30 protein-coding genes (2 of these 30 cut by a window edge) are annotated in these 57671 nt (G+C 68.3%); 5 read left to right on the top strand and 25 right to left on the bottom strand.

Annotation, left to right across the window (positions count from 1 at the left end; translation table 11 throughout):
* The 7 genes from rplQ to infA all read right to left on the bottom strand — a co-directional run.
* On the bottom strand, positions 1-458 hold the 5' portion of the coding sequence (gene rplQ / locus AB0H50_RS22995; RefSeq protein ID WP_357456056.1) for a 50S ribosomal protein L17. The gene continues 67 nt to the left of window position 1, outside the view; the window shows 458 of its 525 coding nt (coding positions 1-458); its start codon is at positions 456-458; the stop codon falls past the left edge of the window.
* 49 nt (positions 459-507) lie between these two features.
* The gene (locus tag AB0H50_RS22990) at positions 508-1566 is read right to left on the bottom strand and encodes a DNA-directed RNA polymerase subunit alpha (protein ID WP_067785162.1); all 1059 of its coding nucleotides are present in this window, start codon (positions 1564-1566) and stop codon (positions 508-510) included.
* Positions 1567-1666: 100 nt separating this feature from the next.
* Complete coding sequence (rpsD, locus tag AB0H50_RS22985) at positions 1667-2272, bottom strand: 30S ribosomal protein S4 (protein WP_067785061.1); 606 nt, start codon at positions 2270-2272, stop codon at positions 1667-1669.
* Between the two features lie 22 nt (positions 2273-2294).
* Entirely contained in the window at positions 2295-2708 is a 414-nt protein-coding gene (gene rpsK / locus AB0H50_RS22980) for a 30S ribosomal protein S11 (protein WP_011207365.1), read from the bottom strand.
* 9 nt (positions 2709-2717) lie between these two features.
* Positions 2718-3089: a 30S ribosomal protein S13 gene (rpsM, locus tag AB0H50_RS22975; RefSeq protein WP_039795645.1), complete on the bottom strand. Its 372-nt coding sequence runs from the start codon at positions 3087-3089 to the stop codon at positions 2718-2720.
* Between the two features lie 205 nt (positions 3090-3294).
* A complete protein-coding gene (rpmJ, locus tag AB0H50_RS22970) occupies positions 3295-3408 on the bottom strand; it encodes a 50S ribosomal protein L36 (RefSeq protein WP_011207363.1) in 114 nt (37 codons plus the stop codon).
* A 150-nt stretch (positions 3409-3558) separates the two neighbouring features.
* Positions 3559-3780, bottom strand: a complete 222-nt coding sequence (gene infA, locus AB0H50_RS22965; RefSeq protein WP_003418601.1) for a translation initiation factor IF-1 — start codon at positions 3778-3780, stop codon at positions 3559-3561.
* 418 nt (positions 3781-4198) lie between these two features.
* Between infA and AB0H50_RS22960 the strand changes: the two genes are divergently transcribed.
* Positions 4199-7672, top strand: coding sequence for an AAA family ATPase (locus AB0H50_RS22960; RefSeq protein ID WP_357456053.1), 3474 nt, complete (start codon positions 4199-4201; stop codon positions 7670-7672).
* An 87-nt stretch (positions 7673-7759) separates the two neighbouring features.
* Here the strand turns inward: AB0H50_RS22960 and AB0H50_RS22955 are convergent, their stop codons facing one another.
* Positions 7760-8071 carry a DUF4254 domain-containing protein gene (locus AB0H50_RS22955; protein WP_357456050.1) on the bottom strand — a complete coding sequence of 104 codons (312 nt, stop codon included), beginning with the start codon at positions 8069-8071 and terminating at the stop codon, positions 7760-7762.
* Between the two features lie 362 nt (positions 8072-8433).
* Here AB0H50_RS22955 and AB0H50_RS22950 point away from each other — a divergent pair, with 362 nt between their 5' ends.
* Positions 8434-9243: a GntR family transcriptional regulator gene (locus AB0H50_RS22950; protein WP_357456047.1), complete on the top strand. Its 810-nt coding sequence runs from the start codon at positions 8434-8436 to the stop codon at positions 9241-9243.
* Positions 9240-9869, top strand: a complete 630-nt coding sequence (locus tag AB0H50_RS22945) for a GNAT family N-acetyltransferase (RefSeq protein WP_357456045.1) — start codon at positions 9240-9242, stop codon at positions 9867-9869. The genes AB0H50_RS22950 and AB0H50_RS22945 overlap by 4 nt, the downstream gene beginning before the upstream one ends.
* Before the next feature lie 233 nt (positions 9870-10102).
* On the opposite strand, the gene eccCa is transcribed toward AB0H50_RS22945, so the two are convergent.
* Genes eccCa through eccD form a run of 3 tightly spaced genes read right to left on the bottom strand, consistent with a single transcriptional unit; the run spans position 10103 to position 17126 of the window.
* Positions 10103-14218 carry a type VII secretion protein EccCa gene (gene eccCa, locus AB0H50_RS22940; RefSeq protein WP_357456042.1) on the bottom strand — a complete coding sequence of 1372 codons (4116 nt, stop codon included), beginning with the start codon at positions 14216-14218 and terminating at the stop codon, positions 10103-10105.
* 3 nt (positions 14219-14221) lie between these two features.
* Positions 14222-15646 (bottom strand): type VII secretion-associated serine protease mycosin, encoded by a 1425-nt coding sequence (gene mycP, locus AB0H50_RS22935; protein ID WP_357456039.1) that lies wholly within the window; start codon positions 15644-15646, stop codon positions 14222-14224.
* A 1-nt stretch (position 15647) separates the two neighbouring features.
* Positions 15648-17126, bottom strand: a complete 1479-nt coding sequence (eccD, locus tag AB0H50_RS22930) for a type VII secretion integral membrane protein EccD (protein WP_357456036.1) — start codon at positions 17124-17126, stop codon at positions 15648-15650.
* 135 nt (positions 17127-17261) lie between these two features.
* On the opposite strand from eccD, the gene eccA reads away from it, so the two are divergent.
* Positions 17262-19079, top strand: a complete 1818-nt coding sequence (gene eccA / locus AB0H50_RS22925; protein ID WP_357456033.1) for a type VII secretion AAA-ATPase EccA — start codon at positions 17262-17264, stop codon at positions 19077-19079.
* A gap of 60 nt (positions 19080-19139) precedes the next feature.
* On the opposite strand, the gene eccB is transcribed toward eccA, so the two are convergent.
* Positions 19140-20585, bottom strand: a complete 1446-nt coding sequence (eccB, locus tag AB0H50_RS22920; RefSeq protein WP_357456030.1) for a type VII secretion protein EccB — start codon at positions 20583-20585, stop codon at positions 19140-19142.
* Between the two features lie 198 nt (positions 20586-20783).
* On the opposite strand from eccB, the gene eccE reads away from it, so the two are divergent.
* Positions 20784-22559 carry a type VII secretion protein EccE gene (gene eccE / locus AB0H50_RS22915; protein ID WP_357456027.1) on the top strand — a complete coding sequence of 592 codons (1776 nt, stop codon included), beginning with the start codon at positions 20784-20786 and terminating at the stop codon, positions 22557-22559.
* A gap of 64 nt (positions 22560-22623) precedes the next feature.
* On the opposite strand, the gene AB0H50_RS22910 is transcribed toward eccE, so the two are convergent.
* From AB0H50_RS22910 to AB0H50_RS22850, 13 genes are all read right to left on the bottom strand, one after another.
* On the bottom strand, positions 22624-22926 hold the full coding sequence (locus tag AB0H50_RS22910) for a hypothetical protein (protein ID WP_357456025.1): 303 nt from the start codon (positions 22924-22926) through the stop codon (positions 22624-22626).
* Positions 22927-22954: 28 nt separating this feature from the next.
* Complete coding sequence (locus AB0H50_RS22905) at positions 22955-23254, bottom strand: WXG100 family type VII secretion target (protein ID WP_357456022.1); 300 nt, start codon at positions 23252-23254, stop codon at positions 22955-22957.
* Positions 23255-23342: 88 nt separating this feature from the next.
* Positions 23343-24122: an ESX secretion-associated protein EspG gene (locus AB0H50_RS22900; RefSeq protein ID WP_357456019.1), complete on the bottom strand. Its 780-nt coding sequence runs from the start codon at positions 24120-24122 to the stop codon at positions 23343-23345.
* Between the two features lie 5 nt (positions 24123-24127).
* Positions 24128-25099, bottom strand: a complete 972-nt coding sequence (locus AB0H50_RS22895; protein ID WP_357456016.1) for a PPE domain-containing protein — start codon at positions 25097-25099, stop codon at positions 24128-24130.
* Between the two features lie 17 nt (positions 25100-25116).
* Entirely contained in the window at positions 25117-25413 is a 297-nt protein-coding gene (locus tag AB0H50_RS22890; RefSeq protein WP_357456013.1) for a PE family protein, read from the bottom strand.
* Between the two features lie 12 nt (positions 25414-25425).
* Positions 25426-26793 carry a hypothetical protein gene (locus AB0H50_RS22885; RefSeq protein ID WP_357456010.1) on the bottom strand — a complete coding sequence of 456 codons (1368 nt, stop codon included), beginning with the start codon at positions 26791-26793 and terminating at the stop codon, positions 25426-25428.
* Positions 26793-27134 (bottom strand): type VII secretion target, encoded by a 342-nt coding sequence (locus AB0H50_RS22880; RefSeq protein ID WP_357456008.1) that lies wholly within the window; start codon positions 27132-27134, stop codon positions 26793-26795. The genes AB0H50_RS22885 and AB0H50_RS22880 overlap by 1 nt, the downstream gene beginning before the upstream one ends.
* A 125-nt stretch (positions 27135-27259) precedes the next feature.
* A complete protein-coding gene (locus AB0H50_RS22875; RefSeq protein ID WP_357456005.1) occupies positions 27260-27571 on the bottom strand; it encodes a YbaB/EbfC family nucleoid-associated protein in 312 nt (103 codons plus the stop codon).
* 33 nt (positions 27572-27604) lie between these two features.
* Positions 27605-27919, bottom strand: a complete 315-nt coding sequence (locus tag AB0H50_RS22870) for a hypothetical protein (RefSeq protein ID WP_357456002.1) — start codon at positions 27917-27919, stop codon at positions 27605-27607.
* Positions 27920-28094: 175 nt separating this feature from the next.
* A complete protein-coding gene (locus AB0H50_RS22865) occupies positions 28095-28892 on the bottom strand; it encodes an ESX secretion-associated protein EspG (RefSeq protein ID WP_357456000.1) in 798 nt (265 codons plus the stop codon).
* On the bottom strand, positions 28889-30922 hold the full coding sequence (locus AB0H50_RS22860) for a hypothetical protein (RefSeq protein ID WP_357455997.1): 2034 nt from the start codon (positions 30920-30922) through the stop codon (positions 28889-28891). Before AB0H50_RS22860 ends, AB0H50_RS22865 begins: the two co-directional genes overlap by 4 nt.
* 267 nt (positions 30923-31189) lie before the next feature.
* Entirely contained in the window at positions 31190-31852 is a 663-nt protein-coding gene (locus AB0H50_RS22855) for a hypothetical protein (RefSeq protein ID WP_357455994.1), read from the bottom strand.
* Positions 31852-57671, bottom strand: partial view of a LuxR C-terminal-related transcriptional regulator gene (locus AB0H50_RS22850; RefSeq protein ID WP_357455991.1) — the 3' portion only. It continues 25477 nt past the right edge of the window; only the last 25820 of its 51297 coding nucleotides appear in the window; its start codon lies beyond the right edge, outside the window; its stop codon occupies positions 31852-31854. The genes AB0H50_RS22855 and AB0H50_RS22850 overlap by 1 nt, the downstream gene beginning before the upstream one ends.

Below are 57671 nucleotides of genomic sequence, written 5' to 3'. Positions count from 1 at the left end.
ACAGCCTCGTCGGCGGTCTCCTCGACAGCCTCGGGAGCCGCATCTTCCGCCTTCTTCGAAGCGGCCACGCGACGGGCGCGATCGGCCTCGTTGGTCACGGTCTTCTCCCGGACCAGCTCGATGATCGCCATCGGCGCGTTGTCACCCTTACGCGGCAGCGTCTTGGTGATGCGGGTGTAGCCACCCTCGCGGCCCTCGAACGACGGCCCGATCTCCGCGAAGAGCGAGTGCACGACGTCCTTGTTGCGGATCACCTTCAGCACCTCGCGACGGTCGGCAAGGGTGCCGCCCTTCGCCTTGGTGATGAGCTTCTCCGCGTAGGGGCGCACGGCCTTGGCCTTGGCCTCGGTGGTGGTGATCCGGCCGTGCTCGAAGAGCGCCGTGGCCAGATTGGCGAAAATCGCCTTCTGGTGCGACGCCGACCCGCCGAAGCGGGCACCCTTCTTGGGCTTAGGCATTGTTGATTCTCCTTGTATGCGGCCGGGCCGGGGCGCCTACCCCAGCGGCCTAGAGCTGTTCGGTCTCGGCGTAGTCCTGCTCGCCGCCATCGGTGTCACTGAACGTGCCGCTGTCGCTCCACGTGCCGGTGCTCGCGTCGTAACCCACCACGGAGGACGGGTCGAACGACGCCGGGCTGTCCTTCAGCGAGAGGCCGAGCGCGTGCAGCTTGACCTTCACCTCGTCGATGGACTTCTGGCCGAAGTTGCGGATGTCCAGCAGATCCGACTCGGTGCGGGCGACCAGCTCGCCCACCGTGTGCACACCCTCGCGCTTGAGGCAGTTGTAGGACCGGACGGTGAGGTCCAGGTCCTCGATCGGCAGACCGAACGAGGCGATGTGATCCGCCTCGGCCGGCGAGGGGCCGATCTCGATGCCTTCTGCTTCGACGTTCAGCTCGCGAGCCAGGCCGAACAGCTCGACCAGGGTCTTGCCCGCCGAGGCGAGCGCGTCCCGCGCGCTGATGGAGTTCTTGGTCTCCACGTCCAGGATGAGCCGGTCGAAGTCGGTGCGCTGCTCGACACGGGTGGCCTCGACCTTGTAGGTCACCTTGAGCACCGGGGAGTAGATCGAATCCACCGGGATCCGGCCGATTTCCGCACCGGACGCCTTGTTCTGCACAGCGGGGACGTAACCGCGACCGCGCTCGACGACGAGCTCGATCTCGAGCTTGCCCTTGTCGTTCAGGGTGGCGATGTGCATGTCCGGGTTGTGCACGACGACGCCGGCGGGCGGCACGATGTCACCGGCGGTGACGGTGCCGGGACCCTGCTTGCGCACGTACATCGTCACCGGCTCGTCCTCCTCCGAGGACACGACCAGACCCTTGAGGTTCAGGATGATGTCGGTGACATCTTCCTTCACGCCGGGAACGGTGGTGAACTCGTGCAGAACGCCGTCGATGCGGATGCTCGTGACCGCGGCCCCCGGAATCGAGGACAGCAGGGTACGCCGCAGCGAGTTGCCGAGGGTGTAACCGAAGCCCGGCTCGAGGGGTTCGATGGTGAACTTCGAGCGGTTCTCGGCGACGACCTCTTCGGTCAGGGTCGGACGCTGGGAAATCAGCATGAGGATCATCCTCCTTTTAGGGCGCCCGCTATTTGACGCCTCGTTTTAAGGGGTTGTGCGGCGGGGGCGGAGCCTCCGCCGCACCAGCGGCATTCGCTGATTACTTCGAGTAGTACTCGACGATCAGCTGTTCCTGCAGCGGCACATCGATCTGGGCGCGCTCCGGCTCCTGGTGGACCAGGATCCGCAGACGGCCCGGGATCACCTGCAGCCAGCCCGGAACCGGGCGATCGCCGAGGGTCTCCCGCGCGACCTGGAAAGGCAGGGTCGGCAGCGACTTTTCCTTGACATCGATGATGTCGTACTGGCTCACCTTGTAGCTGGGCACGTCGACCTTGACGCCGTTGACCAGGAAGTGGCCGTGGCTGACGAGCTGACGAGCCTGGCGACGGGTGCGCGCCAGACCGGCGCGGTACACGACGTTGTCGAGACGGGTCTCGAGCAGACGAAGCAGGTTGTCACCGGTCTTGCCCTTGAGGCGGTTCGCCTCTTCGTAGTACCGGCGGAACTGCTTCTCCATGACGCCGTAGGAGAAGCGAGCCTTCTGCTTCTCCTGCAGCTGGAGCAGGTACTCGCTCTCCTTGATCCGCGCGCGGCCGTGCTGGCCGGGCGGGTAGGGGCGACGCTCGAACGCCTGATCGCCGCCGACGAGGTCGACGCGCAGACGACGCGACTTGCGGGTGATGGGTCCGGTGTAACGGGCCATTTCGCTCTACCTTCCTTTCCCGCTAGACGCGACGCCGCTTGGGCGGACGGCAGCCGTTGTGCGGCTGCGGGGTGACATCGGAGATCGTGCCCACCTCGAGGCCTGCGGCCTGCAGCGAGCGGATCGCGGTCTCACGGCCCGAACCGGGGCCCTTGACGAACACGTCGACCTTCTTGACGCCGTGCTCCTGCGCCTTGCGAGCCGCGTTCTCGGCGGCCAGCTGCGCGGCGAACGGGGTCGACTTACGCGAACCCTTGAAGCCGACGTGACCCGACGACGCCCAGGAGATGACGTTGCCGTTCGGGTCGGTGATGGACACGATCGTGTTGTTGAACGTGCTCTTGATGTGCGCGTTGCCGTGCGGGACGTTCTTCTTGTCCCTGCGACGCGACTTCTGGGTCTTCTTGGGGCCGGAGGCCCTGCTCTTAGGAGGCATCCGTATCCCTTACTTCTTCTTGCCTGCGACGGTGCGCTTCGGGCCCTTGCGGGTGCGCGCATTGGTCTTGGTCCGCTGGCCACGCACGGGCAGGCCACGACGGTGGCGCAGGCCCTGGTAGCAGCCGATCTCGATCTTGCGGCGGATGTCGGCCTGCACCTCACGGCGCAGGTCACCCTCGACCTTGAACTCCGAGGCCTCGATGTAGTCGCGGAGCTTGGTCAGGTCGTCGTCGCTGAGGTCCTTCGAACGCAGGTCCGGGCTGACGCCGGTGGCCTCGAGGATCTCCTTGGAGCGGGTACGGCCGATGCCGAAAATGTAGGTCAGCGCGATCTCCATGCGCTTTTCGCGCGGGAGGTCGACGCCCATGAGACGTGCCATGTGGCAGTTTCCTTAATCGTTGCGGAGGTCTGCTCCCTGTCCGTTCCCCCGTCTTGTTTGGGGCACCGGCCTCCGTACCGGTGGTTGGCTCGCACGCCCCGGGCACTCTCGCGAGCGACCGAATTTCCACAGCGTGCGGCTGGAGCTGGGAGTTCTTCTCTGTGCCAATCCGAACTGCGTTCGGTGCTTGGCGGTGAAACCTCGATCAGCCCTGGCGCTGCTTGTGGCGCAGGTTGTCGCAGATCACCATGACCCGGCCGTGGCGGCGGATCACCTTGCACTTCTCGCAGATCTTCTTGACGCTCGGCTGAACCTTCACGTCCGTCCAATCTCGTTGTGGTTCACAAAGGTGTGAACACAGTTTTTCCCCAGCCTGGCGGCTGGGGAAGTCTTCGTTGCGCCGTCCTCGCGGACGGTGGCCAAATGAATCGACTCAGGCGAGTGCGTTCCGCGAGCTCGCCGACGCGATTCACTTATAGCGGTAAACGATGCGGCCGCGGGACAGGTCGTAGGGCGAGAGCTCGACGACCACCCGGTCCTCGGGAAGGATGCGAATGTAGTGCTGCCGCATCTTTCCGCTGATGTGCGCGAGAACCTTGTGCCCGTTCTCGAGCTCGATACGGAACATCGCATTGGGCAGCGGCTCGACAACTCGACCCTCGACCTCGATGGCCCCGTCCTTCTTCGCCATGTCCTCCGCGATCCCGGTTCACCGAGCGTTGCCGCTCGAACCTGGTGTGATTGCCTGGTGTCTGCTTGTATGTACCGGACGGCGTCACCGGACCGGCGGCATGCAAACAGGCGGCGCATAGGTGCACCGCCGCTCCAGCTTACCGGGAGGCATCCGATCCGGCAAAAACACCCCGCCGCGCCGCCGCAGCGCAGCGGCTCCCTGCGCCACGTCGGGTGGGGCGCGTCACGTAAACTGACCGGGTCCAGGAAACGGTCGAGCAGACTTAGGGGGATGCCGTGAGCCAGCGTACCGGGCCAGCCGTCGGCACCGCGCCCCTCGGCCACGACAGGGCCGAGCGTGAGCGTAGCGGGCGAGCCATCTCGGGCACGAGGGACGCCGAACGCACAACGGAGCCGCGGGACAGCGAGGCGATGCGGTGAGTCGTAACAACGACCTCCCGATGCTGCCGCCGTGGCTGTCCGACAGCGAGGTCACCGGGGGTTACGAGGCACCGGTAGAGAATCTTCCGCACGACGACCTCATCGATGACGCACCCGATCGCAAAAAGCGCCGCAAGTCTCAGGCGCCCGACGGTCGCAGCGACGCGAATCAGGGTTCCGGCCGCAAGGACAAGAAGCGCAGGTGGCTCGGCCGCGACAAGGAAGAGCCGGTCGAGGAACAGCACACCGCGCCGCCGGCCGAGGAACAGCGCCGCCAAGAGCCGCCCGCCAACTCCTGGGGACAGCCGCAGTCCGGTTGGTCGTCCGGCCCCGACGCGGACGCGGGTCGGCCCGGCGATTCGCCGCAGCAGGCCGCGCGCGGCCAGGCGGATCGCAACGATTCCTGGCAGCAGACCGAGGGTCCGGTTCGGCAGCAGCCGATGGGCGGGCCGGAGCACCCGGCCCCGCCGCGGTTCGACGCCCACGGGCAAGCGCCGACCGGAGGACCCGGCCCGACGCCGCCGCAGCAGCAGTTCGGCGGACCGGACCAGCCGATCGGCGGTCCCGATCAGATCGGCGGACCCGGTCAGGCGCGTCCCGACCAGGTCGGCGGACCGAGCCGGCCGCAGCAACAGACCGGCGGCCCCGGATATCCGGCGCAGCCACCGGTCGGTGACGGCGGACCGCAGTGGGGTGCCGCGCCGGAGCAGTTCGGCGGACCGGGTCGAGTGCCGCAGCAGCACAGCACCCCTGGACAGCCACCGCACCAGCAGACCGGCGCGCCCGGCTACCAGCAGTCGATGGGCGGGCCGGGGCAGCAGCCGATCGACGGCCCCGGTCGGCCTCCGCAGCCGCCGGTCGACGGATCGAGCCAGGTCGCGCAGCGGCCGGGCGAGACATGGGGCGGGCTACCGCATCCCGACGACCCGAGGTCGTCCGCACCGCGACAGCAGGGCGGACACACCGGCCTGCCCACTCGGCAGCCGAGCCAGCCTTCCGAGGCCTTCCAACCGCTCGGTCAGCGCACGCCCGCGCCGACGGCTCCCGAGCCGCCTCCGTCGAACGAGGCGACCACGCGCTACCAGCGTCAGCTTCCCGACCTGCCGCCACCGCCGCCGAGCGACGTCCGGCCGTCCCCTGCCGCCGAGGACAGCTCCGTCCGGACGACCGGCGACGAGGTCGCCGATCCGCGGGCCGAGCACAGCGTCACCGACCGGGCGGCCGCGAGCCACGTCGGCGATTCGCCTGTCGAGCGACGCATTCCGGCCGGAGACCCGGTCGAGCCTCCGTCGGCGGTGGATCACCCTTCCGCTCAGCCGAACACGGATTCCGCTTCGACGGGCCAGGACCGCACACCCACCGCGTCCACCGAGAACAACGCCTCGGCCGACGCGGACCGTGCGGCGACCGAATTCGACGCAGCCCCACCGTGGCTCGCGGGCCCGAGCGCAGCCGCGTCGTCGGGCCCGGCCGCGGCCGCACCTCCCGAGCAGGGAATCCCGCCACGCACACACGACGGGGCGACACCGTCGGGCGACACTGCACCCTCCTGGCTCGGCGGCCATGAACAGCGCCAGCCGAGCGCCCGTCCCGAGCTTCCCCCGCCACCCGCGGACTCCGCCGAACAGTCTGGGCCGCAAGCGCCTTCGCCGACCGTGCAACAGACACCGGCGTCCGTGAGCGACATCGGCCGACCGGGCGACCCCTCCCCCGTCGCGCACGCGGGCGGAACGTCCACTGCCGCCGATCCCGCGAACGTCACCGAGCGCCCGAACTTCGAGTCCCGGCCGGTCGGCGACGAGGCGGCTCCGAGCTCTTCCGCTCGCCCGGACGAGCGGAGCGAAGGCGGACTCCGCCCGCGCCCTGACGATTCCGGGCACGGATCGGCAGCCGTCGGTCGAGGCCAAGGAAGTGAGTTCACCCGCGACTCCGCCGGCACTGCCGAGGACGCCGAATCCGCACGGCGCGGCAGGCATCGACTGCCCGCGGAACCCGACCCGAACGAGCCTCAGTGGGGCGCACCGGGTCCGGCCCAGGGTGGCCACCGGGCTCCGGTCAGCGATCAGCCCGCTCCCGGCCAGGTGCGCCGGGATCCCGGAGTGTTCGCACAGCAGGGCGGCCAGGCCCCCGGCGGCGAAATGCCTTGGACGCAGGCGGGATACGGCGCGCAGCCGCCGTATCAGGAGAACGGTCCACAGCCCGGCTACGGCTATGCCGACCAGCGCCAAGGCGGTTACGCTCCGGCCCCCGGCCCCGACGCCTATCACATCCCCGGTGATCGGCGGCCCAGCGAGCCGCGCTATCCGACGCAGTCCGGGCCGGGATCGGTGGAGCCCGCGAACAACAACGCGGCTGGCTTCGTCGCGCCTCCGGCCGCCGATCAGCAGCCGCCCGTGCCGCCCGCGTGGAACCAGGGCGCGCAACCTCCCGCGCCCCCGCAGGGACCAATGGGCGAGAGCTGGGGCCGGCCGCAGCACGGGCCGACCGGTGAAAGCTGGGGTCAGCAGCCGCAGCACGGCGGTCCGCGTCAGCCCCAGCAGGGCCAGCCCTCCCTGGACGACGTTCCCTTGCGCCGCGCCAAGAAATCACCGGGCAGCGGTTGGCGCAAGGCCGTGCACCACATGTCCGGTGGCGCGATCAATCCCGGCATGTCGGCCGAGGAGCTGCGACTCCAGGAGCTGGTGGCCAGGATCAGGCAGCCGGTCCGCGGCGACTACCGCATCGCGGTGCTCTCGCTGAAGGGTGGCGTAGGGAAGACGACCACCACCATGGGTCTCGGCTCGATCTTCGCCTCCATCCGCGGCGACCGGGTGATCGCGGTCGACGCCAACCCGGACTTCGGCACACTCTCCCAGCGCGTGCCGCTGCAGACCCGGTCGACGGTTCGGGACCTGCTGCTCGATCCGTCGATCCAGCGCTACTCGGATGTGCGCAGGCACACCTCGCAGGCCACCAGCCGGTTGGAGGTGCTTGCCAGCGAACGGGATCCGGCGGCGTCGGAGGCGTTCAACGACGAGGAGTACCGGGCGGTCGCTCGAATCCTGCAGCGCTACTACAACATCATCCTCACCGACTGCGGCACCGGTCTGATGCACTCGGCGATGGCGGGCGTCCTGGATCTGGCGCATTCGCTGGTGCTGATTTCGTCGGCGGCGATCGACGGCGCCCGCAGTGCCGCGGCGACGCTGGACTGGCTGTCCCTGCACGGTCACGATCACCTGGTGCGCAACGCGGTCGTGGTGATCAACCTGCCGCGCGAGGGTTCGCCGAACGTGGGCGTGCAACAGCTGCGCGAGTACTTCCTGTCCCGCTGCCGCGCGGTGCACATCATCCCGTACGACTCGCACCTCTCGGAGGGCGCCGAGATCGATCTGCACCGGCTCAGCAAGCAAGCGAAGCGCGCCTACGTGGAACTCGCCGCGACCGTGGCCGACGAGTTCTCCATCGATCACCGCCGCTTCCACACCTGATCGCCGGTTCGACAGGCATTGCGCGTCAAAGAGGTTCGCCGGTCGGGTGCCGAGGAGGGGTGACGACACCCGACCGAACGAACCACCTCACCACTCGGGCAGCCGCCTCCGCCCCGCGATCACGTCGCGGACCAGGTCGTCATAGGCGTCCGCCAATTCGGCGAGGTGGTGCCAGGCGCAGTGCAGTAGCTCGTCGTGCGCGTCGAGCGTCATCAGTGCGTGGTGCGCACGCACCGAGGACTCCGCGAGCCGATCGATCACCGCGCCGACAGTCTCGGTGTGCAAAGTAGCGCCGAGCCGATGCTGGGGGACGCTGCGCGCCACCCAGTCGTCGATGGCCATGACCAATTCGCTTCGGCGCCGTTCGTTTTCGAGAATATGAGTGGGATCGGTGTTCACCGATCCACCACGACCGACGAGTCGCCGCTCGTGTAATACCGCCAGATCGCGGGCGAACCAGAGCAGGGGGCCACCTACGACCCGATGCCCGCGACACGCCCGAACAAGTAGATCCGAAGTGGGCAGTAGCCCGGTAGACACGGACTGCACTGCCGAATCGACACACCGGGATGTGTCGGGAACTGCCATCACAATCGTTGATGAATCCGAACCTGCCACGTTGCCTCGCCGTTCATCGCCGCACAACACCGGATCAGGACTTCATTACAATAAACCTCTGAAGGCACCTGTCAAGCGTTACCCGGCCGTAGGGAGTCACGAAGAGTACACTTCGTTACCTGCACGACCAACCGAGGAGCAAGATGGCGGACGGTCCGACGTACCACCGGATCGCAGACCTCCTCCGCGAGGAGATCCGCGCAGGCAAATGGAATCCGGGCGATCGACTTCCGAGTCACACCGAGCTGGCCGAACAGATGCAGGTTTCGATCACCACGGCCCGCAATGCCATTCAGGTTCTTGTTGCCGAAAATCTCGTCTACACAGCTACTTCCCGCGGGACGATCGTCCGAAACCAGGAAGTGCTCGAGTCGGTGATGACCGACCACATCCGTCCCGACCGGCCCAAATCGCCGCACGACATCTTCGAGGAGATCGCCCGCGCCGCGGATCGGGTACCCGCCAAGGAGTTCAGCGCGCGGATGGAGCCCGCGACGGCGCAGGTGGCACAGTGGCTCGGCGTGGCGGAGAACACCTGGGTGCTCGCTCGCACCGTCGTGCAGTACCTCGACAACGAACCGTGGTCGTGGGAGGTCAGTTTCTATCCCCGCGACCTGGCCGAGGCGACCGGCATCGATTCGCCGCACGACATCCCAGAGGGCACCACTCGCCGGATGGCCGACCGCGGCTATCCCGAGACCGCCCACCGCGACACGCTGGTCGCGCGACCCGCCAGCGCCGAGGAGGCGATCGTGCTCGGCGTCGCGACCGGAACGATCCTGCTCGACCATCTGCGGATCGGGGCGGACCACAGCCGGATAACCCGCGCCACGCGGCAGCGCTCCATCGCCACGCGCAACCGCCTGGCCTACGAGCTCGGCGATGCCGAGGGCACCGCGGTGATCCGGCAGATATTGGGCGAGTCGTATAGACCAGGTATTTCATTGCTATGACTACCCTCTTCCGCGAAGCCACCCTCGGCGACCTCGGCTTGATCTGCCGCCTGCGCGTCCAGCGCACCGCCTGGCTCACCGCCCGCGGCTCCGACCAGTGGACGGTCGCGGGCCGCGGCCTGCCCATCGAGATCTTCGCCCGCGCGGTCGGGCGCTCGCTCGACGCGGGCGAGACCTGGATCGCCGAGGTGGACGGCGAACCGGCGGGCACCATCACCGTCAACGATCGCGCCGACCCCGGACTGTGGTCGGAGTGGGAGCTCGCCGACGCGGTGGTCGTGCACTTCATGATCGTCGACCTGCGTTTCGCCGGACAGCGTCTCGGCCATCGCCTGCTCGCGCAGGCCGGACTGCTGGCCAGGGAGCGCGACCGTGACTGGGTCCGCCTCGACGCCTGGACCACCAACGCCGACCTGCACGACTACTACCGCAGGGCGGGTTTCCATATGGCGCGCATCGCCGGGCCGGTCGCGCGCGGACCGTCCCGCGCGCTGTTCGAGCGACGCACCGACAGCTGGGATTTCGAGCAGACGCTCGCCGTCCCCGCCGCGGGGCTGCCTGCGGCGACGCCCATGCTGGACCCGCCGACGGATACCATCCTCGCTCCCCCGGCGCTGCCGAACTGAGCAGGCAGCGCCGGAGCGGAGGCGGGTACGCAGAATCGACGCCGCCGGACGAAGTCCGCCCTCAGCCCGCGCATGGCCGGAGCGGAGGCGGAGTACGCAGAATCGACGCCGCCGGACGAAGTCCGTCCTCAGCCCGCGCATGGCCGGAGCGAAGGCGGAGTACGCAGAATCGACGCCGCCGGACGAAGTCCGTCCTCAGCCCGCGCACGGCCGGAGCGAAGGCGGAGGTACGCCTATAGCGGCGGCAGGTACGCCACCTGGATCATCTCGTCGCCGCCGCGAGTGACCAGCGTGCCGCGACCGGGCGGCAGCTTGGCGGCGCGGATGTCGCCGATGATCTTGCCCTCATCCTTGGGCGCGCTCATCAGCAGCGCGTCCACACCCATGTCCTTGAGCGTGCCGAGCACCTTGTCGAACATGGCCCGGCTGGCGCCGCCTGCGCGGCGGCTGATCACCACGTGCAGACCGAGGTCGCGTGCCTGCGGCAGGAACTCGATCAGCGGCTCCAGCGGGTTGCGCCCACCGGAGACCACCATCTCGTAATCGTCGACGACGACATAGATCTCGGGCCCGGTCCACCAGCTGCGTTCGCGCAACTGCTGTGGCGTGATGTCATTGCCCGGGATCCGCTTCTGGAGGTAGTTGGCGACTTCCTTGATCATCCCGAAGGACGTCTGCGAGGAGGTCGAGTATCCGGCCAGCTGCGCCCCTTCCAGCACTCCGAGCATGGTGCGCCGGTAGTCGATCAGGATGACGCGGGCTTCCTCGGAGGTGGAGTTCTCAGTGATGCCGGCGACTATATTGCGCAGCAGCGTGGTCTTACCGCACTCCACATCGCAGAAACTGTAGAAGTGCGGCTGCACCGCGAAATCCATGACGATCGGTTGCAGGTCGGTCTCGCCGATGCCGATAACGGCCAGCGTCTTGCTCTGCTGGATGCCCCGCCTCGCCGCCTCCGCGACCACGGCCTCGCGCGAGAGCTCCATCGGCAGCATCCGAACCTCGGGTGCTTTCCGGCCGTAGAGCTCGTTGAGCTGCTGCTTGGCGATGCCGATTCCCTCGGACAGGGTGCCCGGATCGGAGTCGGAGTCCAAGCGCGGCAACGCGACCAGCAGATGCAGCTTCTGCGCGGTGAGACCACGGCCCGGACGGCCGGTGGGCACGAGCACCGCGGTACGCCGGTCCATCTCGGAGTCGGACGGGTCACCGAGGCGGAGCTCGATGCGCGTACCGATGAGGTCCTTGATCTGCGAGCGGATCTCCGGCCACCGGGTGGTGGAGACGATCAGGTGGACACCATAGGAAAGACCCTGTGCGGCGATGGCATTGAGCTGCGGTTCCAGCGTGTCGTAATCGGCGCGGATGGTGGGCCAGCCGTCGATGACGAGAAAGACGTCACCGTGCGGATCCTGAGCGAGCGGGTCGGCTTGCCGCTCGGCAGGCGACTTCTCCGCCAGCAGCGCTTTCCGCCTGCGGAATTCGACGATGGAGTCGATGCCCAGCTCGCGGAACAGCTCCTCACGGCGGCGCAGGATGCCGGTCACCTCCGCGATGGTGCGGCGGATCCGATCGACTTCCATGCGACCCGCGACGGAACCTACATGCGGCATTCCCGCCAAACCGGAGAGTGTGCCGCCACCGAAGTCGAGACAGTAGAACTGCACCTGCTCGGGTGTGTGAGTGGCGGCCGCGGCCATGATGATGGTGCGCAGGGTGGTCGACTTACCCGACTGCGGACCACCGACGACCGCGACATTGCCCTGCGCTGCGGACAGATCCACGATCAGTACATCGCGGCGCTGCTCGTAGGGCTTGTCGATGACACCCAGCGGCAACCACAGCTGACCGTGCCGGTTGACCGGCGAGCGCCAGTCCGGGTCGGGCAGCAACATGTCGACCGACGGCGACTCGTCCAGTGGCGGCAGCCATACCTCGTGCGCCGGGCGGCCGTGGCCGCGCAGGCGATCGACGACGGTGGTCAGCAGCGTCGCGGGAACGGCCTCGGCAACCGGCACCGGGGTCTGCTCCTTGCCCTCTTCCTCCTCCACGACTTGCCCTGGCGGCGGCGGCAATTCGGGCAGACCCATCCGTCCTGGCGGCGGCGGCAGCTCGGGCCGGCCACTCGGCACGGCCTGCCGCTCGGGCTGGACGATCTCCGGCAGCGCCACGGGCGCCGCGGTGAACACCGCAGGCGATTGCCCGCCGACGGTCTTGCCGTCCACCTGCCGGGTACCGCGCGGCGAGACATACGGCCCGGACACATAACTGGCGTTGAAGCGCAGCGGATCGTCGGCGTCGCTCTTGAGGTAGCCGGAGCCCGGCACGCTGGGCAGATGGTAGGCGTCTGTGATGCCGAGCACCGCCCTTGACTCGTTGGCGGAGAACGTACGCAGGCCGATCCGGTAGGACAGATGCGAGTCGAGACCGCGCAGCTTGTTCTCCTCCAGGCGCTGCGAAGCCAGCAGCAGATGCACGCGCAGCGACCGGCCAAGGCGGCCGATCATCACGAACAGATCCGCGAAATCCGGTTTCTGCGAGAGCAGTTCGGAGAACTCGTCGACCACCACGAACAGCGCGGGCAGCGGATCCAGGTGCGCGCCTGCGGCGCGAGCCTTCTCGTATTCGGTGACATTGGCGAAGTTGCCTGCCGCGCGCAGCAGCTCTTGGCGCCGGGTCATCTCACCGGAGAGGGCGTCCTTCATGCGGTCGACGAGGGCGAGTTCCTCCTCGAGGTTGGTGATGACCGCGGAGACGTGCGGCAGCGAGTCCAGGCCGAGGAAGGTCGCGCCACCCTTGAAGTCGACCAGCACCAGGTTCAGCAGATCGGGCGAGTGCGTGGTCACCATGGACAGCACCAGCGTGCGCAGGAACTCCGACTTACCCGAACCCGTTGCGCCGATACACAATCCGTGCGGGCCCATACCGTTCTCGGCGGACTCCTTGATATCGATCTCGACCGGCGTACCGTCGGGGGTGACGCCGATCGGCACCCGCAGCCGTTCCCGGTCGCTGCGCGGGCGCCACACCGCCGCGGGATCGATCTGGGCGGCGTCGGGAATCTTCAGCAGCGCCATCAGGCCGGGATCGGCCCGGGTCTCGTCACCCAGGCTCACCATCTGGGCGGCGGTCGCGATGCGGAAGCGCGCCAGATCCCGGGCCAGCGCGGTCGCCTCGGCGCGGGTCACCTGGTCGGCGGTGGCGAATTTCTCCACGCCCGCAGCGGATTTCGCGGCCACCATGCCGTCGTCGGTGACGACCAGTTGCAGGCCGCGGCGCACCGCAAGACCGCTTTGCGGTGCGGTCAGGTCGAGCACGGTCACCGAGTCGAGGCCCGCGTCGCTGACGACGCGTTCGGAACCGCTGACGTAGCCGTCGTCGATGATCACCAGCAGATGGATCCGGCCCGCTGTCGGCTGCGCGTTACGCATGAAGCGACCGCGCTCGACCAGCTCGGCGGACATGGAGGTCTCCAGTTCGGCCAGCGAGCGGTACATCATCCGGACCGAGCCCATGCCGTCGCGGTCCACCGGATGTTGCAGGTGCGGTAGCCATTTCGCCCAGGACCAAGCCGGGCCGTCGGGGTCGGCACAGATGATGGCGACCGCGGCGTGGTCGGGGCCGTGGAAGGTGGTGAACTCCATCAGCATCGAGCGCACCAGCGTGAGCGCGGCCTCACGGTCGCCTTCGACATTGATGGCGGGGAACGCGCGCAGCGAGATGGCGGTGGGCAGGCCGTGCACCACCGAGTGGGTGCGCACGAACCGGCGCAAGGCGACGGTGGACACCGGTTCCAGGTCTTCCAGCGGACCTGTCTCGGGCCGGGCCAGCTTGGTGGCCAGGCGATGGCTGCCCACGCCGACCCGCACGTGCCCGAAATCCGGGTCGTTGGGTCGGCGTTCCCACATCCGGCGGCTGCCGATCACCGATTGCAGGTCGCCGGGTTCGGGATGGCTCCACCGCAGCGCCGTCAGCTGCTGGATGCCGGTCTTGCGCACATCCTTGCGGACCTGATCGAGGTAGCGGAAGTAGTCCTTGCGTTCCTCGTTGAGCTCGGCGGCCTTCTTCGGCCCGCCGCCGCCGCGCATGCCCGCCATCATGCCGAACATCGACATCAGCATCATCATCGGGAACATCATCATGAACGGGTTTGCCAGCAGGTTGCGACCCAGCATGACCATCATCGCGATCATGCCGACCACGGCGACCACCATCACCACCGGCATCAGCTTCATCAGCAGATTACCGACGACGGGACGATCGAGTTCCGGCGGCGCGGACAGCGCGACCTCACCGCCCGGCGGACGCGGCGGCGCGATCCGCGGGCGGCGCACGAAGCCTTCGGTTGCCATGTCCTACAACCCCTCTCGGTCTTGTTGCTCCGCACCCGGATCCACACTCACCTGCTTACCCCGCCGGAACGGGATCGAAGCGGCGTAGCCGAGCCCGAGCAGGGCGAGCAGCGTGATCGAGCCGATCGTGGCGACCACGCGCGGGGCCGGGTCGACGTACGGCGGCGGGGACGGCCCGGCGATCTTGCGCGGTATATCGGAGCCGACGGTGACCGGCTTCTGCGGCAGTTGCGCGGTGAGCGCGGCCAGTGGATCGATCAGGCCGTGCCCGACCTTGTCGTTGCGTCCGTTGTCCGGTGCCTGCGCGGTCAGCTTGATCCGATCGATCACCTCGGCGGCGGTCAGTTCCGGGAAGCGCGACCGGACCAGCGCGGCCAGGCCGGAGACGTAGGCGCTGGAGAAGCTGGTGCCGTCGATGGTGGAGTAGCCCTCGTTGGTCTGGGTGGCGTTGACCAGGCCCGCGCCACCCGGCTTGCTGTCCAGGGAGACGATCTCGCGCCCCGGCGCGGCGACGCCGACCCACGGGCCGTGCAGTGAGAACGGTGAGACCGCGCCCGCGGGATCCACCGAGGCGACCGACAGCACATAGGGCGTGAACCAGGCCGGAGTGACCACGGTGCCCACCGCCGCCCAGCCCGAGCGGTCGTTCTGCTTCTCACAGGCGGTGCCCTGCATGGTGTTTCCGGCCGCGGCGACTACGACCACATTGCGGTCGTAGGCGTATTTCACGGCGGCGCCCAAGGTGCCGTCGGCAGCGCTGGCGCTCGCGGCCGTGCACGCCACCTCGGAGATGTTGATCACCGTGGCGCCCATGTCGACCGCGCGGACGATGCCGGCCGCCAGGGTGTTGACCGTGCCGTAGCCTTCGGGCGTCATAACGCCCGGCTCCTCCCGGCGATTGCGGTCCTTGGCCTCGTAGGCCGAGCTGAGCTGGCGGATGGCCAGGATCTCGGCTTCCGGTGCGACACCGGAGAACCCGTCCTCCAGGCTGGGCTGAGCGGCGATGATTCCGGCCACGAAGGTGCCGTGGCCGTCGCAGTCGACGGTGCCGTCGGTGGTGGAGACGAAGTCACCGCCGGCCTGGAGCGCGGGCAGGCGCCAGTGCCGGTTCACGCCGGTATCGATGACGGCGACCTTCTGCCCCGCGCCGCGACTGAACTGCCACGCCTCGGCCAAACCGAGGATCCGCTGCGCCAGTGGTGGATCGCGGGGCACCCCGCCCTGGAGGGTGGGTTCGGCGCAGACCTTGGCCTGTTCGGTCTCGTCCGGCGGTCTAGCGCTGGCGGCCAGGCCGAGCACGGCGCCGAGTGCGCCGTCGTCGATCTGCGGCGGCGCGATCGCCAGTGCGGGCGTGGGTGTTCCGGTGGCGAGCGCGAGCACCGCCGCCACCGTCACCGCCCGCAGCAGCCGCCGTAGGAGCGGTGCCATGTCAGATGTTCCGGGCGGCCGAGTAGATGTCCATGATCCACAGCACCAGCGGAATGATGGTGCAGATCAAGAGGTATTCGAAGATCTCACCGGTGCGGCGCATGGGTGGCGACATCTCGGTGTGCGGCCCGATCACACCGAAGACCACCGCGGCCGCGGCCACGACGAGCAGCATGCCTGCGATCGGCAGCAGCCAGTTCTCCTCGCCGAGCGCGGCACCGATGCCAAGCGCGATCAACGCGATCGCGCCACCGGCGATCAGCGTGCACGCCTGCACCAGGTCGGCGAAGGCGCGCCCGCGCAGGCACAGGATGATCGAGACCACCACGCCCAGGGTGATGCCCTGCCAGCGGGCCGCGCCGAGCGGATCCGCGGCCAGCACCACGCCGATCACGGCGGCGACGGTGCAGCCGATGATCATGCCGGACTGGTATTCGTTGGCCGCGCGGGCTCGATGCTCGAGACCGGCGGCCGAGGGTAGCGCAGTGGCGCCGATGGCGCCGATGTCCTTGACGGTGGGACGGGGTTCGTGGTCGGCGGGGTCGATGGCGGCGCCGGCGGTCGGCACCGGCGGCACCGGCAGCCGTGCGGCCGCCACGGCCAGGCGCGGCACCAGGGTGATCACGATGAGCGCACCGACCAGCACGCCTGCGGCGATCTTGGACAGCGCGGGATCCCAGATCATCCGCACCATCGCGGCCACGCCGCCGAACAGCGCGAGGGTGATGACCGTGGTGAACATGGTCGCCCCGACCCGGGCCAGGCTGTAGAGGACCGCGGCGGCGGTCAGCGTTGCGACACAGGCGAACATCGCGTGCGGACTGCCGAAGGCATTGGGCACGAACAGCGCGGTGCCCGCGAAGATCAGCAGCAGCGCGTACAGCGACAGCATGATCACCGGCAAGGACGCTTCGGCCTGATACCGGCGGGCGACGAGCACGGCCGCGCCACCGGCGATCAGTCCGGTGCCGAGGCCGATGAAACCCACTGCGGCACCGGCACCGTCGAGCTTGGCCACCGCAAGCAGGTAGATCCCGGCAAGCACCGCGAGTAGGCCCATGGACAGACCGAGCCAGCGCGCCGACAGCGGCGACCAATGCCGGAACGAGGTCGCGGTCAGCTTGGAGACGGCGTCGATCACGTCGTCGAACAGCGCCGGTGGCTCCTTGGCGGTCACCGAGCGCAATACCAGCAACTCACCATCGAAAACCTCGGCCTCGGTGAGCGATTGGTTTGCCGGGATGGGGTCCCGGCCGATCCGGGCCAGCGTCCAATGCTGCGTTTGCAGCGGTGCCCCGTCCTCGTGCTCGGTGAGATCGGGATTGCGCGATTCGATCAGCTCGACCACATCGGTGATAAACGCCGCGATCGGAACTGTGGCAGGCAAACCCAAGTCCAGCTGGGTATTGCCGCCGATCACCGAGACTCGGCACAACTCCGGATCGACGGCAGCCACAGCGCTGCTAGACGGATCGGTCACAGCTCGGATGACTCCCTACCTAGAACACACTTCAACGCCATGCAACCTACTCAACTTAACGGAGAAGTCCCTACCTTGCAGCGGCTATGCTTAGCGAGGAACAGCACATCCGTTCGTTTTTAGGGGCAAACCCATATGACCGGCAACCGCCAGGCACAACGCGCATTCGACGCTGGTGTCTTGTCCTTGGGCATTGTGATCGACGGACAAGAATCTGCCCGCGATCTGGAATACGCTCAGCTGGCCTTCCAGCGCGCCACCGAATGGGATCCCGGCATGTGCGACGCTTGGCTCGGGCGCGCGGCCGCAGGCGAGCACACCCGTGAGGTGATCTTCAACCTCTTCAAGACCAGCACCTCGACGCTCTTCCGTGAGCAGCGCAGGCTCGGCCTGCAACCGCGGGTGCTGGCGGGCCGCTTCACCATCGGGCAGTACATCGACTACCCGCTGGCCAGCTATGCCGAGATCTGGCTCGCGCAGGCCGCGCAGTTGATCACCGAGGGCGACTACGACGAAGCCGAGAAGGTCCTCGACGAACTGGCCAAACACCGGTCCGCGCAGGTCTCCTCGTCGGATCGCGAGATCGACGACCGGATCTGCGCCTACGTCCGTGGCGTGCTGCACTTCACCACGCAGCGCTGGCCCGATGTGATGACCGTGCTGGCCGGTTCGGCGGACTGGGATGATCCCTACCTGGCCGCGGGCGCCCACGTCATGGTCGGCACCGCCTGTGCCCAGCTGGGTTTGTTCGGCGAGGCCATCCGCCGCATGGAAGCCGCGGAGCAGGGCCCGATTCCGGCCGCGGCGACCACTGCCCGCTTCTGCCGCGGACTCGCCCTGCGCGAGACCGGCGAGGAGGAGAAGGCGCAGGCGCTGTTCGAGAAGGTGTTCTCCGAGGCACCGGGTTTCGAGGCCAACACCATGGCCATGCGCGACCGCAAGTACCGGATCACGGTGACCACCAAGGAGGTCATCGACGCGCGCACCAACAAGTGGGATCCGGCCTCGGCGCCGACGCTGGAACAGATGGGCCAAGAGGAGCGCGACGACAAGGCCAAGCTGATCCTGGAGAAGGCGCGCGCCGAACTCGACGAGCAGATCGGTCTCGGCGGCGTGAAAATGCAGGTTGCGAAGTTGCAGGCAACCGCTCAGCTAGCGCGGATCCGTGCCGAAAAAGGAATGGCGAGCGGATCCCGTGGCCAACATCTGGCATTCACCGGACCGCCGGGTACCGGTAAGACCACCGTTGCCCGCGTGGTGGCAAAAATTTACTGTGGCTTAGGAATTCTCAAGACCGACAAGTTGATCGAAGCCAAACGTTCCGATTTCGTCGGCCAGCATTTGGGCAGTACCGCGATCAAGACGAACAAGTTGATCGATAGCGCGATGGACGGTGTGCTGTTCATCGACGAGGCCTACACGCTGATTCAAACCGGCCTGTCCGGCGGTGACGCGTTCGGTCGCGAAGCCGTCGATACGCTGCTCGCGCGAATGGAGAACGACCGCGATCGCCTGGTGGTGATCATCGCCGGATACGACGGCGAGATCGACCGATTCCTGGCCTCCAACGACGGTCTGGCGTCTCGCTTCGCCAAGCGGGTGAAGTTCGATTCCTACTCGCCGGAGGAGCTCGGCGATATCGGCCGTTTCATTGCGCGGAAACGGGATTCGGAACTGGCCGACGACGCACAGGCGCTGCTGGTCGCCGCCTGCGGTGAGCTCTATCGCAAGGAGGCCATTGATCAGAGCGGCGAGATCCGGCGCGGCATCGACATGGCCGGTAACGGCCGGTTCATCCGCAACGTGATCGAGGCGGCCGAGGAGGAGCGCGAGTTCCGGCTGGCCAATGACATCGACCTGGATCTGAGCGCCGTGGACGAAGCGGTGCTGATGCGGATCGAGGCGGACGATATGCAGAACGCACTGGACAACGTGCTGGCCACGCTGCGCTGATAGCCGGACACAGCAGTACGGTCGCGAGTTCTCGCCAGCCGTACTGCTGTGCGGGGCAGGTCAGTTGGTGGTCGGCAGGATGTCGTAGCTGACGAGCGCTTCTTCGCGCGAGAGCGTCGGCCCAGGTACCAGCTGGCCGATGATCGGCCACGGTGCGGGCCGCGGCTTGTCGGCCAGGCCGAGCAGGGTGGCCGTCTCCTGATCCGGGATGCCGTAGCGAATCCCGTTGTCGGAGATGTAGAACAGGCTGCCCATGCGGACGCTGTCCGGCGACATGCCGGTCATCTGGAGGTACTCCCCCGAGTTCGGCGGGATGTAGGCATGGTCGATGCGGTCGCCGGTGCCGTCGCCGGTGGCCAGATCCACCACCTTGGCCGACTTCGGCAGCGGTAGTTCACGTCCGGCGAGCAGCGTGATCGTGGCGGCCGGATCGGAGGCCTTCTTGGCCCACTGCATGCAGCTGACCTTGTTCTCCTCGGGAGTAAGGATGGTCGGGACCGGCCCGGGGAACTTGTCCACCGGCAGCGGGCTCACCACAGGCACGCCCACCACCCGGTCCGGCGGCACCGAGATGATCTCGTTCATCTCCTGGGAGTTCGCGTTGCGGATCACCTCGGCGGAGAACGGCGTCAGCCGCTGCACGCCCTCGGCGAGCACCACGTACAGCTCTTCGGAGTCGACCCGCTGCACTCGGATCACGCCGCCGATCGGCACGCCCTGCAAGCGACCGGGGCCGGGTTCGCCGAGCCGATCGATCTTCGGCGGCACGATCGCGGGGACCTGGGTGGCGGAATTGAGCATGCCCGCGCTGACCGGACGCGGGTTGTACGCCTGCATGCCCAGCGAGCGCGAGATCACCGAATCGTTCGGATCCACTTCGGCGCGTTTGCCGTCGAACATCAGGAAGGTCTTGCCGCCGCGGGTCACCAGCAGCGCCTCGTTGTCGCGCAGCGGGCGGGCGGTGTTCGGCTCGCTCGAGTCGAGCGCGCCCGCGACGACCGTGGACTTGGCGCCGGCGGATCGGGCGGCGCTGCCGGCCGCGGACAGTTCCACCGCATCGCACAGGCTCCAGACGGAGTCCGGCGAGGCCGCGCCGGGCAGGGTGGCCGGAACGCCGGGAATGCCCACCATCGGGCCGCGCGGCATCGTCAGCTTGGATTCCTTGACGGAGGTGGGTTTTTCGTTGCTGGCGACGATCAGGCGTGCGGAAGCCAGGTTCAGCACCGGATGCAGCGTGCCGTCGACGATCACGTAGAGCGCGCCGGTCTCCTTGCCCATCACGATGGTCGCGTCGCCGATCGAGCCCACCGGGCGCAGGAACGCCAGGATCGCCGCTCCGGCGACCACCAGGATGCCGAGTACCGCGCCGACCACCAGCGAGCGGAACTGCGAACGCATCGGATCGTGCAGCATCCGGATATCGCGTCGAATCAGCGCGTGCTCGTACCTTTTCAGCAGAAAACGGTAACCGTTGACTTGCGCCTTGGTAGTCAACTGTGCGGGCACGAAACGCCTCCGAACTGACGCGGGTAGAACGGACCGAGCATTTCACCCGGCACGGCTTACAGTACCCACCCGCCCCGCCGGCTACGCAAGCTCCGCCGGCTGCCATCCCCAGTACCCACCCGCCCCGCCGGCTACGCAAGCTCCGCCGGCTGCCGTCCCCGGTAGCGAAGCCGAACGATTTCGGTCCATTATGTCCGCATGGGTTCCACCACAGCCGACGGCGAAAATCGCGACACTGCGCCGCAGAGTTCACCTGCCCCGTCGGCTGAACCTGCCCCCACTCCCCTGCACTCCACGTACTTCTGGCTGTTCCGAATTCTGCCGCTACGCTGGGTGATTCCGGTGGCGCTTGTCGCGGTCGCGGCCTCGCTGGTCGCGGTGATCTTCGATGCCTCGGTGTGGATCGCGGCCGGCGTATGTGCCGGTGTGCTCGTGCTCGGGCTGACATCACTGCCGCGCCGCAAGTCGCTGGCAGGTTGGCTGGACGAGGAAATCACCTTCCGTTGGCGCGCGTTCCGCAATCGTTCGGCAACTGTTAATCAGGTGCCATTCGACGTACCGCTACCCGAGGGCGGCACCTATGGAATGCGCTGGGACGGCTCGCGATTGCTCATCATGCTGCGCGTGGAGGCGCATCCTCGCACGGTGACGCTGCTGAGCCCGCAGTCGCTGATCTCCGACGATATGATGCCGCTGCCCGAGATCGCGCACTGTCTCAACCAGTTCGACATCGAGCTGGCCTCCATCGACGTGATCAGCACCGGCGCCCGCACCGCCGGGCCCGGCCGGGTCTCGCACCTCTACGAGCAGATCCTGGGCCGGCTGCCCGCGGTGGCGCACCGCACGGTGTGGGTGGTGCTGCGGCTGGACCCGCTGGTCAATGCCCCCGCGGTGGCGCGGCGCGGCGGCGGCGCCACCGGCACGCTGCGCACGGCCATCGTGGCGACCCAACGGGTGGCGAATCGGCTTGCCGCCCAAGGCATCTCCACGGTGGTGCTGTCGGCCGCCGAGATCACCGCGGCGGTCAACCAGCTCACCCGGCACACGCCGCTGGAGGAGTTCACCGAGACACCGCACAGCGTGGAACGCGACGGCGTGCACTACACCACCTACCGGATGGCGCCGGAAGCTTTGGGGCCGCAGGGCTTCGCCGCAGTGTGGTCAACGCCGACGCTGGCGACCACCGTCACCATGCGTCTTCAGCGCGCCGCGGCACCGTCACCGCGCGATCATGCCGCCACACCCGGTGCCGCGGGCATCGAAGTGACCGCGGTGGTGCGCTTCGATACGCGGAACAAGCCCGCCGTGGTCAAGGCGGAGGGCCTGGTTCCCTTGCCGGGCAAACAGTTCCGCGCTCTGCTGTACACGCTGCCGATCGCCCAGCGTGGCCGTCAGTTCACCCCGGAAACCTATCTGGGCAAGCCGGATTCGCTGCTCACACTGCCGATGCCGATCGCAGGCTGCGGGCAGCTGATCGGCGCCGACACCTCCGGACAGGGCGTGGCTCTGCCCCTGGTCGGTCACCAGGTGCGGCGCGTGGAGGTGATCGGATCGCTGCTGGTCGCCCAGCAGATGATCCTGCGCGCCATCGCGCTCGGCGCCTCGGTCGTGGTGCACACCAACCGTCACGACGCGTGGCGGCAGATGGCCGCCGACGTGGGCGTGCCCCAGTCCCTGACCGTCGCGGCCTGGTCCGCGGCCGGGCAGCAGGCCAGCGCGCACCGCTCCGCCACTGTGATCGTCTACGACGGAATTCAACCGACGGGGCGCCACTCCGACGCCACTACCGTGCTGCTCCGCAATGCCCCGGCGATCATGGAAGACCACTTCGATCCCGACGTCACCCTCGCCGAGGACCCGGAGACCGCCAACCTCGTCACCGTGCGCACGGCAGGTGTGACCACCCGCGTGCATATGGTGGCGACACCGGACGAAATGCAGTACCTGCACACGGCTTTGGCCGCCGCCCGATAGCCGAGCACCGGAAAGCCCCGGCCACCCGCGAGGGTGACCGGGGCTTTCTCGTTGCGAACCCGGATCAGAAGGAGTTGTAGACCTTCTTGTCAGCGGCGAACGCGTTGTTGAACGCGCCGTCGATGGCGTCACGCAGCCTCTGGATCTTGAGGTGGGTGTCGCTGAGGCCCTGGCCGTCCTTGCTACCGACGCCGAGCAGTTCGTCGGCCTTGGCCTTGAACGACTCCAGCGCCTCGTTCTCCTCCCACGCGACGTTGATCAGCTTGTCGCGGGCGGCGACGAAGGCATCCTTGTAGCCGTCGAGATCCTTGTAGTACTGGTCCATTTCGCTGATCAGCTGATCGTGGACCGCCTTGGTGTACTTCATGGCGGGTACTCCTCTCCCGGAAAGTGCGTCAGATCAGGTTGGTCAGGGCGTCGACGTTGGTCGGGTCGACGTCCGCGAGGGTGGTGTTGCCCTCTTGGATCGTCTGGTTCAGCGCGTCGATCTTGCCGTTGATCTCGGTGGCCTCGGCCTGCCAAGCCTCGGATGCCTTCTGGCCGGCCACCGCGGCGTCACCTTCCCAGCCCGAGCGGGCCGCGTCGAAGGATTCCTGCACCGCCTGGATGGTCTTACGGATACCTTCGACAGCCTGGTAGTACTCGTCGACTACCTGGGCTGCCTGATCCGCTGTATAGCTGGTCTGTCCGGACATCGTTCACCTCTTCATGTCGGTGGGTATTTCGTGTTCCGCTGCGCTGGCGCCGCGGTGGTTCGGTCGGTTCGTGAGTCCGATGCGTTAACTAGGGCATCCACCTTCCTCCGGGCAAGGTTTCGATCAGCGCCGAGATCGCCTGGGCGATCCGGTGATCGGTTCCCGGGGTGAAGGTCGACCAGACCCGCAGGTCCGGCGCAGCGCCGGGGCTGGCGGCGATCCGACCACGCGAGGTGTCGTAAACCGCTACCGCTCCGGACGTTCTGGTGGTCACGCCGTCGTCGTAGGCGTAGGCGACGATCTCGGCGTGCGCGTGGCAGCTGGACATGGCCAGCCCGAACTCGATGGCATCGCGTTCGGCCACGCCACGGGCGTAGAAGATATCGGAGTAGTCGCTGGATCTCGTTGCCTCATCCAGTCTTTCGCGCAGTTCATCGACCGGGGCGCTGATGCTCGGGATATCGGCGGCCGGGGCGCGGCCCAGCGCGTCGAGCACCGGCCGGGCCAGCGCTTGGCCGCCGCCGTCGCACCAGATGGTGCCCACGTCGAAGGTGTCGCCGGTGCGGGTGGCCAGCGCGTGCTGAGCTCCCTTGCGCGCCACGCAGACCTGCCGGATCCCCGACTCCGTGTAGATCCGGGCCGCGAGCTCACGCTCCGGGTTGGCCAGGATGAACAGCGCGTCGGTCAGGTCGGCGGCGACATCGTCGTAGGTGTTGACCAACCCGGCCGCGCGCAGGTCGGCGATCGCCTGGTCGCGCGCGGCCTGCCAGGCATCGACCGAATCCTGCTGCGGTCCGACCCCCAGCACCAGCGGCAGGGTCTGCACGCCGAGCAAGTCGGACACCGCTAGGAGCCCATCGTTGGTCATCGTCGTCATGCCGCCCCCGGTGCCGTGGTCTTCGGTGCGGGTTCGGCGGCGCCGCCGATCACCGCTGGGGCAGCGGCGAATCCGGCTTCGACCTCGAACGGCTTGTCCGGCTGCGCGGAGGCGGCGCCGGCCCGCAGAGCGCGGTCCTCGTCCTGCATGGCCGCGGCGGGCGCCATCGCGGCCGGGACGCCCATGCGGCTCGACGAATCTCCTGCCACCGGAGCCGTTTCCACGGGCAGCGGTGTCGGCTCGGCGGTCGCGGCGGCGGCCACGGCCTGCGTGGTGAACGCCGTCTTCGCCCGCGGCGGCGGTGTCACCCGGGCGAACGCCGCGGCGAACGAAGTCGGCAAAGCGGTCGCGGGCATGGCCGTAGGACGCACTTCGGACGCGGCCCGCTCGGCTTCCAGCGCGGCACTATTGGCGATGACCGGTGGCGCGGTCTGTGTCCACGGCGTCTCCAGCGGCTTGGTCGCCTCTTCATAGACGCGCATGACCCGGGCCGCATTGACCTTGGCCCGATCCTGTTCGGCGTCGATATCGGCGGCCGCGCCAACCAGGGGCGCACCCATCCCGGCGCCGATCGCCTCCACCGACTTCTTCGCCTCTTCCAGGGCGGCGATCTCGGCGACGTGCGGCATGGCCAGCCGGGCCACCTCGTAGGCCAGCGCTTGCGAGCCGGTCTTGGTGGCGTTCTGGGCCGCGGAACCGGCCGCGTCCAGCAGCCACTCCCGCAGTTTGGTGATCCGGTCCAGGATCTCCGGGCTCGTCTCCGAACGCCACGATTCGCCGATGGCCTTGACGATCTGGTCGTATTCGAGCACTGCGGCACCGAAACTCACGCCAAGGCGAGTCCAGGCCTGGGCCGCTTCGGCCATCGGCACCGCGCCGCGACCGGTAGTCAGATCCTGGGCGAGCTTCTCCGTTGGCCTGGCTTCCCAGACCACGCCGGTGAAACCAGGGATCGGCGGTTCGACCATATGTCCCCCGCCTCGCGCTAGGCCGACGTCCCGAGACCAGCGGCGTTCTCGGTATCCATCACCACTAGCGACTGCGACTGCGAGCGCAGCGCTGCGGCCAGTTTGCGTAGTTCGAGAACGCCGGCGGTCGCGGCTTCGTCGTAGGAGGCGGCCACACCGCGCAGGGTCTGCGCGGCACGCTGCGAAACTTCGTCCAGCCCAGCGGCTTCCACGGCCAGAGCGGGCGTGTTGGCCTTCAGATCGGCTTCCAACCGGTCCGCGAGGGCGTCGAGTGCGGTGGCAGACTTGACTGCCCCGGCGCGATCGAATTCCATGACGTCCTCCTATCAGAGGGTGAGTGCCTGGTCCGGCGGTTCGTTGAGTCCATCGGCGTTGGCCGCGCCGACCACCGGCAGCGAGGCGCCTTCGATATCGCCCACCACCTCGTTGCCGTGCGAGGCGGACACCAGGTCGCCGCGCAAGCCGTTCGCGGCATCCTCCGCGCCGCGGCCCATGCCCGCGGCCGCCATCGGCGACATCGGCATCATGCCGCCCGGCGAGCTGGCCGCCGTGGTGCTGCTGCTGCGGGCCGCCGAACTGGCGCCGGCCTGCATCGCCGAGGCCGGGTTGCCGACGCCGTTCGCGCCGGCCGCGCCCAGATTGCCGACCGTGCGGCCGTCGACCCAGGGGCTGAGCTGGCGCGCCGCGGCGGCCACGGCACCGCCGCCACCACCGAGACCGCCGAGACCACCGCCCGCACCGGACTTGGCGGCGTTCTTGCCCAGCTCCGCCTGCTCGAACTTGTCCTTTTCCAGCGCCGGGTTGGTGGAGGCCACCGGGTTCAATGTCTTGTGCAGCGAGACAGCCGATTCCATGCCGGACTTCACCGTGTTGGTCAGCGTGGGAATCATCTGCATCAGCATGCTCAGCATCTGCATCTGGTCCATGCCCTTGGGGGCATCGGTGACCGGCACCTTCTGGCCCGTGGCCGTCATCTCCGCGCTGTGCACGGTCATTTCGGCGCGCGTCTTCGCCACCGTCGCCGTGGCCTCGGCCATCGTCTCGATGGTGGAGGCGACCAGGAAGGCCTGGCCACCGGGGGTCGAGAGGAACGGCGCGGAGGCCGCGACCTGTGCCATGTACTTGGCGATGATGGCCGCCATCGTCGCGGCACCGATGCCGACCGAGGTCGCGGCGGAGGCGACACCGGCCGACTCCTGCGCGGCCTGGGTGGCGATCTTGCCGCCATCCTTCTGCGCCTCTTTGCCTTTTTCCTCGGCGGCGGCCGCGGCCTGACTCTGCCACAGCTGCATCGCCATCGTGAGCGCCGTGCTGCCCAGCTGCACCACCGTCGAGACGACGCTGGAGACCTGGCTCAGTACCTCGGTCGGGTCGATGACAGGAGCGGCGGCCGGATCGGCACCGACTGGTTGCGCAGCCGGATCACCGGTGGCCACGGGCGCGGCGGCCGGTGCGGGAGCGGGGAATTGGCCGGTGCCGAAGGTGGCGGCCAGATCGGTAAGCGGCTTGGCCAGCAGGGACAGGTCGATCACCGGCAGCGGCGGCAGGCCAGGAATCGGTGGCAGCAGCGGAATTTCGGGCAGCTGCGGCAGGCCCATGTCCGCGAGGACATTGTTCACCGGCCGGTCCAACATCGGACCCACCGCGCTCTGGCGCAGCATGTCCAATACCGACTGATCGACCAGCTCCGACATCAGGCTCTACCGACCGCGTCGATGTCGGAGCCCGAGAGCCCGTCCGTCACTTGGTATTCGGTGGCGGCCTGCTGGCAGGTCAGCGCCGTCATGCCGTGCACGTAGGCCAGCTCGGCGACCGAGGTGAGGTGATTGGCCTGCGCCACCGCGAAGGAGGCGAGGAAATCCTGGCCGATCAACCCGAACACCGGGATGGCCGCGGCCATGGTGGCCGCCTGGTTCACCGAACCGGCGCTCGCCACGCTGGCGGCACACGCCGCGGCCGTGTCCGCGTAGGCCCGAATCGCGTCAGGTTCGGCGGCCACGTGGGGCCAGGGATTGATGTCAAAACCGTTAGGCATCGGAAACACCCTCTGCGCGAAAATGATTGGAACGTCCAGTCCGAATATACCGGATCACAGGATGACTCGCGCAGTAAATATTCGGGTGGAAAATCTTAAGGGAGAGTAAATCTTTGGTGCCGACGCTAAGCCTGAGCTGCGGATTCTTCATTGAACTCGGTGATGAGCTCACCCATCCGGGCCATGGCTTTGGCCGCCGCGCGATGGGCCGTGGAAACCACCGCCTGCTCGAATTCACCGGGTGACATTCGCGACACCGCACTGGTGAATCGCAAGTCCCGCAAGGCTCCGCTGCCGTCGACCTCGACGGTGACCGCACCGTCCTCCGACGACTCCCGCTCGCGCACCTTCGCCATCTCGTCGCCGAGATCGCGCAACCGGTTCAGCGCCCGCTGCGCCCGCGCCTCGATCTCGTCCATCACCGGGTTGGTACTCATGCCTCCGCCTCGCTGACGCCGCGTTCGCTCATGTCAGGCTTCCCTCAACCAGCTCTGCGGCTCTTCGTCGTACTCTTCTTCCTCGACCCACTCCTGCGCCGCGACATCCTCCGGCTTCGGCAGCCCGGTCAGTGCGAGCTGTTGATTGGTCAGCCCCGCCGACTGCAACTCCTCCCGCCGCGCCAGCCCGGCCCGGTTCGCCGCCTGGCGGCACAACCGCATGATCTGATTCGCCAGCTCGGCCGGATCCCGCCGCAGCTCATCCGCTTCCACCGAGATAGCCAGCGGCAAGCCCTGTTCGGTGGTCCGCACCGAAATCGTGCCACTGATGTTCGCCGCCGTGGACATCGCATCAACCCCTCATCGCTTGTTGCTCAGTGTATGTCCCCGCCCCGGGGTTCATACCCGCTCGTCCTTTATCGCACGGGCCACCTCGGCGATCTCGGCGTTGATCGAAGTGGTCCGGCGTATGGCGTCGACGCCGACGACTACCGGCGGCAAACCATAGCCACATCAAGCTGAATCAGGCACGGTGCGAGAGTCTCTCGTCCTTGATGGTCTGGACAACCTTCGCGATCTCCTTGTTGATCATGACCACGAACTTCTTTTCGTCGACGGGTTGCGCGACCGGCGGCAGGTCCGGAGCGATCAGATATCTGCCGTCGTCGGGCAGATCCCGCCATTTGAGCTCGAGGGTGAGCCGTCCACGCGGGCCGTACACCGAATAACCCTGGCTCACGCGCACCACCCCGCGCGACGCCGCGACCGTCTTTTCGAACCGTTCCCCGGACACCGGGGTGGAGCCGCCACCGTAGGGGTCGTCCCACAGGCCGGAGCTACTCGTGTCGACCATTTCTTCGCTCTTGGGCACCGGCAATCTGATACTGCCCTGTTTTCCCGGTTCGACTTTCGGCAGTTCAGCCACCACCGCATCGGCCAGTTCCAGTGGCTCGCATTCGGTGACGGTGAAACCGGCGGCGTGCTCGAAGGTCTTGCCGGTCACCTGCTTCAGCACGTACCCGCGGTCGCCACGCCGGACCGCGAGCACCCGGACCCAGCCTTCCGCGCGCTCGTACTCCCGCTCGTCGAATCCGCGCACTTCGAGAGCGATATCCGGTTGCAACACGGCCTCGGAAATCTCATCGAGCACCCGATCGTCCTTGCCCCGCCACCGTTCCCGAACAAGGTGCAACGCACGTTCGTATTCATCGGTGGTCTGCATTTCGCAGATGTAGGTGAACGGACGCGGGAGAATCGTGGCCCCGGACCGTGACCACAGGGCCATGAACTCGGTGTCGGTGAATTTCCAAGTGCGACTCACTGTTCGACCACCGGCCTGACCACCTTCGGCGCCTCGCCGAGCAGTTCGTCCAGGTGCTGGTCGGATTCGAGGTAGGAAGGACGCTTGTAGTTCTGCTGGCCCTGGCCCGCGCCCTGGCCCGCCGCACCGGCGGGGCCGGGGGAACCGGGCATCGCCTGCGCGGCTGCACCGGCCCGGCCGAGCGCGCCGAGACCCGTTCCGGCGGAGGTCACCGCCGTGGCGGCGCCCGCGCGGGGGAACAGCTTCGCGGCTTCGGTCAGACCTAATCCCTTTGCCAGGGAGCCGGGGCCAGGCCCGGGGCCACCGAGTTTCGACGCCAAGTCGCCCACCTTCGGCATGCCGTTGGCCAACGCGTTATGCGCGGCTTGCTGCGCGGCCGCCAGCGCCTCGGTCGCACCCTTCTGGCCACCCTGGAGGGCTTCCTGCACAGCCTGCTGCGCGGCCTGCAAACCTTGCTGGGCGGCCTGCTGTGCCGCCGACGTGGCTTCCTTCGCAGCGGCTTGCGCCCGCTGCTGCTTCTGGTAGGCCTCTTGCCGCGCGGCCTCGGCCTTGGCGCGCTGCTCGGCCTCGGTTTGCCGACGCTCGTTGGCGGCTCGCTGCGTCTTCTCGTAGGCCTCTTGTTCCGCCGCGCGCCGGGCCGCGTCTTTGCGCTGTTGCTCGGCGAAATCCGCGGCCCTCTTCTGCTCCTGCTCGGAGCGCTCCGTCGCTTTCGCCTGCGCCTTCTTCTGCTCCGCAGTCAAACCGGGAGCGGGGCCGGGGCCTGCCTTGCCTCGGGCAAGAGCGGGGCCAGGACCGCCAGCAGGGCCAGGACCGCCAGCAGGGCCAGGACCGCCGGGCTGGCTTTTCGCCAGCGCCTGCTTTTCTTCCTCGGAGAGCTTGCCGTCGTTGTTCGTGTCCCCCTTGACCTTCTCATCATCGTCGATCTTGCCGTTTCGGTTTTTATCTCGGGAATCGTAGATCGGCGGGACGTCCTTGAATGCATCCGTCGGGTAGACGAGGTTCGGAATACTCTTGGACGTGAAATTGACACCGCGCACATAGGTTTCGCCGAACATCTGCTGCCGGTCGGTCAACCAGTAAGTGGGGTCTTCATCTTCCGTCTTGTAGGGCGGAGCCCAATAGTGGGTATCCTGTAGGAACTCCGCGACGTACTTGAGCAGGGAATGGTGCTGCGCGGCGGATGTCGCGAGCGGTTCGAGAGAGAGGCGATAGTTGTTCAGGGCAGTTTTGATCGCCTGCGCACCTTCACCCTCCCAGACCTTGTCCCCCGCAGCCGGGTTCAGGTGATTTACAACCTTGTTACCGAACTCCACACTCCACTCTTCGATTCTTTTTCCGATATGTTCCCATTCAGCAGCATCATCGGCGACCATATTCGCGACGACGCCGCCCTCCAGGTACTGTCGGTTCGCATAAAGAGTAGCCCATTGTTTATTTTGGACTTCCCCGACACCCGCGTTCCGGGTGCCCTTGATATCCGGCTGCTTCCGATTATCCTTTACATGAAATTCACTATTGTAATCGCCCGGCGCCTTTTTCCGAGTGGTCGCCATCCCGTCTTCATCATAATTCCACCCCTTGCGATGATTGTTGTGACTACCCTCGCGCTGAGTGAGGGCACCAGGGGCCTTTCCATCGGAGTAGTGCGTGTCTTGGAGTGGGGTCGAAATCCCGTCCAGCTGACGGATCAGGTCCTCGACGTTGCCCTCCTCGGTTTTGGCCATGTTCTTGCCGGCCGCAACGACAGAATCGAGCATGTCGTCGAGGATCTTGTGGTGCGCGCCGAGGATGCGATACATCTCCTGGCCCTGCTTACGGAACACCTCGGCGAGCTCCGGACCCGAGGATATGGCGGGCGTGGACAGGTCGGCCAAGGAAGAGAGCGCCATGGCATTGTTCCGCAGGGAGAACAACCTCCATTGGAGATCCGAGATCGCCTGCCCCACAGCGATCGCCGCCTGCGGATCGAACTTGATCCAACCCGCGTCGCCCGCACGTTTTTTGATGTCCGGCCAGGGGTTGTTGGGCATTTCTAGGTCTGGGATCGAAGGTCCCGAGCCCCCGCCGTCATCTACCTTAGGTGGCATGCCTCGTACTCCTCGACTATCTCCGAAATTCCGGGACTGTCATGTGTGCCCGTGTGCCTTCTTGCGTCCATCCTGTCACGAAACGGCGGTCGGAACATCTCCGCACGATCCGTAAGCCCCAGTGACGCAAAGGGTCCGGGCGTTCGGACATTATCGCTCGTTCGTTGCTATCCGAACATGGTGTCCGCCAAGGAAAGTCTCAAGAAACTGTTAGGGAATATGCGGGTAGTGGATGCGGTCGTCGTCGGACAACTCGGTGATGCGGAGTTCGCCCGCTCCCCCGCAGATCGGGCACATCCGTGACCCCTGGCAGGTGGGGCAGCGGTGGCGGCCGGTGGCGGTGGGCGCCTTGGTCCAGCCGGTGCCGTGGCAGGTGGGGCACAGGCCCTGGCCGTCGCATTCGTAGCAGAGGACGGCGCCGTCGCTGACGGTGTCCGGGGTGACGGCCGGGGCGGGGCGAGCGGAGGGTGGATCCGGCTGGTAGAGCTGGATGTTGGGGGTTTCACCGAGCAGGACGATGCCGCCGTAGCCGTCCTCGATGCGGGCTTGCAAACAGTAGCCCTCGCGATCGCCGCGGACGATGACGACGGTCGGGGCCTGCGGATCACGCTGGACCTGGACGGCCCAGCCTGCGGTGTGCAGCACCTGGGCGGCGCGGTCGGCGCGGGACGGATCCGGTGGGCCGGACAAGTTGGCGAGGGCTTCGAACCGGTGGCGGGGCGGATCGGCCCAGTCCACCTGGCTGGGATGCTTCGGGATAACCACGTACGGTGCCGACCCGGGCACGAGCTGGGCAGCGAACCAGCGCATCTGGCCGCGGAGGAACTCGGCGGAGCGGTCCAGCCACTCGCGCACGCCGTCGATCTCCGCCATTACCGTGCACCACCTTCGAGATTAGCCGTTGCCGGACGGTAACCGGCAGGCCTGTACACGATCACCATACGGTCGGTGGGCTGCGGCGGCGAGTATTTGGCCATGGCGTCCGGGTTGAGCACATTGCTGGCGCCGGTGTCGATGGTGAACAGGTATTCGTCGCTGCCGTCGCCCTCGAACTCGGTGTGCTCGATCACCTCGAAGGCGGCCGCGAGCGAGGGCGGCAGCACGCGGCTGATGGCGAGCATGAGCTTGTCGCCCTGGATATGCCCGCGGTCGCCGGGTTCGCCACCCTCCACCAGTTCCGACTTCATGTCCCACTGGATTTCGATGTGCGCGCCGGGCACCAGGGTGTGCGGCAATTGCCGGGCCAAGGTGTCGTAGTCGATGTCGCCGTAGTGGGCGCTGACATTGTTGATGTAGTAGCGCGCCACGCCACCGTTGCCGCCGACATTGAGCACCGCGCCGTGCAGCAGGAAGTCGGCCCACACCATGAGCGAACCCGGGCGGGTCAGCGGACCGGCGTCGAGGATGCCGAGGTTGCGGCGGCGCTGGCCGGCGTCGGCGTAATCCATGGGCAGTTCGGTTTGCAGGATGAGGCCGCGACCGGAGGTGTCCTGCGCGGGCGTCAACTCGACCGCGAACCCACCGCGCCCGACACCCACGTCCACGGTGTGGCCGCCCTCGACCGCCGCGGGCACCGACGGGCGCGGCACGAACCGCACCGGATGGCTCTGCTGGGCGGGCAGTCGATACTGCGCGCGCGGACGCGAGAGCACGTCGACCGAGGACCGGCCGTTGGCCTCGTCATGGATCACCACGACGTATTCGATGTCCAGGCCGGCCAGTTCGGCGCCGCGGTTGGCCCGGTCCATCACGTGGAAGAACTCGAGCATGGACATGGTCGCCCCGTGTGGGTTGGTGGCCAGGGTCGGGAACTGCACCTGCCCGGTCGTCCGATCCAGCAGGCCGCCGACCCGGTCCGGCATCTGGGTGTAGGCGCGGGCCGCCTGCCGCATCCGGTCGAAGTCGATGGCCTGATTGATCTGCTGCATGTGGCCCGGGGTGTGCTGCACCTCGGTGATCGCGGCCTCCAGCGCGGACCGCCGCCACTCCGGGGGCATCGGATCGTTGAAAGCGCGTTTGATCGGAGCCAGGGCGGCGACCAGGTCGTCGGCGCTGAACAGTTCGGCCGCTTCGAGCTGTTTGCGGATGGTGCTGACGTCGCGGTTGGCGAAGATCGGCTCGAACAGGCGGCGGCACTGCTCCTCGCGCATCCTGGCATTGAGCGAAAGCCCTTCCGCCATCAGCACTTCGGAGGCGTGCTCGCTGGTCAGGAAGCGGGCCAGCTGGCCGAGGTGAGTGAGCGCGGCCTCTTGGAACGCCGGGTCGGTCAGTGTCTTCCCGAAGACGGGCCGGAAGGCGACGGCGCCACCATATTCCAGCCTGATCCGGCGCGAGAGCTCCGGATCGTGGGCAGCCAGCGCTTCCGCCGCCGGACCGGCCGGGTCCACGTCCATGCCCAGGTGCGCGATCAGGTCGTCGAAGTCGGCCCGGATCTCGGGGGTCAGCTTGCTGCGGGCGGGGTCGAAGATCGACTGATCCAGCTGGGTGGCAAGCACTTTCAGTTCCGCGAAGCGCGGACCGGGGTGCTGGAATTCGGGGTCGGTCAGCTGCCGGATCCGGGTGAGCATGTGCGCGACCGCCCGGGGCACGTCCCGGGTGCGCAGTCGGTCGGACAGGATGATGTCGAACGCGGCACCGCCGGGACGCAGCTGGAAGCTTCCGACCTCGTCGCCGATGGTGCTGTCGACCTGCACGTGGACGGTGCGGCCGTCGGGCAGCATGAAGTGGCCGTCGCGATGCCAGCCGGTCTCGGGGAGCATGATCGCGCGGAGCATGTTCTGCACCGCTTGCCGGGCCACCTTGGTGGTCAGCACGCCGTCGTCGGCGGTGCGGCCGTTGCCGTCGAAGTTGCCTACGCCCTCGATGATTTCGCCGAAACCGTCCGGTAGGACGACGATCTTCGGTTGCGACGGCTCCAGGTACTCCGGCCCTTCGGTGTCCGGTTCGGGCTCGAGATTCTCCGGTCCCTCGACCTCCCGGCCGGGCACGACCGCTTCCGGCAACGACGGATCCTCACCGAGATACTCCGGACCCTCGACCTCCCGGCCCGCCACAACCGCTTCCGGCAACGACGGATCCTCACCGAGATACTCCGGACCCTCGGTACCCGGCGCGTTGGGCAGGATCTCGGTCGGCGGCACCGGATTCGAGCCGCCGAGACTCGATTCGCTCGACTCGGTGGACGGTCCCGATACCTGCTGATGCGCGGGGGTCGCGGGCTGGGTAGTGCCAGGCAGCTCGACACCGGGCATGGTCTGCGCCTGATTGCGCTGCTCGGCGGGGGCGACGCTGGTGTCGATCATGGTTGGTGCGTGCGGCACCGCGGGCGTCGCCGGGGTGGGAATCGCGGTGATCGTCTCGGCGCCCGCCACCAGCTCGGCGGCCGGGTCGATGCCGAGCTTGTGCGCGATCCGGGCCACATAGGTGGCCACGGTGTGCTCGGAAATCCCTAGCGCCTCGGCGATTTCGGCGTTCGACCGGCCGGCGAGGCGCCGGGTGCGCACCTCGGTTTCCCGGGGGCTCAACCCGCCGTGCCCTTCACCGGACGACGGCCGGAGGGCGACCTCGGCATCCATCGGCAGGATGCCCGCCCGCAGCGCCGTCGCCACCATGCCCGCCCGGCTGCTGATGCCCAGGATGCGGCCGATCCGGACCAGGTTGTTCTTCACCACCGACTCGGTGGTGTCCAGGGCCAGCCCGATCTCTTTGTTCGACCAGCCGTCGGCGACCAGCGCCAGCGCCTCGAGCTGGATGGCGTCGAGCGCGTCCGGCCCCAGCCCGCCTTCGATCTTCGCGGCGACATCCGGCTCGGAGAACGGTACAAGGCCTCGGCGCACGCCGATGGCCGCCAGCGCGGCCCGGTCGCCGGTGCCGAGCTTGTTGGCGATGCCGGTCAGGTGGGTGTGCACGGTGGCGTCGGCCATCGTCAGCCGCTGCGCGATCTGCTTGTTGGTCAGGCCCTCGGCCACCAACTCCAGCACTTCGGTTTCCCGGGCGGTGAGGTCGGTGTGGGTGATCAGCTGATCCGGGTGGGCCGCCGGGTCGGCGGCGTGCTCGGTGCTCGGCAGCAGCGCTTTTCCATTGGCGCCGTATGCGATCGCGGAGAGCTTGCGTGAGCCTGGGGTCACGGTGCCGGGCACGTACTCGTGCCACGCGCCGTTGTCGATATTGGGATCGCTGACCATGACTTTGCCGTGGTCCAGCCGCATCATGGACAGGTGCGCGACCTCCATGTCGCCGATCGAGTACTCCTCGACCAGCAGCATCGCGGTCGCCGGATCGTCGGAGTCGGTCAGCCGGGCGGCGGCCGCGTCCCTGGAATCGATCTGCCGCATCCGGCCGTGCGCGTAGTTCTCCTCCACCTCGAGCGGTGTCCGGCCGGAAAGCTTCGACTCGGCAGGAACGGTGACATCGAGCCCGGCCTCGTCGGCGGTGCGCATGGTCTGGCGGACGCAATCCTCGGCCAGGGCTTCCGGCCTCGGTTGTGGCGCAACCGGTTGCGGGCTGGTGAAGGCCGAGCCGCCGTCGGTGCTGTCCGAGGCCGTGCGGGGCCCGCTCTCCCATGGCTGCGCCGACGGCGGCGGGGTGCCTTGGCCGCCCGCCTCCCGCCCGAGAACACGATCGGTGAAACGCCGCAGCAGACCCTTCCTCGGGGCCTCGCCCTCGGATTCCGCTGCGCGGCTTTCGGTCTCGGTCTGCGGCTCCACCGCTGTCCCGGGCTCCACCGCGGCGTCGCCGTCCGGCGCAGGCGCAGGAGTGAGCGCGGCGATCAGCGACGGCGGGACCAGCGGCGCGATCCGGGCCGACCCGTCCTGGAGCAAGTCGGCGAGGTACTCGGTGAGCTGCTCCGGGCTGGTCCCGGCCAAGCCCTGGAAATACTGGGACAGCACATCCGCCGGATGACCGGAATGGGTCGGCGGCGCGACCCGCCAGCCGCCCGCGCCATCGGCTTGCAGCCGGACCTCGAAGCGCGCGGCCGGGATCAACAGCACCTTCTCGACAACCTTGCCCGCGGGACGGGCGGATTCGCTGTGATCGCGGATCGGGAGTGGAATCCGGCGGGTGACCAGCTGGTGGGTGACCGCGGCCGGATGCGGCTCGGTGATCGACGGATCCGCTTGCACCATGCGGAAACCCACGTGCTCGTAGCCGTGTGCCAGCGTGCCGGTTCCGTCGTCACGGGCGACGATGAAGGCCTCGGTCCCGAACAGCTCCAGCCACTGCTGGACGCCGAGATCGAAGGTGAACGACGGATCCACCTCGGACCGCAGCCGGTAAAGCAGATAGCGATTCAGCATCTGCGGCGTGACCTCGTCGTACGCCGGCGCGCGGAACATGCCTTCGGCCTCGTTCGGCAGCATCTCCGCCACCACGACCTCGCCGTCGGGTCCGAGGGTGACCGACAGGTATTCGAGCTCGTGCGAGCCCCGCCACAGCACGCCATCCCAGCCCGGCTGCTCCAGCTCCAGGTCGCGCAGCAGGTCGACGTGCTCCCCCGGTTCAGCGAGGACCAGCAGGCGTGCCTTGTCACTGCCCGGATGCGGCGGGAGCAGCGCGAGCCGGTCCGCGAGCGGGCCCGCGTCCACCACCCGTTGCGCGCCGGGGTTTTCGGCCAGCACGCGAGCCATTTCCCGGCCGAAGACCGCGGCGTCGATCCCGGGCGTGGCCGACTCCAGCTCGACGGCGATGGCCGCTTCGATCGCGGCATCCAGTGCGTCGAGCGTGAGGTGGGTGCCCGGAGTCTCCTCGGTATCCCACGGCAGGCGTCGGTTCAGGTCCTCGCTGGCGAAGCGAGCCAGGTCCAGCGCGATCTGCGCATCCGCCGGACCGGTTTCGACCAGGTACGCCTTCATCGCCGCGAGTCGCCGCGCGGTGGTGTCCTCGGCGGCCAGATACGTCTGCTCGGCCGGACCGCGCGGTACGAACACGCCCGCGGCGCGCTGCCGCATCAGCTCTTCGACAGCCTCGACGAAGCGGGCGGCCTGCTTGTCCAGCTGGGCGTTCGTGAGCTCCGCGGCAGCCTCGAGATCCGCGACAGCCTCGGAGGTAGCCTCGATTGACGGAATACCGTGTGCGCGATCCCATTCCGAGCCGAAGAATTCCTCCAGATCGACGCCGTCGATCAACGGGCCGTTGGCGGCCAGCTGCTCGCGGATCGTGCGGGCCGCGAACCGGTAGGCCACCGCCTGCATCGCCGCTTTCGGCACCTGGCTGTCGTCGCGGAGACCCGTGTAGTCCGACTCCACCGTGTAGACGTTGCGCAGCACATTTTCGGCGCGGTCGTAGGCGGCGTGGAAGGCCTGCGCCAGCGGACTACTGGAGTAGCGGCTGTACCCGCTCATCTCGCGCCGGTGATGGAAACGGCGGGCTTCGGCTTCGGCGCGCAGATCCTGCATCGCCGCCACATAGTGGCCGCGGCTCTCGGTCAGCAGAACCAGCGGGTCACCGCCGGCCGAACGCGCCGCATCCGCCAGGTAGGCGGCGATGACCAACTGGTCACCGTTGGATATCGGACCGCGGCCGAAGGGCAGCACGAGAGTATTGGTGGTGGCGTCGTAGCCCGCTTCGCGCGCCAAGTTCTCGCGGCCCATGGACGATTCGGTCGACTCGAAACCGAACCGGATCCGGACATTCAGGCGCTCCAGCGTCCGCATGGCCCACCGGCCGGTCTCCGTGGCCTGCAATTCGGCCCGGACGATACTCATTTCGCTGTTCGCCGTCTGTTCCAGCGACGGCAGCATCGACCGATGGGCGATCTCCAAATCGTCCGCCGGAACCTCGACCCGGTCGCCCGAGCGTCCGTTGATGGCGTCTATCCCGTTCTGAATCCCCGCGTAGCGCGCCCGCGCCCGCTGCCACAGCTCGGTGAGTTCGACCAGCGCACCCACCTGCTGCCGGGAATGCGCGGCCCACATGTAGATCTCGGCGCCCCGGAAGTGGTCGTACATGGCGTCGATCACGAAGCGCAGCCGCGCCGCCCGGTCGGTGGTGTCGGGCATCGCGTCGACGCGGGCGGGCGTCATCGCGTTCATCTGGCTCTGAACCCGATCCCAGGCGGTCTCGAGAGCGTCGATCTCCCGCTGCACCGCCGCACCTTCGCGCATCAGACGCTGCCGGGCCCGCACCTGCTCCACCGACAGGTCCAGACCGCGGCTCATGCCCTGCCTGCTCTGCCACTGCCCCTCGAGGGTTTCGCGCAGATCCGTTGCCGCGAACTCCGCGCTCTCCAGCAGCGCGTCGACTCCGGCCACCCGCCGCACCCGGCTCGCCAGCGCGTCGTCGGTGCCAGGGGCCACCGGAGCCTCCGCGTAGGCGGCGCGGTAAAGGGCGAACAGGCCCCGCTGGAACGCCAGATCGGCCGGGTCGGCGCCGGACAGATCGGTCCGGGCGAAACCGGCTTCCTGGACCTGCAGATCGAATTCGGCCTGCCAGGCGATCGCCGTGGCTTCCGCGCGCAGCCACGGCTGCACGAACGCGTCCCGATCCATATCGCGGATCAGCATCGGCTCGGTTTCCACCGCGTCGGCGGCGACAGCTTGCATCCGCGCCGCGTGCGCGAGCACCTGCTCGGCCACCGCGATCACACCGCGTCCGGTGGTGTCGATCGTGATCGCGCGGACCCGGCCGTGGAAATGATCCCGGTCGCCGAACTCCACGTGAGCCTCGGCGTTGTGCAGGACCGCCATGGCTTCCTGGCCGATGGCGGTGCGGAACAACAACTCCCACACGGGGTGGGTGGTGCCATCGGGCTCACCGGCGACCGGCGGTCCAAGCAGCGGATCCGGTGGTTGTGACCCGAGCTGCACCCGCGTGGTCCGCGGCTCATCCGCGAATGGGTCGTCCGGATCCGGTTGCGCAGGCCCCTGATCCGACGGGCTCTTACCGACGCGCAGGTCGCCGTCGGGCAGCGGGGTGGTGCGGTCGCCGACATTCTGGACGACCTGGCCGTCGCGCCACACGACCGCCCGCGTGCGGGCGGTCTCCGCGCCGGAGCTACCGGTCAGCTCGGCCAGCGAAACCCGGTCGCCCGCGGCGGTCCGGAACCAGGCCAGGCCATCGGCGTCCGGGCTGCCCTCGTAGGTGACGCGCTGTCCGTCGACCTCGAAAACGTTGTCGCCCCGGTATTTCACCGTGTACGCGTGCGCACCGATTCCGGTCTGCTGGTCGGCGGTGTGGCGCTCGTCGAGCACCCAGGCCATCGCCCCCGGCCCCGCCTGGTGGATCAGGCCCTCGACCAGGTTCGCGTGCGCTTCGTGCGCTCCCGCGGTATCGAACCCTTCCGGCCGAGCCCCCCGCAGCAGCCCTTGCACGTCCCGCCACTGCCGCCCGAACGGACTCCGGGTTTCCGGATCCGGCAGGCCGGCCACATCACCCTGATCCGCGACAACTCGGCCAAGCGACCGATCGACACAGTCGGCGACCGGCAGCGCGTCCGCCGCCGGATCCGACGGAACAGGCTGCGAGGCAACGACATCTGGCTCACCGAACTCGTGCCCGCCGTCGGACCGCGGCCCGTGGGCCGAAACCGCCGCGCCATCGATCGGCTGCGCGGTCACCCGCGGATCGTGTGCGGCGCCATTCCAGCCGCGAAGTCCCTTGGCGGCCTGCGCGATTCCGTCGCCCGTGAAAGCCGCCGCGGCGGTGGCACCGACGATGCCGCCGGTCCCGGCGGCGGCCGCCGCCTTCCAGCTGACGGCACCGGCGGTCCTGGAACTCGGGGCACCCGAGCCGACTTCGGCAGTGGCCCCCAGCCCCGGGAGATTCGCGGCCATGGCGGTACCGGGAGCCGCGCCAACCCCAGCGGCAGCCGCAGCATCCCAGTTGACCTCAGCGGCGGTCTCCTGACCCGGGAGATTCGCAGCCATGCGTGCACCGGCAACCGCGCCTACCCCTGCGGCAGCCGCGGCATTCCAATCGACGGTGCCTGCGGTGCGCGCGAGGTCCAGGCGGATCGGTGGCACCTTGCCGGTGCCCTTCGCCAGGTTGTCGTCGTAGTGGACTGTCTGGTCGGACAGCGCGTCGAGGCCGGTGGGCGCGTGCGCCGGTACGGGCAGGTTCGACAGGACCTCGGCCACGGCGTGCAGGACCCGCGCCGACTCGGGGTTCGGCATCAGTTCGGCGAGGGCACGCAGGCGTTCCGGCGCGACCAGGCCGGCGATTCGTCCGGTGTCGGCCGCCGCGTCGAACGGTGAACCGCAGGCTTGCCAGAGGGTGTGCTCGTGCAGGGTCAGTTCCAGCGTGCCCGCGTGATCGCCCTCGTTGGGCACCCGGACCGGCAGCAGGATCTGCGCGTGCTCGCCCTGCGGCAGCATCAGCCGGAAGGCCTGCCACAGGGTCCGCAGGTCCGCGTCCGCCGCGAAGGCTTGCGGATTGGTCTGCGCCCAGTCGGTCAGCATGGCGAAAACGACCTGGTTGATGCCCGACGGCGGCGAGAGCTCGACGATGCCGTGTGCGTTGAAGCCGCGCGCCATGATCAGCCACTTGAGCGCGTAGGCGGCTTCGGCGTAGGCGGCGCGGGCCTGGGTCGGGTCGACAGCCGGCGCGGATTCGGGACCGACGGCCTCGGCCACGCCGACAGGGACTTCGGCGGGGACCAGCACCGCGGTGAGAATCGTGTTGCCGCGCACCGCGAATCGACCGTGCATCTCGGTCAGCGGCAGTCCGTCTTTGCCGGTGGCCTCGACCATCAGCTGCACGTGGAAGGTGCCGGCCTCGATATCGAAGCTGACGCGCGAGTTCGTGAAAACGTCGCTCAGGCGCAGGCTCTGGTCCCCGGTCAGGGTGTACCAGGCCTTGAAGATGCTCTCCTTGGCGGAGAACAGCACCTTGTCCCAGGCCACGCCGGAATCCGGCAGGCAGTCCAATTGCTCTTGCACCCAGAGCAATTCCTCGACGCGGCCCGCGCTGAACATCATCTCCCGGACCGATCGATTGTCCTCGGCGTCGATGCCCACCGACCGGAACTGCGCCGAATCGCCCACCACCGCGGCGTAGTAGGTGTGCTTGGTGGCACGGTCGATCGTCTTGTTGGTGAGGCTACCCACCAGGTCGTCCGGGAACACCGGCTCGCCAAGCGGTCCGCGCCCCACCGGCACATCGTGGTGACCACGGCCTGCCATCGCGCGCCGGGCCGCGGTCCGCGTGTTGGCCTTCTCCCGCACGAAGAACGGCGGCGATTTCTCGTCCAAGACGATGGCGGCTTCCTCCGGCAGCAAGGTCGCGGTCGGATCATCGCCGATGATCTCGCAGGTGGACAGCTCCGGCAGCAACTGACCGACGAGCGAGCCCACGGATTCCCCGTCGACGAGCACACCCGCGACGGGCGCCGGATGCACCGGGCCGGTCTCGTAGGCCTGGTTCTTGCTGGCGTTGACGCCGAGATCGGCGGCGTCGAAGATGTCCTTCGGGGTGAGGCCGGGCAGGATTTCGGTGACGCCGACGTGCAGGCCCATGCCGCGGTAGGCCGCGTCACCCGGGTGCTTCGGGTGCTCGATCAGGTCCAGCCCGTGCTCGGCGGTGTAGGCGGCGACCCGGGCTTCGATTTCGGCGAGGATGCCGGTCAGTGTTTCCTGATCGATGCCGATGACGACGGCGGACAGTTCGTCACCGCCGGTGCGCATCGGCACGACGGCGCCGCCCGCCGCGTCGAGGGCGTAACGGAACGCCTCGGCAATGCCGCGGAAGTGCACGTTGGCGGCCTCGGCCCGGTTGTTCATCAGCGCGTTGAGGCCGCTGAGGTTGGCGATATCGGCGGACAGGTAGAACGCAGGCGCCCCGGTTTCGGCGACGAACTGCTGCGCGCGCATCACCTCGGCGGTCTTCACGCCGGAGAGCCGGGCGTCGTAGAAGTCGGTGACCTCGTCCCGGGCGACCGGGCGATACATCGCCTCCGCCACGAGCTCGGGCGTCAACTCACCCAGGGCGTGCAAACCCTCCGCGAAGGCGAAGCGGCGCAGTTCGTCCGGCGACGGGTAGCCGGCGAGCGCGGGGAGGTTGCGGTTCAGTCCGCCGAGGGCGAGTCCTCGCGGCGCCGCTTCAGGTCCGCTCGCAATTCCGCTTTGGCCGCCGCTCGCTTGTCCGCCAGCTCGCGTTCCAGTTCCTGGATCCGTCGCGCCCGCTGTTCCGGTGTCAGCCCGGTCAGCCCCAGTCGCTCGTCGCGGCTCTCCTGCGACATCGGTCCTCCCGTTCTTGCTGGCGTCGACGCCGAGGTCGGCGGCGTCGAAAATGTCCTTGGGGGTCAGGCCCGGCACGATCTCGGTGAACCCGACATGCAGGCCGACACCGCGATAGGCCGGGTCGCCCGGATGCTTCGGGTGCTCGATCTCGCTGAGCCCCTCTTGCCGAGCATAGGCAGTGACGCGCCGATTCACCTCGGCGACGATCTCGGTCAGGGTCTTCTCATCGATGCCGAGCACGATCGCGCCGACCTCGTCACCGCCGGTGCGCATCGGGATCACCACGCCGCCGGAGTCCTCCAGCGCGGTACGGAACGCGGTGGCGATGCCGTGATAGTGCGGGTTCGCCGCCTCGGCCTGGTCGTTGAAGAACGCGTTGAGGCCGCTCAGGTTGGCCACGTCCGCCGAGACGAAGAACGCGGAAGCGCCGGTGTACGCGACGAAGTTCTGCGCCCGCAGCACCTCCGCCGTCTTCAGCCCGGAGACCCGCGCGTCGTAGAACGCGGTGACCGCGTCCCGCCCAACCGGCTCGTACAGCGCCTCGGCCACGTCCTCCGGTGAGGAGAGGTCCGTTTCGCGAACCTTCTGTTCGAATTCGGCCCGGTGAACGTCGTCCGGGGACAGGTAGTCCGGGGCGGGGTCGGTTTCCGGAGGTGCGGGCGTATCACCCTGCGGCGCAGTGGGATCGGTCGGTTCGGCCGGATCGGTGCCGGGATCGGGGTCGGTGCCGGGATCCGGATCACTGTCAGCCATCGAGCGGATGAACCAGGTCGATTTGCCGCGACCGTTGGCGAGCGGCGCGTAATCCCAGGCGTCGGTCTCCGTGTGCAGGATCCTGATTCCGCGTCCGCGTTCGCCGTAAGCGGCAGCATCCTGCTTCTGCCGTTCGGTCTGGTCGGCCGATGCCGGTGCGTCGTTGTCGCCGGTTTGGGCGACAGCATCCGCGGCGCTGTCCACAGCCGCCGCCAGCTGAGCCAGATCCATCCCCTCGAAGCCGTCTTCGTCGAGATTCGCCAGCATCGCGTCGACATCGGACTGCGGCGACGCCTTCGAAACCTGCTCGGCATCGGCAACCGCGCCCGCCACGTCGGCCAAATCCATCCCACCGAGGGCATCCTCGTCGAGATTCGCCAGCATCGCGTCCACGTCGGACTGCGGCGACGCCTTCGAAACCTGCTCGGCATCGGCAACCGCGCCCGCCACGTCGGCCAAATCCATCCCACCGAGGGCATCCTCGTCGAGGTCCGCGAGGAGCGCGTCGACATCGACCTGCGGTTCTCCCGCGACCGGCTCGGGCTCGGCGGCTTGCTTGGCGGCCGCCTTCTCCGCACGGTATCGCTCCTCGGCCGCCGCTGCCCGCTCCGCCATCAGGTTGGCGCCTTCTCGGATCGGACCGCTCGGCGGGTGGCTCGGATCGTTGTCGATGCTTTGCACCACGAGGTCGCCGGCGCCGGGCAGTACGCGCAGCGTGAGCCGGACGGCCCCGAGAGCGTTCTCCACCGAGTTCGCGACCGCCTCGCTGGTTGCCAGCCACACCATTTGGAGGTGGACGGGTGCGTTGGCGCTCCAGCCGATCGCCGCGAGCTCCCCTTGCAGCCAGTGCCGCGCGAGTCGGGCGTGCAATACGCGCTCTCTGTCGGCGTGGTCGTGCTCGTCGAGATCCTCGCGACGCTCGGTGTCCGTGACCTCCTCACCCACGGTCGTTTCCGCATAGTGCCCGGGGTGCCCCTCGAACACCGCACCCGACTCGGCGAGCCACGGCAGGATTACCGATTCGTGCATCTCGACGAAGGCGTCCGCGATCCGGATGGGGTCCGGGCCCGGCTGGAAGGCCGGGTCTTTGGTGTCGACACCGGCGTAACCCAGATCGAGGTCCCGGTACCGCATCGTGGTGCCGTTCGCGTCACGGGTGAATTCCAGCGTGACCCGGCCCGAACCACCGCGTGCGAGGTCGAGCGCCAACGTCACCGACAATGTGTCGACCGGCCCGTCGGCGGTGACGGCGTGCTGCGTGTCCACGCTCTCGACCCGCACCGCGAAATGTGTTCCGGGACCGGTCAATTGGAATGCCTGCGCGCCGTTGCCGTCGAGGAGATCGCCGACCGAGATGGTCGGGGTGCCGTCGAGCCACAGGCTGGGAACAGTGAGGTCCCCGGAGAACCGGACGGCGCCGAGATCCACATTGTGGCGGGCCAATTCGAACTTCAGGTTCGCGGCGAAGGTCGGATCCGTGCTCGCCTGCTGGAAGGTCGTGCTGAACGGCTGGACGTGGACGAGCCTGCCCTCCACGATCTTCCAGTCGCCGAACGCGGCCGGTCCCTCGTCGATATCGCTGTAGGTGCTGTACAGCGCGGCGTGGTTGGCGCTGGCTGAAGTCCGGAACTCACCGTCGGCACCCATGATGAAGAAGTCGCCGTCCGGGTCGGTCGTGTTGTACAGCGCGTTGTCCGGACCCCAGCGGAACAGCCCGTCCGCACCCAGGCGAATGATGCGGTAGTCCGTTTCGCTCGCCGTCTGCGGCCGGTAGGCGTCGACGTCGCTCGGCCGCGCGACCTCGTATTCGTCGCGGGTCGGCACCGGTCCGGCCAGCGGTTCCGGCTCGGAATCGGACCGGACCGTGGGCTCGGGATCCACTGCCGCGGGCAGGTTCTCGTCGAACTCGAACCATACAGTTTTGGCGTTCCCGGGGTCAGGCGTGGTGTCGGCGTCCTCGACCAGATGCCACCCGGCGCGGTGCGCCTGCGACATCAGCAGCGCCACACCGGTGATCTCGTCGCCCGCCGGTTCGACCGGCAGTTGTGAACTGCCATCGGTCATCTCGACACTGATCAGCCGGTTACCTGCGGCACCGGACACCCGTACCTCGAGGGTGCCGTCACCATCGGTGTGCACCCGGGCGTTGCGGGCCAGTTCCTCGGCCAGCCCGCCCGAGGAGACCACGTCGTCGGACACCCGCCAGCCGTGCATCAGCAGCGGCGTCAACCGGCCCGCAAGCTCAACATCGGCCGGATTATCCTGTCGCACTGGGATTTCCAGTCCGATGGCAGGGTTGTCCACACCGGTGACCGTGACCACGACAGTGGCACCACTCGCGGGGGTGATCTCCACCCGCAGGTGTGTAGGCACCGGATCACCCGAGACCTGAGCCCGCACTCGGCCTTGGCCGTCGCCGAGCACGCCGCGCAGCAGCGCGCCCACCGTCTCCGTCTGTACTTCGCCCAGCCCAGCAGCCGATCCGGTCAGATCGGCGAGCACGAGCGCTAGGTCGTGACCGGTGTGGACCGTGGTTTCGAACCGGTGCGAACCGTCGAAGACCGCCTCGGATTCGGCCAGCCACGGCAGGACCAGCGAACGGTGGAACTCGGTCAGGGCGGCGGCGAGCGAGCCGCGGGTACCCGCGGGGCCCAGCTCGAGATCGGTGTAACGCGCGGTGGTTCCGAGGTCGGTGCGATCGAGCACCAAGGTCACCGAGCCGGAACGGCCGGTCAGATGATCGACCGACAGCGTCACCGACAGAGTATCGCCATCCGCGGCTACGTTGGTCACGCCAACCCAAAAGTCCCGTCCGCTGCTGCCGAAGATGGTCTCGGCGTTCCTGCCGGACCTGTCGATCAGCCCGTCGACGGTGTGCGCGGCGGGGCCAGGACGCCACACCGCGCCCAGGAGCTCGCCCTCCATGGTGGCCTGGGAGACGTCGATCCCGTTGACCGCCAGCAGGTTCACGAGCTGGGTGGTGAAGCGCCCGATGGTCGGCGCCACGCTGAATGTCCCACTGTACGGGGAGAACTCCCGCACCCTACCGTCTTCGACCTTCCAGATGCCGAAGCCGGTCGGCCCGTCGGTGGGGTCCGCGTAGGTGCTGTACAGGGCACCGTGCGGGGCGTTCCTTGCCAACAACTCGGGCGACAGCTCCTCGAACCCCAACGACCGGATGTCGGTCGGGTCCTTACCGATCAGGAAGTATGCAATCCCGGATCCGGTGTTGTACAGCTCGTCGCCGACGTAGAGGAGCCCGTCGCGCACAGTCAGCGCGTGGAAGGGCACCCGGTGGGTGATGTCCGGATTGTAGGCAGCCGGGTTGTTCGGCGGCGCCACTTGGTAATCGGTGCTGGGCGGGCGGGCATCGCCGACGGCCTCGTCGGCACCGATGTTGTAGGTGGGCCGCACCGCCGGATCGGACGGGAACGAGTCGAGGGGGCGGACCGGTTTGCCCGAGTAGTTGTAGACGATGCCGGACAGCGCCACGACGCCCGGTCGGGTCGAACCCCACTGGTAGGCGCGCCAGGTCTTGGTGCGTGGGTCGAACTCCATGACGATGCCGTTGCGCATGGCCATGGCGTAGGCGTGCGCGCCGATGCCGTTGTCGTCGGGACCGGCGTAGTGCTCGACGACCAGGATCTCCGACGCCGGATCGCGGCTGTCGAGCAGGCGAAGGGCGATCGCGTCTCGGGAGGTCAGGCGTTCCAGACGGCCACCGGCGTGCAGTTCGGCCTCGTCGGCGGTGCGCCCCGCGAGGCCCGGACGGTCCGTGAACGGCAGGATGTTGCGGTCCGGCTTGCCGCGGCCGATCACGTTCAGCGACTCGTCCAGGCAGTCGTTGTCGGTGATCTCGGTCTGGTCGGCCGGTGCGTGGGCCTGTGTGCCGTCCGACGCCGGCACACCGGGGACGGCCGCGGCGGCGCGGGCCGCGGTGATGTGCGCGAGGGTCGCCAAACCCTGGGTGGGCGTGTGGGTTTCGGGGTCGGCGAAACCGAACCAGCGCAGGTGGGCCTGCTCGGCGGGGTTGTCGACGGCGGCCGCGGGCAACGCCTGCGCGGGCAGGTCGGTCGCCGAGAGCAACTGGATCTTCGGGCCCATGAGCGCCCGCGTGCCATTCCGTAGGAATCGCGCGGTTCGGGTCTGCCCGGCGAGCATCCGGACGTCGAGCGCGGCCAGGAGCTGACGGACCCGCATGGTCGCCCACTGAGCGGGTGTGGCCGGCGCCAGGAACACCGACCCGGGCGGCAGCCCGAGCTGCGCGGGCGACGGCACGCGATCCAGCGCGTCCGGGTTCAGCGAGATCATGGTGGCGAGCTGTCCGGACAGCCCGTGGTTCTCGTTCGCCCTTGCCGCGACGGAAACGTCGGTGCCCATGGCGATGAGATGGTTCTGCGGCATCACCGCGTCGGTCTCGCCCGCCATCAGGTTCTGGTAGGCGCGCACCGCGTTGTAGGTGCCGATGCGATTGCGCAGCGCTTGCTGCGCATACGATCCGGAGTCGCCGAGGCGTCCGATCACCGCGACCGAGCCGCCACCGACCTCGGCGGCGACAGCCTCGTAGAGGTTCACCATCGAGTACAGGTACTTGTCGGCCTCGGCCGGGTCGGTGTCCTGGCCGAACTCCACCCAGAGCACGTGGTCGGCGGAATCCACCGGGCCGACGGAGAATTCGGCCATACCGCGGCCGTTCGCGACATTCGACTGGGCCGATCGGATCTGCACCTGCGGCGGGGTCAGCGGCGCACGGACCTGCGCGGCCACCTGCACGCCGCGATACAACCCCTTCCAGATCGACTCGGCATCGTAGAGCAGCGCCGCATCCCGAGGCCCCAGGTCGAGTTGGTCGCCGAGCCGGGCGACGATGCCGCGCAGCACATGCTGGTGTGCACGGTCGCGCACGCGGGCGGGCAGCCCATCGGCGTTGGCCATAGACCTCGGGTAGTCGTACAGCATCCGCAGCTGCTGGCTCGGGGTCAGTTCCGCCCACCAGCGAGCCAGTCGCAATGCGTGCTGCGGGCTTTGATCGCCGACCAGCAGGGTCGATACTTCGGCACTCTGTCCGAAGGCACTGTGCGCGAGCTGAAGCAGGCGAACCGCCTCGGCGCCCTCTTCCGCGTCCGGGATCGGTCCGCCGAGCTCCCGCAGTGTGGACGAAGCACCCCACGGGGCGTTGTCGGGCGCTTCCAGCGGTCGGTTGCGATTGCCGACCGGGCCGTCGGGGTAGCCCGGTGCGGTCGCATCGGCGGAAATGACGTCCGGAGTGCGGTGTTCGGTGTTCGCCTGCCAGCCTGCCGGTGTCTCGGTCACGGTGATGCCGAGACCGGCGGCAATCAACGCGAGCTTGCGCTGGACGGTGTTCGGGGCGCGAGTCGCCGTGTCGGCGAAGCCGTGGCGCACATCGATGGGTTGCGGACCGATCGGGCCGCCCGCTATGCGCTGTGCGGCGAACTCCTCCACCGAAACGCCGATGCCCAAGCGGCTGAACAGGGTTCGGCTCACGCCGGGCGGGCGGCCGTCCGCCCACGCGACCAGCTGGCCGGAGCTCGACACGACGTAGACCGGCGCACCGAAGCTTTCGGCATGCGCGGTCTCGATCCCGAGTTCAGCGGCGACGGCGTCGCTGAATCCGAATTCCGTTGCGCTACCCACCGGTCCGGTGCCCGCCGGGTCGATCAGCGTGACCGCTTCGATCAGGCGAGTCGTGGGATCGACGCCGGCGAGTCGCCCCTCGACGAAACCGCCTCGGGCTCCCGCGGCGCTGGCGATGAGCGCGCCGGTGCGGTGTCCGAACAGGTAGTTCGACGGTAGTCCGAGCTCGTCCGCCTCGGAGCGGTACGAGTCGGCGTCATCCCGCTCGGCACCGTCCAGCTCGGCACCGTCCAGCTCCAAGCCGTTCAGCTCCCGGCCCGCGTGGAACGCGGCGACGTCGCGGAGCAGCAGGTTCCCGGCCTGGGCGGTGCGCGCGGCCACGGTCTTCGGACGGATGCCGAGATCCTGGTCGGTGCCGACCCAGGCGATCACCGCGACCGCGTCCTTGTCCGCCCGAACTCGGTTGCGCAGCGTCCGAGCGGTCACGTCGTAGTGGTTGCGCGCCGCGAGCAGGACCGGATCGAGGTCGCCGAGGCCGGTGCCCGCATCGGGCACGATCCAGCTCACCGACCGGGCGGTGGCGAGCTTGCCGTAGCCGATCAGGGCACGGCCCGCACCGTAGGACAGCAACTGGACCTGCGGCGGTCGCAGCGAGCGGTGCACGGTGCGTGCCAAAGCCTCGGCGCGCAGCAGGGATCGGGCGGTGCCGTGCAGGTCGGCGAGCCGCGCGCGCTGCGACGGAGTCAGCTCGCTGCCTGCAATCGCACTGAGCTGGCGGATTTCTCGGGCCAGCGCGATCCGGTTGGCGTAGTCGCGCAGGCTGTTTCGCCGTTCGTCGTGTGTCACCGGCACGTCGGTGGACAAGCCGTCGGTGTTGCCGATCACCTCCGGGTACACCCGCAGCAGCACGTCCTGATCGGTCGGCGACAGCGAGGTCCAGTAGGCGAAGTTCTCGGCGGTCAGCAGGCGCGCTTCGGTCACCGGATCCGGCGACATCTGTTCCGGATGCAGCAGCACCGCTGGATCCGTGCCGCGCCCGGACGGGTGCATGGCGAGCAGTTCGGCGGCGCGTTGCCGGTCGCCCTCGGTGAAGCCGGGGTCCTTCGGGAACACGCGGCGGTCGTCCAGGGCGACCGCCGGCGCCGGATCCATCTGGGCGATGAGCGCGCCGGTCCGGGTTTCCGGGTCGACGAGGTGATCGGCGTTGGGCTGCAACGGTTTTCCGTCGACGCCGTAGCCGATCGCGGTCGTCAGCACCACATCCGGAGTGGATTCGTTCCAGAGGTACGGGCGCCATGCGCCGTTCTCGACGTTCGGGTCGCTCATCATGAGTCGGCCGCCTTCGCGGACCATGTTCCCGTTCTCGTCGACATTGGCCACCAGGACCATGTGGGCGACGTTGTCGTACCCGTAGGTCACGACGACCAGCGACGCGGTCATCGGATTCGCCGGATCGGCGAGCTGGTGGGCGATCGAGTCCCGGTCCGGGTGCACCCGCAGGCGGCCGCGCCCGTAGAACTCCGCCTCGTCGGCGCTGCGCCCGGCCAGTCCGGCGCTGTCGTCGGGCGGGTCGACATCCAGGCCCAGGTCGTCGTGGCCGGTGCGCAGCGACACGTCGACGCAGTTGCCGATATGCCCGTCGTACCAGGTGCCGCCCCACGGCTGGGCCGGTGACGGATCCAGGTGGTACAGCTCCTGCGGGTTCAGCTCCCGCGAGACCAGCTCGGCATTGTCGCGGCCCAGGTCCTCGTCGAGTTCGACGATCCGGCCGCTCGCCGGATCGATCGGCATCTGCACGTTCGTGGAGTCCTGCGCCATCGGATCCGAAACGCCGGGCCGGTGCTCGTCGAAGGTGACCTCGTCGATCCGGCCCGCGGCGATCCGGCCGAAGTTGCGCAGCGCCTCGGTCGGATTCCCGGTGCGGGGGTCGTAGTCGTAGTAGCTGCTGCGCACCACCTCCGGGTGACGGTATTCCTCGGTGGAGGAGATCTCCGCGGCCACCCGCTTGGCGCCGAAGGCCGCCGTTGCCGGGTCCATGCCGGTGCCGTACCCGGTGTACCGGCCCTGAGCGCCGGGAACGTCGGCGCCGAGCCAGGTCTGCTGATCCCGGGAAGTGGCCGCGACATAGACATTTTCGGGATTGATGCCGGTGTCGGCGGCGTGCGCGAGCGGGAGGCCCGAGGAGCCGGCGATCACGAGATCGGTGACCTGGGCGTCCGCGCCGGGGAGCGTCGACCACGCGGTGGCGGCGATGAGCGAGCCCGCGCTGTCCAGGGCGAAGACGTGCGTGTCCGGTGCCGGCGTGCTCGCCTGCGCGCGAACGGCGTTGATCGCCGCGAGATCCCGGGCGAGCAGCTGTCCGTCGGCGGTCACGGAGTCGCCGTAGCCGCGCCAGGCGATGACCGCGTACTCACGGTCGGCATCCGCCAGGACGGCGGAGTCGAACAGCTGCGTCGCGTGAATCAGATTGTCCGGCACCGTGGTAGCCGTCACCTGCGGGGTGTCCGGAGCCGACACCATGGTGGACACCGAATCGGCGGTCTCGAGGTTGCCGACGGTGACGACGCTACGCACCTGTCCGTCCAGCGACGGCGTGTAGGTCCGCAGGTTCACCGCGGGCGAGCCGGGGATGTCCTCGCTGTTCGACACCATCTCCCGCAGGTCGAAATGCAGCTCCGACAGTGCCTTCCGCAGTTTGCCGACGCCGGGCGACAGGTTCTCGCCCAAGTCCAGCAGCGCACGTAGGTCGTTGTCCAGCAGGTCCCGGTTGACCCGACCCCGCACCGGCTCGGGGATGCCGTCGGCCTGGCCGATCTCGCGCGGCACCAGTTTGATCAGCGCCACCTGCTCGGCCGGATCCAGTGCGTCCCACCACTGCCGGTTTCGGGTTGCGAGATCGCCGGATTCGCCGAGCAGATCAGTGTAGTGCTCGGCGTGCAGCAGGGCGCTCGCGTCGGCGTCGGCACCCAAGCGGGACAGTGCATTCCGCACCAGCGCCTGTTCGTCGGGTGTGCCCTCGGGCGGCGCCCAGAGGGTCGGCGGAGCGCGGTCACCGTTCGAGTCCGGGTTGGTGGCGCCGATCGCGAACTCCGGATGCGCGGCCGGGTCGGCGGGGAACTCGCTGATGGGGCGCAACGGCTTTCCGGCACGGTCGAAGGCGATGCCCGACATCGCCATCGCGTCCGTCCCGGCCTCACCCCGGACAAACGGCCGCCACGCGCCCTTGTTGTCGTTCAGGTCGCGCACCATGATCCGGCCGCCTCGGTTGGCCATCACGTAGGCGTGCGCACCGATACCGTTCGTGGCGGCGGCATAGTGGTCGACCATGATCGCGATCGACAGCGGATCGTCCGGATCCGCCAGGCGCGCGGCCACCTCGTTCCGGCTGCCGAACAGCTGCAACCGTCCCTTCGTCCGCTCCTCGAGCTGTGTGCCGGTCCGCCCGCGCAGGCCGGGCTCATCGGTGAAGGACTGCACGACCGTGCTGCCGGTTTCCGATATCACCGTGTCGACGGAGTCATCCGCGCAGCGTTGCTGCGTCACTTGAGCCGGAATTGCCTGTGGCACAGCACTTTCCGGCACCGAGAAACCATGCTGACCATCGGTGACCGCCGGGTCGGCCGAGCCGCGCGGAACGCCCATCGCCGTGGGGCGCAGCGTGTGTCCGATGTCCACGGCGACGGATGGTGCCGCACCCGGATCGGCGGGCTTGGCCGGGTATCGCACGCCGTTCTCGGCACGCAACTCGGCGACGATGCTACGCACCGTCGCGCGCTGCAATGCCTCGAGTTCCGTCTGGGTCTTCCCCATCTGCTTCGCGACGTCCACGATGCGGTGCTTGCCGAGATACCGCAGCTCGGCGAAGGTCTTGCCATCGCCACTGAGCCGACCGATGGCCGTGGTGAAGGTGTCGTGGTCGTTGCGCGCCGCGGCCTGCACGATCGCCAGCGCCGCGCCGTTGGTCAGGAACACCCGCGTCGACAATATGTCCCGCAGCGCGAGCACCGCTTCACGCCGGGTCTGGGGGGCCTGCTTCAGCTCGGTGCGCAGCTGCTCGAACGGCACACCCTCCAGGTAGCGCCGGGTAGCGAATGTCTGTGCGCGCGCGGGCAGCTGCGCGATCGCCTGCTCCAACATCGCCCGCTGATGCCGGGCGTACGCGGACAGATTGGCCTCCAATACCTCTGAACTCGGACTCCCGGTCAGCAGATGCCCAGCCAGTTGTTTGGTGATCCGTGCGATCTGTTCCTCGACCGAAGCCGTGGAGACACCGGCCTCCGCCGCGATGGCCTCGGGCGAGCGATTTTCGGACACCGCGAGGAGCGCGACCTGCCGATCGGCCGGGCTCAGCAGCGTCGGTCTGAGCATCAGCCGCGTCACCAGTTTCGGCTGGGCCTGGAACACTTGCCGCGCGAAGTCCAGATCGGTCGCCGCCTGCGCCTGGTTCGCCTCGTCTATCCACCGCGCCAATGCGGCCACGGCATCTTCGTTGACCTGCAACACGGTGGCGACCTGGACGCCCATGCGGTCCGCCACCTCCGCATACGGCAGCTGGTCGATCACCCGCAGTCGCACGATGACCTGATCGGCGGGCGCTAGCCGCGTCATCAGATCCGCCACCAGGTTCGGATCGGAGCCCAGGGCTGCCTCCACGACGGCGAGCGAGTCCGTGACGTCCACCGGCTCCGGCCCGGCCGGGTTCGCCTCGGCGGCAGCGCTCGTCTGGTCCGGTGCCTGCGCGGGAACTGGGGTGGTGCCGTCCGCGACGATCGCCTGCACTTCGTGCGGGCCGTCGGGATCGTAGGCGAAGAACGTCCCCTGGTCGCGGCCCTTCCGCAGCTTGCGTACCGGACGGTCCAGTGAATCGGCGTCGGTGACCGGCTGGGCCGCCGCTACCGGCGGCTGTGGTGACGCGGGCGAGTCCGGAGCCGAGGATTCCAGCTCGGCCGGCGCCGGCCGCGAGGCCGCAGACTGGTCGTCTTCGACGTTCGACTGCCGTATGGCGCCACGGATCGAGGTGCTCCATTCGGTGCCGAGATCACCGATGAGCAGCGTCGCCATTCGCGCGTAGGCGCGACGTTGCAGATTCTGGATCGCGGACGTGGGCTTCCCGAGCGCAGCGGCGATGGCCACATGTTTGCGACCCTCGAAGATGCGCAGTGTGACGAACCGCTGCTCCAGCTCGGTGAGCCCGGACAGGTTGCGCCGCAGCGCCTCCCGCGGAGCGGCCGAAACCAGTGCGGCGGACTCCGGATCGGTCAGAACAGGACGCCCGGTCAACTCGCCGGCCAGTTTCCGCACGGCTTCGCCGAAGATGTTGTCGACGGACTTCACGGTGAGCGGGTGCATGGCCTCAGCCGCTTCAGCACGCGTCATCCCCCGGACTATCCGCAGTCGAACAATGCGCTTTTCGTTGGCATTGAGCACCTGCATCGCCCGGGACAGTGCCTTCTTGTTCGTCCGCTGGGTCTCCTGTACCAGCTTCAAAGCGTTGCCTGGTTTTCCGGACGGTATCGGGTCGGGGCCGCCGGACAGCATGCTGGCCAGCTTCGGAACGACCCGGTACTGCGTAGTCCACAACGCGCCCTGTTTGCGCCCGGTCAGCGCGGCGATCTCAGGGATGGTCAGGCCCTGCCCGAACCGCAGCTCGACGAATTCCTTCACTGCGGGCGACAGCTTCGCCGCGGCTGCCAGCACGGCATCTCGGTTGGCCGGGTTTCTGACCAACAGCATCGCGGGGCTGCTGTCGACGGAGTCCGGCTCCGCTTTCGTCGCACTCTCGGGTCGTTCGTCTGCTTCCGCCACGTCGACGGCCGAACCGGCTGCGGTGACGCCTTCCGGTGCGCCGTTGACGAGCCAGTCCGCCAGTTGCCGCGCGGCGTGGTTGCGCTGCTGGCGTACGCCGTTCTCAGTGCTGTCGATCCGAGCGGCGATCTCCGCGAGCGTGTCACCGTGCAGTACACCCTCGATGGCGTGCCGTCGATTCGCGGTGAGATATCTGAGCAACGGCTCCAGTGCGGCGTGGTCTGCCTCTCGCACCGCCGCCAAAGCCTCGTCCACGGTCAGCGGTACCGCGCTGTCCGACAGTAGGTTGGCCAGCTGGTCGGCAGCTCGTTTGCGTGCTTTACGCACCGCGTTCTCGCTGCGATGCAGTTCGGCGGCAATCTGTTCCGTCGTTTTGCCCCGCAGAGCCAATTCGATCACCGCGCGACGAGCGACCGGAATTCTGGCCAGGTGCCGATCGAACTCGTTGTTGCGCTCGTGGTATGCGTCCTCGACGGCCTCCCAGTTCGGGTCGGCGTCCGGACGCGGGACGCCGGTGAGCGCCTCAGACAACCGCTCCACGGCCCGCTTCCTGATGCGCGCGAGCTGTGCCGGTTCCCGGCCCATCTCGGCTGCTACCGCGGGCCATTCGCGGGATTGGAGGATTCGCAGGTCGGCGAACTGCCGTTGCGCCGCAGATAGTTTCGCGATCGCTCGCTCCAACGTCCGCCGATTCCGCGGCTCCTGCGCGGCGCGCATCAAGCGCGATTCCGGATTGTTCCGCTCCTCGAGCGCGGCGGCAATGGACTGGGCAAGATCCCGGATCGCCCGCTTCTCCGCGACCCGAGCGTCCGCTCTTGCCTGCTCGGAATTCAGGTTCAGTGCGGCGCATACGTCCTCGAAGGACATCGCGTCGCGTACTCGCAGCATCAACCACCGGCGCTGGTCCCGCCGCAGCCCCTCCAGCCCTGCCTGTACGTCGGAACGGCTCGCCGTAGCCAACGCCTGGCTCTCCGGACCGTTCTCCGACAGGTGCGGCGCGACCGCGTGCAATTGGTCGCGCAGCCGCTGCCGGAAGCTGTCGAACCAGCGTTCCTCGGCCACCTTTGCTCGGTCCGTGGTGGCCGAAGCTTGCTTCGGCCCGACCGCGTGCCCCGAGCTGTCTCCGTCCGGATTGTTTCCGGTGACGATGCCCGGATCGAATCGGCCCGATGGGTTCGCGACACCCATAGCCGCGGTATCGGGCGTGTCCGCATCCAGCGCGAGGCCCCCACCCCGCGGACGCGGATCGGACCCGGCATCGGTTCCGTCGTCGGTCTCGTTCGACGCATCCGGCTGTCCCCCGGCCGGGTCGGAATCGAGCCCGTCCCGCACCATGTTCGGCAGTCCGCCACGGTACGGCCAGGTGTCGCCGGTGATCTTGCCGTTTTCCTTGATCTCGGTGAACCTGTCCACCGCGCTCTGAATGGCTTCGGGTTCGAGGCCGTCCAGGATCGCTCGCACGTCCGCCTCGGTGGCCGCGGCGACCAGCGCCATCGCATCGGGGTGGAGGTCTCGGCCCAGCGCGTCGGCCACGAAGACCGACTGGATCTCGAACTGGGCGAAGGAGTTCTCGTCCACCGGGAAGGTGGCTTCGTCGTCGGTCGATACGACGCGATCGGACGGGGTGGTGATGATGTCACCCACGTGGCGGTCACGGTTGCCCGCGATGTAGTCGACGATCGCGATCATGTCGCGGACCAGCCGGTCGTAGCTGCGTACCGCACGTCCGCTCTCCGCGCCCGGCACGTACTCCTGGAGGATGCCCGTGCCCTTGCTGCCTTCCCACAGATAGGTGGGCGGCTTGAGGTGGAACTTCAGCAGCCGGTCGAGCAGGTAGGTCTTGACCTCGCGCAGCGCGCGGCCCGAAGGCGGGACGTGGGCGTTGTCGGCGTCGCCGTGGAACGGCTTGTACACCCAGACGGTGTCGCTGCCCTCGAACGTCACGCGAATGAGTCCGTGCGTGCTGAGTTTCGGGTCGGTGAAGGCGGATTCGCGAGCCGGTCCGAGGGTTCGCGGGTCGACCGTCTCGAAACTGGCCTGGACGGAATCGGTTTCGGCATCCCCGCCCGTTTCTGAGTCGGCGTCGCCGACGTGATCGCCGTGGATGCGTCCGTTGGTGCGAATCTCGTCGAGCCGGTTCAGTACACCGTCGATCTGGGTCGCGGTGAGCCCACCCTGCTCGAGCAGCTGCCGCAACCGCTGCGGCTCGATCGCCGCGACCTGCTCCAACACCGCGGCGTCGATGGGCCGGAACAGCGATGACGCGACGAAATCCGAGCTCTCCCAGAAGCCCGCGAGGTAGTCCACCACGGCGTGCGCGCCGCGCTGGGTTCGGGTGGCGGTGTCGAAGTCGCGGCCCGGTTCGAAATCCGGGACGAACGCGCGAAGCACGTCGCGCACGACATTGCCCGCGCCCCTGGGCTTTCCGGTGCCGCCCGCGCGGTGCGCATGCGTATCCGGGCCGCTTTCGAGATCGGAGGCGAACACCGTGCCCGGATCGCGGCGATACCGCGCCACGCCGCCGCTCTCGGGGTCGGTGCTCGGCGTCGCCGGATCAGTAGCGTCCGTCCTCGACACTCCCGCATCCGACCGCACAGGCGTGACAGTGGTCGGACCGGAGGAGCCTTCACCGACAGAGGGATCCACGGCCTGCGGGCCGACGTCTGAACCGCCAGGACCGGTGCCGGGATCGACCGGGGACCCGCCCTCGGGCCCGTCGTCGCCGTCGGCATCGGGCGGCGTGGTGTCGGCGTTCCCGAGCAGGCTGTTGTAGAGGTCGGCGGCCTCCAGGACCCCGGCGTGGGTCAGCCAGTCGGTGTACAGCTCTAGCGTCTCGGGGGCCGTATCGGGGTCCGCGGACAGATCTCGTTGCTCCAGTACGGTTTCCAGCTCGGCGACCGGGGTGTCCAGCGCCCGCGCCAGCGCGTCGGCGAGGCGAGCGCATTCGGCGCGCAGCTCGGCCAGGCGCGGCGAATCCGCGGTCGGTCCGGCCGGGCGGGGCGAATTCGGGGTCAGCTCGGCAGGATCGACCGACAGCAGCCCGGCCATCTCGGCCAGGTTCTCTCGGGCCGCTGCCAGCTGGGTGTCCGGGCCCGGTTCGGCCGGCGGGCTCGGCGGCAAGACCTCGGCACACAGGTCCACGAACGCGGCGAGCTCCGGTGAGCCGATCGCCGTTGCGACACGGCGCAACTCGGCCACGGGATCGCCGTCGGTGTGCGCGAATGAGCCGCTCAGCTCATCCACCGCGAGTAGCTCGGCCAGCTCCCGCTGCAACGCGCTATTGGTGTCCCGCAGGCGCTGCGCGGCCGCCGCGTCGACCGACCCGGTCCGCAGTTCCCGGACCTGAAGCCACTGGGTTGCGTCGT

Source organism: Nocardia sp. NPDC050793 (genome assembly GCF_040654065.1).
Classification (GTDB): domain Bacteria; phylum Actinomycetota; class Actinomycetes; order Mycobacteriales; family Mycobacteriaceae; genus Nocardia.
This window is presented reverse-complemented; position numbering and strand designations above follow the sequence as displayed.

Coding starts and splice junctions, on each gene's coding strand:
- AB0H50_RS22910 (WP_357456025.1), bottom strand. CDS start 22,926: ATGAAGTACACCAAGGCGGTCCACGATCAGCTGATCAGCGAAATGGAC.
- rpsD (WP_067785061.1), bottom strand. CDS start 2,272: ATGGCCCGTTACACCGGACCCATCACCCGCAAGTCGCGTCGTCTGCGC.
- AB0H50_RS22950 (WP_357456047.1), top strand. CDS start 8,434: ATGGCGGACGGTCCGACGTACCACCGGATCGCAGACCTCCTCCGCGAG.
- AB0H50_RS22900 (WP_357456019.1), bottom strand. CDS start 24,122: ATGACCAACGATGGGCTCCTAGCGGTGTCCGACTTGCTCGGCGTGCAG.
- infA (WP_003418601.1), bottom strand. CDS start 3,780: ATGGCGAAGAAGGACGGGGCCATCGAGGTCGAGGGTCGAGTTGTCGAG.
- AB0H50_RS22895 (WP_357456016.1), bottom strand. CDS start 25,099: ATGGTCGAACCGCCGATCCCTGGTTTCACCGGCGTGGTCTGGGAAGCC.
- AB0H50_RS22990 (WP_067785162.1), bottom strand. CDS start 1,566: ATGCTGATTTCCCAGCGTCCGACCCTGACCGAAGAGGTCGTCGCCGAG.
- AB0H50_RS22905 (WP_357456022.1), bottom strand. CDS start 23,254: ATGTCCGGACAGACCAGCTATACAGCGGATCAGGCAGCCCAGGTAGTC.
- AB0H50_RS22870 (WP_357456002.1), bottom strand. CDS start 27,919: ATGTCCACGGCGGCGAACATCAGTGGCACGATTTCGGTGCGGACCACC.
- AB0H50_RS22880 (WP_357456008.1), bottom strand. CDS start 27,134: ATGCCTAACGGTTTTGACATCAATCCCTGGCCCCACGTGGCCGCCGAA.
- eccCa (WP_357456042.1), bottom strand. CDS start 14,218: ATGGCAACCGAAGGCTTCGTGCGCCGCCCGCGGATCGCGCCGCCGCGT.
- AB0H50_RS22875 (WP_357456005.1), bottom strand. CDS start 27,571: ATGAGTACCAACCCGGTGATGGACGAGATCGAGGCGCGGGCGCAGCGG.
- eccE (WP_357456027.1), top strand. CDS start 20,784: ATGGGTTCCACCACAGCCGACGGCGAAAATCGCGACACTGCGCCGCAG.
- AB0H50_RS22885 (WP_357456010.1), bottom strand. CDS start 26,793: ATGTCGGAGCTGGTCGATCAGTCGGTATTGGACATGCTGCGCCAGAGC.
- AB0H50_RS22860 (WP_357455997.1), bottom strand. CDS start 30,922: ATGCCCAACAACCCCTGGCCGGACATCAAAAAACGTGCGGGCGACGCG.
- AB0H50_RS22855 (WP_357455994.1), bottom strand. CDS start 31,852: ATGGCGGAGATCGACGGCGTGCGCGAGTGGCTGGACCGCTCCGCCGAG.
- rpsM (WP_039795645.1), bottom strand. CDS start 3,089: ATGGCACGTCTCATGGGCGTCGACCTCCCGCGCGAAAAGCGCATGGAG.
- eccA (WP_357456033.1), top strand. CDS start 17,262: ATGACCGGCAACCGCCAGGCACAACGCGCATTCGACGCTGGTGTCTTG.
- AB0H50_RS22945 (WP_357456045.1), top strand. CDS start 9,240: ATGACTACCCTCTTCCGCGAAGCCACCCTCGGCGACCTCGGCTTGATC.
- mycP (WP_357456039.1), bottom strand. CDS start 15,646: ATGGCACCGCTCCTACGGCGGCTGCTGCGGGCGGTGACGGTGGCGGCG.
- rpsK (WP_011207365.1), bottom strand. CDS start 2,708: ATGCCTCCTAAGAGCAGGGCCTCCGGCCCCAAGAAGACCCAGAAGTCG.
- AB0H50_RS22890 (WP_357456013.1), bottom strand. CDS start 25,413: ATGGAATTCGATCGCGCCGGGGCAGTCAAGTCTGCCACCGCACTCGAC.